The organism is Frankia torreyi (assembly GCF_000948395.1).
GTDB classification, from domain to species: domain Bacteria; phylum Actinomycetota; class Actinomycetes; order Frankiales; family Frankiaceae; genus Frankia; species Frankia torreyi.
In genome coordinates this window covers 57,672-115,342 of record NZ_JYFN01000020.1, presented here as the reverse complement: position 1 = coordinate 115,342, position 57,671 = coordinate 57,672, and the positions used below count along the sequence as shown (strand labels likewise).

Annotated in this window: 43 protein-coding genes and 4 pseudogenes (2 of these 47 cut by a window edge); 24 read left to right on the top strand and 23 right to left on the bottom strand. The window is 73.6% G+C overall.

The features are described from left to right. The 3 genes from FF36_RS31555 to FF36_RS31550 form a co-directional block, all read right to left on the bottom strand. A protein-coding gene (locus tag FF36_RS31555; RefSeq protein WP_052681122.1) for an excalibur calcium-binding domain-containing protein crosses the window boundary here: on the bottom strand, positions 1 to 848 show its 5' portion. It extends 202 nt beyond the left edge of the window; the window shows 848 of its 1,050 coding nt (coding positions 1-848); it begins with the start codon at positions 846 to 848; its stop codon lies off the left edge, out of view. A 218-nt stretch (positions 849 to 1,066) separates the two neighbouring features. Then, positions 1,067 to 2,203, bottom strand: coding sequence for an ABC transporter substrate-binding protein (locus FF36_RS14485; protein WP_044885596.1), 1,137 nt, complete (start codon positions 2,201 to 2,203; stop codon positions 1,067 to 1,069). Positions 2,204 to 2,688: 485 nt separating this feature from the next. Further along, positions 2,689 to 3,279: a metallophosphoesterase family protein gene (locus tag FF36_RS31550; protein WP_052681121.1), complete on the bottom strand. Its 591-nt coding sequence runs from the start codon at positions 3,277 to 3,279 to the stop codon at positions 2,689 to 2,691. Between the two features lie 519 nt (positions 3,280 to 3,798). Here FF36_RS31550 and FF36_RS14475 point away from each other — a divergent pair. The 3 genes and pseudogenes from FF36_RS14475 to FF36_RS14465 all read left to right on the top strand — a co-directional run. Then, a pseudogene (locus FF36_RS14475) lies at positions 3,799 to 4,490 on the top strand (TetR family transcriptional regulator); the annotation flags it as partial. A gap of 353 nt (positions 4,491 to 4,843) precedes the next feature. Continuing rightward, entirely contained in the window at positions 4,844 to 7,003 is a 2,160-nt protein-coding gene (locus tag FF36_RS14470; RefSeq protein ID WP_044885565.1) for an acyl-CoA dehydrogenase family protein, read from the top strand. Positions 7,004 to 7,141: 138 nt separating this feature from the next. After that, complete coding sequence (locus FF36_RS14465) at positions 7,142 to 8,245, top strand: MBL fold metallo-hydrolase (RefSeq protein ID WP_044885564.1); 1,104 nt, start codon at positions 7,142 to 7,144, stop codon at positions 8,243 to 8,245. A gap of 32 nt (positions 8,246 to 8,277) precedes the next feature. Here FF36_RS14465 and FF36_RS14460 read toward each other — a convergent pair whose 3' ends face one another. Then, positions 8,278 to 9,045 carry an SDR family NAD(P)-dependent oxidoreductase gene (locus FF36_RS14460; protein WP_044885563.1) on the bottom strand — a complete coding sequence of 256 codons (768 nt, stop codon included), beginning with the start codon at positions 9,043 to 9,045 and terminating at the stop codon, positions 8,278 to 8,280. A 205-nt stretch (positions 9,046 to 9,250) separates the two neighbouring features. Between FF36_RS14460 and FF36_RS14455 the strand changes: the two genes are divergently transcribed. The 3 genes and pseudogenes from FF36_RS14455 to FF36_RS39980 all read left to right on the top strand — a co-directional run. Beyond that, positions 9,251 to 10,423, top strand: a complete 1,173-nt coding sequence (locus FF36_RS14455; RefSeq protein ID WP_044885562.1) for a thiolase family protein — start codon at positions 9,251 to 9,253, stop codon at positions 10,421 to 10,423. A gap of 240 nt (positions 10,424 to 10,663) precedes the next feature. Next, positions 10,664 to 11,541: pseudogene (locus FF36_RS14450) on the top strand (aldo/keto reductase); the annotation flags it as partial. A 1-nt stretch (position 11,542) separates the two neighbouring features. Continuing rightward, positions 11,543 to 11,635 (top strand): hypothetical protein (locus tag FF36_RS39980; protein ID WP_277912934.1); only part of this gene is annotated, 93 nt, incomplete at its 5' end. A gap of 432 nt (positions 11,636 to 12,067) precedes the next feature. Here the strand turns inward: FF36_RS39980 and FF36_RS14445 are convergent. After that, positions 12,068 to 13,051, bottom strand: coding sequence for an SDR family NAD(P)-dependent oxidoreductase (locus tag FF36_RS14445; RefSeq protein ID WP_044885560.1), 984 nt, complete (start codon positions 13,049 to 13,051; stop codon positions 12,068 to 12,070). A gap of 164 nt (positions 13,052 to 13,215) precedes the next feature. On the opposite strand from FF36_RS14445, the gene FF36_RS14440 reads away from it, so the two are divergent. The 3 genes from FF36_RS14440 (at position 13,216) to FF36_RS14430 (ending at position 16,183) form a co-directional block, all read left to right on the top strand. After that, positions 13,216 to 14,025, top strand: coding sequence for a PaaX family transcriptional regulator (locus FF36_RS14440; RefSeq protein ID WP_242422506.1), 810 nt, complete (start codon positions 13,216 to 13,218; stop codon positions 14,023 to 14,025). 176 nt (positions 14,026 to 14,201) lie between these two features. Then, entirely contained in the window at positions 14,202 to 15,248 is a 1,047-nt protein-coding gene (locus tag FF36_RS14435) for an LLM class F420-dependent oxidoreductase (protein ID WP_044885559.1), read from the top strand. Positions 15,249 to 15,346: 98 nt separating this feature from the next. Continuing rightward, the gene (locus FF36_RS14430) at positions 15,347 to 16,183 is read left to right on the top strand and encodes an enoyl-CoA hydratase/isomerase family protein (protein WP_044885558.1); all 837 of its coding nucleotides are present in this window, start codon (positions 15,347 to 15,349) and stop codon (positions 16,181 to 16,183) included. A gap of 31 nt (positions 16,184 to 16,214) precedes the next feature. Here FF36_RS14430 and FF36_RS14425 read toward each other — a convergent pair whose 3' ends face one another. Both FF36_RS14425 and FF36_RS14420 read right to left on the bottom strand, forming a co-directional pair. Next, on the bottom strand, positions 16,215 to 17,171 hold the full coding sequence (locus FF36_RS14425) for an FkbM family methyltransferase (RefSeq protein WP_044885557.1): 957 nt from the start codon (positions 17,169 to 17,171) through the stop codon (positions 16,215 to 16,217). Positions 17,172 to 17,520: 349 nt separating this feature from the next. Beyond that, on the bottom strand, positions 17,521 to 18,450 hold the full coding sequence (locus tag FF36_RS14420; protein WP_044885556.1) for an LLM class F420-dependent oxidoreductase: 930 nt from the start codon (positions 18,448 to 18,450) through the stop codon (positions 17,521 to 17,523). Between the two features lie 307 nt (positions 18,451 to 18,757). Between FF36_RS14420 and FF36_RS14415 the strand changes: the two genes are divergently transcribed. The 6 genes from FF36_RS14415 to FF36_RS14385 all read left to right on the top strand — a co-directional run bounded on the left by FF36_RS14415 (position 18,758) and on the right by FF36_RS14385 (position 32,669). After that, positions 18,758 to 19,864 (top strand): S1C family serine protease, encoded by a 1,107-nt coding sequence (locus tag FF36_RS14415; RefSeq protein ID WP_242422505.1) that lies wholly within the window; start codon positions 18,758 to 18,760, stop codon positions 19,862 to 19,864. Positions 19,865 to 20,011: 147 nt separating this feature from the next. Further along, a complete protein-coding gene (locus tag FF36_RS14410; protein ID WP_044885555.1) occupies positions 20,012 to 21,718 on the top strand; it encodes a metallophosphoesterase in 1,707 nt (568 codons plus the stop codon). Between the two features lie 108 nt (positions 21,719 to 21,826). Further along, entirely contained in the window at positions 21,827 to 26,698 is a 4,872-nt protein-coding gene (locus FF36_RS14405) for a TIR domain-containing protein (protein ID WP_044885554.1), read from the top strand. Between the two features lie 283 nt (positions 26,699 to 26,981). Next, positions 26,982 to 28,940 (top strand): DUF6461 domain-containing protein, encoded by a 1,959-nt coding sequence (locus FF36_RS14400; protein WP_052681120.1) that lies wholly within the window; start codon positions 26,982 to 26,984, stop codon positions 28,938 to 28,940. A gap of 183 nt (positions 28,941 to 29,123) precedes the next feature. Continuing rightward, positions 29,124 to 31,565 carry a hypothetical protein gene (locus FF36_RS14395; RefSeq protein WP_055867372.1) on the top strand — a complete coding sequence of 814 codons (2,442 nt, stop codon included), beginning with the start codon at positions 29,124 to 29,126 and terminating at the stop codon, positions 31,563 to 31,565. 180 nt (positions 31,566 to 31,745) lie between these two features. Then, on the top strand, positions 31,746 to 32,669 hold the full coding sequence (locus tag FF36_RS14385; RefSeq protein WP_044885551.1) for a hypothetical protein: 924 nt from the start codon (positions 31,746 to 31,748) through the stop codon (positions 32,667 to 32,669). Between the two features lie 233 nt (positions 32,670 to 32,902). Here FF36_RS14385 and FF36_RS14380 read toward each other — a convergent pair whose 3' ends face one another. The 5 genes from FF36_RS14380 to FF36_RS14360 all read right to left on the bottom strand — a co-directional run bounded on the left by FF36_RS14380 (position 32,903) and on the right by FF36_RS14360 (position 37,346). Beyond that, a complete protein-coding gene (locus FF36_RS14380; RefSeq protein ID WP_044885550.1) occupies positions 32,903 to 33,340 on the bottom strand; it encodes a DUF4190 domain-containing protein in 438 nt (145 codons plus the stop codon). A gap of 128 nt (positions 33,341 to 33,468) precedes the next feature. Further along, the gene (locus tag FF36_RS31545; protein WP_052681119.1) at positions 33,469 to 33,801 is read right to left on the bottom strand and encodes a ferredoxin; all 333 of its coding nucleotides are present in this window, start codon (positions 33,799 to 33,801) and stop codon (positions 33,469 to 33,471) included. 88 nt (positions 33,802 to 33,889) lie between these two features. After that, positions 33,890 to 35,410 (bottom strand): NADH-ubiquinone oxidoreductase-F iron-sulfur binding region domain-containing protein, encoded by a 1,521-nt coding sequence (locus tag FF36_RS14370; RefSeq protein WP_055867364.1) that lies wholly within the window; start codon positions 35,408 to 35,410, stop codon positions 33,890 to 33,892. Continuing rightward, complete coding sequence (locus tag FF36_RS14365) at positions 35,407 to 36,234, bottom strand: ferric reductase-like transmembrane domain-containing protein (protein WP_044885549.1); 828 nt, start codon at positions 36,232 to 36,234, stop codon at positions 35,407 to 35,409. Before FF36_RS14365 ends, FF36_RS14370 begins: the two co-directional genes overlap by 4 nt. Next, positions 36,231 to 37,346: an FAD:protein FMN transferase gene (locus FF36_RS14360; RefSeq protein ID WP_044885548.1), complete on the bottom strand. Its 1,116-nt coding sequence runs from the start codon at positions 37,344 to 37,346 to the stop codon at positions 36,231 to 36,233. Before FF36_RS14360 ends, FF36_RS14365 begins: the two co-directional genes overlap by 4 nt. Positions 37,347 to 37,360: 14 nt before the next feature. Here FF36_RS14360 and FF36_RS35955 point away from each other — a divergent pair, with 14 nt between their 5' ends. Next, positions 37,361 to 37,753 (top strand): hypothetical protein, encoded by a 393-nt coding sequence (locus tag FF36_RS35955; RefSeq protein ID WP_044885547.1) that lies wholly within the window; start codon positions 37,361 to 37,363, stop codon positions 37,751 to 37,753. Between the two features lie 76 nt (positions 37,754 to 37,829). Here FF36_RS35955 and FF36_RS14350 read toward each other — a convergent pair whose 3' ends face one another. The 4 genes from FF36_RS14350 to FF36_RS14335 all read right to left on the bottom strand — a co-directional run bounded on the left by FF36_RS14350 (position 37,830) and on the right by FF36_RS14335 (position 42,058). Then, positions 37,830 to 38,603 carry a phosphotransferase gene (locus FF36_RS14350; protein WP_242418891.1) on the bottom strand — a complete coding sequence of 258 codons (774 nt, stop codon included), beginning with the start codon at positions 38,601 to 38,603 and terminating at the stop codon, positions 37,830 to 37,832. 73 nt (positions 38,604 to 38,676) lie between these two features. Next, positions 38,677 to 39,720, bottom strand: a complete 1,044-nt coding sequence (locus FF36_RS14345; RefSeq protein ID WP_044885546.1) for a DUF7065 domain-containing protein — start codon at positions 39,718 to 39,720, stop codon at positions 38,677 to 38,679. Then, entirely contained in the window at positions 39,717 to 41,327 is a 1,611-nt protein-coding gene (locus FF36_RS14340) for a class I adenylate-forming enzyme family protein (RefSeq protein ID WP_052681117.1), read from the bottom strand. The genes FF36_RS14345 and FF36_RS14340 overlap by 4 nt, the downstream gene beginning before the upstream one ends. Positions 41,328 to 41,386: 59 nt before the next feature. Then, positions 41,387 to 42,058: a TetR/AcrR family transcriptional regulator gene (locus FF36_RS14335; RefSeq protein ID WP_044885545.1), complete on the bottom strand. Its 672-nt coding sequence runs from the start codon at positions 42,056 to 42,058 to the stop codon at positions 41,387 to 41,389. Between the two features lie 74 nt (positions 42,059 to 42,132). Here FF36_RS14335 and FF36_RS14330 point away from each other — a divergent pair. The 5 genes and pseudogenes from FF36_RS14330 to FF36_RS14315 form a co-directional block, all read left to right on the top strand. Next, positions 42,133 to 43,251 (top strand): annotated as a pseudogene (locus tag FF36_RS14330) (phosphotransferase family protein); the annotation flags it as partial. 9 nt (positions 43,252 to 43,260) lie between these two features. After that, a pseudogene (locus FF36_RS36375) lies at positions 43,261 to 43,470 on the top strand (hypothetical protein); the annotation flags it as partial. A 114-nt stretch (positions 43,471 to 43,584) separates the two neighbouring features. Further along, positions 43,585 to 44,124 (top strand): TetR/AcrR family transcriptional regulator, encoded by a 540-nt coding sequence (locus FF36_RS14325; RefSeq protein ID WP_052681116.1) that lies wholly within the window; start codon positions 43,585 to 43,587, stop codon positions 44,122 to 44,124. Continuing rightward, a complete protein-coding gene (locus FF36_RS14320) occupies positions 44,121 to 44,657 on the top strand; it encodes an SRPBCC domain-containing protein (RefSeq protein ID WP_052681115.1) in 537 nt (178 codons plus the stop codon). Before FF36_RS14325 ends, FF36_RS14320 begins: the two co-directional genes overlap by 4 nt. A 131-nt stretch (positions 44,658 to 44,788) precedes the next feature. Then, entirely contained in the window at positions 44,789 to 45,616 is an 828-nt protein-coding gene (locus tag FF36_RS14315; protein ID WP_044885542.1) for a phosphatase PAP2 family protein, read from the top strand. A gap of 15 nt (positions 45,617 to 45,631) precedes the next feature. Here the strand turns inward: FF36_RS14315 and FF36_RS14310 are convergent, their stop codons facing one another. Genes FF36_RS14310 through FF36_RS14300 form a run of 3 tightly spaced genes read right to left on the bottom strand, consistent with a single transcriptional unit; the run spans position 45,632 to position 47,885 of the window. Beyond that, on the bottom strand, positions 45,632 to 46,438 hold the full coding sequence (locus tag FF36_RS14310) for a hypothetical protein (RefSeq protein WP_199865393.1): 807 nt from the start codon (positions 46,436 to 46,438) through the stop codon (positions 45,632 to 45,634). Next, entirely contained in the window at positions 46,435 to 47,151 is a 717-nt protein-coding gene (locus tag FF36_RS14305) for an aspartate/glutamate racemase family protein (protein ID WP_044885541.1), read from the bottom strand. The genes FF36_RS14310 and FF36_RS14305 overlap by 4 nt, the downstream gene beginning before the upstream one ends. Next, positions 47,145 to 47,885, bottom strand: a complete 741-nt coding sequence (locus FF36_RS14300; protein WP_044885585.1) for a TetR/AcrR family transcriptional regulator — start codon at positions 47,883 to 47,885, stop codon at positions 47,145 to 47,147. The genes FF36_RS14305 and FF36_RS14300 overlap by 7 nt, the downstream gene beginning before the upstream one ends. A gap of 135 nt (positions 47,886 to 48,020) precedes the next feature. Here FF36_RS14300 and FF36_RS14295 point away from each other — a divergent pair, with 135 nt between their 5' ends. Further along, on the top strand, positions 48,021 to 49,523 hold the full coding sequence (locus tag FF36_RS14295) for a DHA2 family efflux MFS transporter permease subunit (protein ID WP_044885540.1): 1,503 nt from the start codon (positions 48,021 to 48,023) through the stop codon (positions 49,521 to 49,523). A gap of 74 nt (positions 49,524 to 49,597) precedes the next feature. Here the strand turns inward: FF36_RS14295 and FF36_RS14290 are convergent, their stop codons facing one another. Continuing rightward, a complete protein-coding gene (locus FF36_RS14290) occupies positions 49,598 to 49,786 on the bottom strand; it encodes a DUF2795 domain-containing protein (RefSeq protein ID WP_044885539.1) in 189 nt (62 codons plus the stop codon). 102 nt (positions 49,787 to 49,888) lie between these two features. Beyond that, positions 49,889 to 51,139: a TIR domain-containing protein gene (locus FF36_RS14285; RefSeq protein ID WP_052681114.1), complete on the bottom strand. Its 1,251-nt coding sequence runs from the start codon at positions 51,137 to 51,139 to the stop codon at positions 49,889 to 49,891. A 416-nt stretch (positions 51,140 to 51,555) separates the two neighbouring features. Between FF36_RS14285 and FF36_RS14280 the strand changes: the two genes are divergently transcribed. Further along, positions 51,556 to 51,960: an ATP-binding protein gene (locus FF36_RS14280; RefSeq protein ID WP_044885537.1), complete on the top strand. Its 405-nt coding sequence runs from the start codon at positions 51,556 to 51,558 to the stop codon at positions 51,958 to 51,960. Positions 51,961 to 51,969: 9 nt separating this feature from the next. On the opposite strand, the gene FF36_RS14275 is transcribed toward FF36_RS14280, so the two are convergent. Together FF36_RS14275 and FF36_RS14270 are read right to left on the bottom strand one after the other, a co-directional pair. Beyond that, entirely contained in the window at positions 51,970 to 53,556 is a 1,587-nt protein-coding gene (locus FF36_RS14275; protein WP_063870415.1) for an MFS transporter, read from the bottom strand. Positions 53,557 to 53,759: 203 nt separating this feature from the next. Then, positions 53,760 to 54,983, bottom strand: a complete 1,224-nt coding sequence (locus tag FF36_RS14270; protein WP_044885536.1) for a cytochrome P450 — start codon at positions 54,981 to 54,983, stop codon at positions 53,760 to 53,762. A gap of 486 nt (positions 54,984 to 55,469) precedes the next feature. On the opposite strand from FF36_RS14270, the gene FF36_RS14265 reads away from it, so the two are divergent. Further along, positions 55,470 to 57,671, top strand: the 5' portion of a protein-coding gene (locus tag FF36_RS14265) for an MMPL family transporter (protein WP_044885535.1). Its footprint extends 222 nt past the window's final position; the window shows 2,202 of its 2,424 coding nt (coding positions 1-2,202); the start codon lies at positions 55,470 to 55,472; the stop codon falls past the right edge of the window.

Here is a 57,671-nt window from a genome sequence, read left to right as displayed (position 1 = left end):
GGCGCCGCCGGCGGTTGCTGCACCGTCGACGTCGACCCCGCCGTCGACCTCGTCGACGTCGACGGCGGGGTCTGGCAGGCGATGCCGTCGCGGTCCGCGTCGAGGGCGGCCCGGTAGCCGGGGTCGCCGCGATGCAGGTTGGTGACGCCGGCGTTGCGGGCCGCCGTGCAGTTCGCGTAGTAGGTCGATCCCGACCCGGTGACCGGCGCCGGGTCGCTTGAGGCCGCCGGTACCGACGAGGCCGACGTCAACGTCGTCGTCGACGACGTGGCTTCGCAGGCGATGCCGTCGTCGTCCGCGTCGAGGCCGGCCCGGTAGCCGGGGGCGCCGCGGTACAGGGGAGTGACGCCGGCGTCCTGGGCCGCCGTGCAGTTGTCGTAGTAGACCGACCCGGACGCCTGCGTCGGGCCGTCCGCCGCCGCGGGAGCCAGCGCATCCTCGCCGAAAGTCCCGCTGCCGGCCGTGCCGGCGCCGTGCGTGCCGCTGCTGGTCGTTGCGTCAAGCACGAAGCCGGAGCCGGTGCCGGACGCCTCTGCGAGAGCGGCCGAGTACGGCAGTCCCGGCCGCGCGCCGCCGGGCGATGGCGAGCCGGCGGGCGACGGCGACCCCGATGCCGACCCCGGTCCCGAGGCCGATCCCGACAGGGCGGACGGGGGCGTTGCCGCCGCCGCGGGCGGCGGCGTCGAGTCCGCGGCCCGGGAGGAGGCGTCGGCCAGGCCCGCGGGCTTCGACGAGCCGCCGAAGCTCCCGACCACGATGACGATGGCTACGACGGCGCCGAGCACGCCGAGTGCGATCTTGCCGCCGCGTCCCGCCAGAAAGTCGACCGCTGCCCGACGATCCGCCATGTCTGCTCCCCCGAAGTCGCTGGGGCGAGACCCTAACGGAAGGTCACGAACCGGTCGAAACGGGGCCTGACCCGGGCGGTTCGCCGTCGGCGGCGGGGGAGAGGCTCCCGGCCGGCCCGGGTGGGGGCCGGCCGGGACTGATAGTCAGGGCGCCGAAACGTCAGGGCGTCGAAAGGTCGGGGCGCCGAAACGTCAGGGTGCCAGGGTGTCGGGACGGGTCAGGGGGTCGTCGGGTGGAGGATGCCGGTCACCTCGGCGTCGGTCAGGTCGTAGGAGTAGAAGGTCTTGTAGAAGTCCTTGATCTCCTGCTCGATGCTGACGTCGGCGAACTGCGCGGGATGCAGGGTCTTGGCGACGAAGATCGGCTGCAGGGCCTCCTCGGCGCTGCGGGCGGCCCAGACGAACACGCCCCGCGGGTTGACGATCAGATGCTTGTCGCGCACCGCGGCCACCGACGACCAGCGCGGGTCCGCCTGGATCTTCGTGCAGGACGAGGCGTCACGGCAGAAGACGTACTCCGGGTCCCACTGGACGATCGACTCGACCGAGACGTCCTTCATCGTGCCCTGGACGCCGTTCGCGGTGGCGACGTTCGTCCCCCCGGCGAGCGTCGACCAGTTGTCGATGATCGAGCCGCCGCCCTCGGTGTTCAGCGGGTTGTTGGCGGTGTAGTAGAGCTTCGGCCGGTCGGTCGCCGGCAGGCCCGCGAGGCCCTTGTTGATCTGGGCGACGTTGCCGTCGACGTATTCGACGTACTGCTGGGCCCGCTTGGGAGCGTCGCCGCCGAGCACGTCGGCGAGGAACGTGACGCCGTCGTTGAGCTTTTTGTAGTTCGGGAACGAGGCGATCTGGACCACGGGCACACCGAGATCGGTGATCTTCTTCACGAGCGCCGCGTTGCCGGAGGTCAGCACCACCAGGTCCGGCTTCTGGGCGAGCAGGGTCTCGGTGTTGACGGTGGTGGTGTCGGCGCCGAACACCGCCTTCTTCTGCGCGAGCGGCGGGTAGATCTTCTTGAACAGCGGCAGGGTCGTGAGGTTGCTCAGCGGCACGCCGGCGACCCGCTCGATCCCGCCGAGCATGAAGATGATCTGGGTGACCGCCGGGTAGTTGGTGACGATCCGCTCCGGGTGCGTCGGCACGGTGACGTGCCGCCCGCCCATGTCGACGACCTCGTGGGTCGTCGGCGCGGCCGACGCGGTGGGCTTGGCGGCCGCGCCCGACGAGCCGGCGGAGTCGCTGCCGCAGGCGGTGAGCGTGACCAGGGCGATCAGGGCCGCGATCAGGGCCGCGAGCAGGGCGGCGAACGGGCGTCTGGGTGACGGGTGTGTTGCTGGCAGGTCTGTTGCTGACATGTGTTCGGTGGTCCCCATAACAGTTGTCCGACAGGGAGGGCGCAGATGGGCGCCGGGCACCCGGTGCTCTGGCCGTGCGGGGATCCGCGACCGCGGTCTGCGTGGCGGCGGGGTGCGGCTGTCCCGGTGACCGCAGCCCGCGCGCCGCACCCGGAGCTCGGCCGGCGGGCTCACCCCGGGGCGGCGACGGCGCAGGGGCCGGGTCCTGGCCTCGGACCGCCCGGACGCCGTCGGCCCGGGCCCGGCGCGTGACCGCGCGCCAACCCGGGCCGCCCGAAAGGGGCGAGCAAAACCTCGTGCACGGGAAGTGACCGACTTCCGTGCGTGAGCATGACGTGCTCCGTTGCACCGAGCTCCGCGGATGCGGACTCAGGCGTGAAGATATGCTGCTTCCTCGGTATCTGTCCCTAGTTTGGCCAAGATATACGGCACACTGAGGGGCCCCGACGGGGGCGGGGGGCGGCGAGCCTCGTCACTCTCCGAGACTAGGCGGTCGGCTTGGGGCGGCGGACGAGCGTGACCTCGTCGGTGCTGGCGTCGAGCAGGGCGTAGGTCATGAGGTCGAAGCCGCCGGGATCCTGGGAGAACGCCAGGGAGCCGGGATTGATCACGAGGGTCTTCCCGACGCGCTGGATGTGCGGCAGGTGCGTGTGGCCCATGACGAGGATGTCCACGCCGAGGTCGCCGCAGCGGGAGAAGTCCGGGTCGGCCGGATGGAGATAGCGGTCGTAGGGCGGCCACGGGCAGCCGTGGATCATGCGCAGCGCGCGGCCGTCGACGACGGTGTCGATGGTGGTCGGGATGGCGGCGACGAAGTCGCGGTTCGCGGCGCGGACGTGCGGCGCCTCCCGGGCCCGCTGACCGGTCGGGCCCATCAGGCGCCACTCGTGGTTGCCGGAGATGTAGCGCATCCCGAACGCCCGGATGACCTCGGTGACGTCGTTGGCGAAGCGGTACTCGAAGTGCGCGTCGCCGGCCAGGAGAATCTCCTCGGCGCCCGCGTCGACCATCTCCCGCGCGGCGGTCTCGAGCAGCGCCGCCTCGCAGTGCACGTCGGACACGATCCCGAGCTTCATCGCCGTCTCCTCCCAGCCTCGATCACAGGGACCGGCCGTCCGCCGATTCCGGCCGCGATCCGCGGCATGGGCGCGATAACGTCGGCCGTGTCCGATCCATCCCGCGCAAAAGGGTATACCCATAGGGCTTTGGGGTTTCGGAGTTGGAACGCGCGAGCCACGGCCGCCGTTCATCGGACGGCATTGGCGCACGCCGGTCCGGCGGGACCTGGTGGGAGTTGTGCTGACGGGATCCGGGGGGAGTTGTGCGGAGGATCCCGCCCGTCCCCCTCGCCCGCTCTGCGGCGGTCGTCGAGCATGGAGGCCACTGTCGGATCCTCGTCGCCGCCGGGCGTGTGGCGGCCGGGAAGTCCCGGCGAGGCGGCCGCGCGACGGCTCCGTGAGACGGGCCGCGACCTGCGGACAATCCCTGCATCCGCAGGGTGCGGCGCACGTCTCAAACCCATCCGGAGAACCATCCGGTAGGATACTCGGGGTGGTCCTGGCGGGCGGGGCCGCGCCTGACGATGCGGAGGCAGCGTGCCCCCCACAGCGAACACGAACGCCAAGCGGTCCCGGTCGCGGCGTGCTCGGGGTTCGATCAACGCCGCGGGGATTCTTTCGGGGGCCTTCGAATTCTGCCGGGACACGCCTGTCGACCAGCTCAGCATGCCGCGGCTCGCGGCATTCCTCGACGTCGGCGTCACCAGCATCTACTGGTACTACAAGAGCAAGCGTGACCTTCTCGACGCGATGACCGAGGAGGCGCTCGCCGCCTTTTACGAGAGCATGCCACCGCTGCGCGCCGGCGGCTGGGAGGACATGCTCCGCGGGTTCTTCGACGACTGCTACACCGCGCTCGCCGCCGACGACCTGACCTGCGATCTGATTGCCCGGCGCATCGGCGGCGCCACCCGCCAGGCGGCGGTCACGACGTGGCCACGGGCCGCGGAGCTGCTCGACGGGCTGCGCGAGGCAGGCTTCCCCCCGTCGCTGGCCTGGCACGCCTTCGTCACGCTGGCCGCCTACACCCGCGGATTCCTCCTCACCGAGCAGCCGGCCGAGGCTCCGCCCGGCTCCGGTCGGCGCCCGGCCGTCGCCGCAGCCGCGGCGGCACCGACGCCGGCAACGCCGGCAACGCAGGTAACGGCGACGCCGGCAACGGCGGCGGTGACACAGACAGCGGCGTTGGCGTCAGAGCTGGAACCGTCGCGGCCGATCGCCGGGCCGCCNGAGGAGTTCGCGTTCGGCATCACCAACATCATTCTTGGTCTGCGGAGCCTGCTGCCCCAGGAGGCGCACGACCGCGAGGTCGCCTGACCCTGACCCGAGCCACGCCGGGCTGGTCATCGGCCGGTATCGATCGACGCACGGCCTGGCTCACGGTTAGCGTGCCTGGTGTCGTTCCGGGTGCCCGCATCCGGCCGCCCAGGTCGAGTCGACTCCCTGCGGATGGTCGGTGCGTCGGGATCCGTGGACGGAGCCTGCTTGAAAGGCTTACGGTTAGGTTTACAAATCATGGTCGGCGGGACGGCCGCGCGCCGCTCGGCGGTGCGGTGACGAAAGCCCGCTGGAGGGAGACACGATGGCCCTGGCGATCAGCGACGACCACAAGGCCCTCGCCGAGGTGGTCCGCACCTTCGCCGACGCGAACGACCTGCGCGCGGCGGCCCGGCGGGCGCTCGACGGCGGTCCCGGCGCCGTCGGCCCGCAGTGGAAGCAGATCGCCGACCTCGGCTGGCTTGGCCTGCACCTGCCCGAGGAGCACGGCGGCTCCGGTTTCGGTCTGGCGGAGCTCGCGATCGTCGCCGAGGGTCTCGGCGGTCGGGCCGCCGCCGGCCCGCTGCTGCCGACGGTCGTCGCCTCCGCCGTCGTGGCCGCCGTCGGCTCGCCGCAGCAGCAGGCGGAGCTGCTCCCCGGGCTCGCCGACGGTTCGGTCATCGCCTCGTTCTCCTCGGTCGGCGCCGTCACCGCGGACCCCGCGGGCGCGCTGCACGGCGAGGCGCCCGCGGCGCTCGGCGCGGTGTGGGCCGGCCTCCACTTCGTGCCGGTGGGCGACGACCTCGCGGTGGTCGCCGCCGATGCCGAGGGTCTGACGCTGCGCCCGACCAACGCGCTCGACCCGTCGCTCGGGCTCGCCGGCCTCGGCCTGTCCGCCGTCGCGGTGCACCCCGCCGGCCTGCTGCGCGGTGGCCGGGCCGCGGCCGTGCGCATCCTGCGGGTCGTCGCCGCCGCCGAGGCGGTCGGCGGCGCCCGGGCCACCCTGGACATGGCGCTGGCCTACGCCAAGGTCCGCGAGCAGTTCGGCCGCATCATCGGCGGGTTCCAGGCCGTCAAGCACCACCTGGCGAACATGCTCGTCGACACCGAGCTCGCCACCGCCGCCACCTGGGACGCCGCCCGGGTCGCGGCCGGCGGCGCGGAGGCCGAGCTCGCCGCGGCCGTCGCCGCCGCGGTGGCGCTGTCGTCCTACCAGCACAACGCCCGGATGAACATCCAGATCCACGGCGGCATCGGCTTCACCTGGGAGCACGACGCCCACCTGTACCTGCGCCGCGCGGCGACGCTGGCCGCGCTCGCCGGCCCGGTCGAGGGCGCCGAGGACGACGTCTACGCGCTCATCCGCGACGGCGCCCGGCGCGCGTTGGCCGTCGAGCTGCCGCCCGAGGCCGAGCAGTACCGGCGCGAGGCCCGGGAGTTCGTGGAGCGCTACCACGCCGCCGCCGAGGGCGAGCGCCGCGAGCTGCTCGTCGAGAGCGGCTACCTGGTGCCGCACTGGAAGAAGCCGTGGGGTCGCGAGGCGAGCGCCGCCGAGCAGCTCGTCATCGAGGAGGAGTTCACCGGCGTCGAGGTGCCGAACCTCGGCATCGGCGGCTGGGTGCTGCTCACGCTGACCCAGCAGGGCTCGCCCGAGCAGATCGAGCGCTGGGTGCTGCCGAGCCTGCGCGGTGAGCTGCGCTGGTGCCAGTTGTTCAGCGAGCCGAACGCCGGCTCCGACGCCGCGGCCGTGCAGGCCCGCGCCGAGCGGGTCGAGGGCGGCTGGAAGATCAACGGGCAGAAGGTCTGGACGTCGGACGCGCAGAACTGCAACCGCGGCCTGGCCACCGTCCGCACGGACCCGACGGCGCCCAAGCACAAGGGCATCACGGCGGTGGCGATCGACCTGACCGCGCCCGGCGTCGAGGTCCGGCCGCTGCGCGAGATCACCGGCGACGCGTTGTTCAACGAGGTCTTCTTCGACGACGTCTTCGTCCCCGATGCCGACGTCGTCGGGGAGATCAACGCCGGCTGGATCGTGGCCCGCGCGACGCTGGGCAACGAGCGGGTGACGATCGGCGCCGGCAGCGGCGCGGACGAGGGCCGCACCGCCGTCGGCCTCGTCGACCTGCACGCCCGCTACGCCGCCGGGGACGTCGAGCTCGCCCGCCGCGTCGGCCGGCTCGTCGCCGTCGAGGTCGCCATGGGGCTGATCAACCTGCGCCAGGTCGAGCGTGCGGTCGCCGGCAGCGAGCCGTCGCCCGAGGGCAACGTCAGCAAGCTGCTGTCCGCCGAGCACGCCCAGCACGTCACCGAGCTCGGCATGACCATCGCCGGCGCCACCGGGGTGACCGGCGACGAGGCCGACCTCGCCTACCGCTACCTGTTCGCCCGGGCGCTCACCATCGCCGGCGGCACCTCCGAGGTCGGCCGCAACGTCATCGCCGAGCGGATCCTGGGCCTGCCCCGGGAACCCAACATGCGCTGAGGCAGGCTCATCTTTTCCCGCCACCGCCGCGGTGCCGCCCGTGCGCCGCGGCCGGCGGCGCGTCGGGGCCGGCTCGGCACATGGCCGGCTCGGTACATGGCCGGCCCCGACGGCATCCCAGCGCTAGGAGGCGCCAGCGTGACGGTCGACGACAAGATCATCGTCACCGGGCAGGTTCAGCAGCAGGCCTGGCGGGACCGGGTCCTGCCGCCGGTGGAGCAGGTCCGCCCGGGCCTGTGGTCGGTGCCGACCCCGTTCCCGCAGAGCCCGCTGCGCTACGTGCTGGCCTACCTGCTGGAGACCCCGCGCGGGCCCGTCCTCGTCGACACCGGGTGGCCCAGCGAGGACGCCTGGGACGGCCTCGTCGCGGGCGTGCGCGCCACCGGCCACGAGATCGGCGACGTCAGCGCGGTCCTGATCACCCACGGCCACGCCGACCACTTCGGCCTCGCCCGGCGGATCCGGCGGGAGTCCGGCGCCCCCGTCATGATTCACGAACTGGAGGTGGCGGCCTCCCACCAGTTCGCCAGCATCGCCGAGTTCCGCGCCGCCGACCGGATCTGGTTGCGCCGCCGTGGCATGCCCGCCGCGGAGATCGGCGCGCTGTTCCCCGACGGCGACGAGCCGCCCGAGTGGCGCGATCCGCCCGACGTGCTGCTCCAGGACGGTGACCGCCCGCTCGGCGACGCCGTCGCGGTGCGGGCGCTGTGGACCCCCGGGCACACCCCCGGCCACCTGTGCTTCGTCCACGAGGAGTACAACGTGCTGCTGACCGGGGATCATGTACTGCCGCGGATCAGCCCGAACATCAGCCCGTCGCCGCGGGTGCGCGCGGACACCCTCGGGGAGTACCTGGGCTCGCTCGCGGCGATCGAGGACATGCCGGTCGACGAGGTGCTGCCCGCCCACGAGTACCGCTTCCGCGGCCTCGGCGCCCGGGTGCGCCAGCTTCAGGAGCATCACCGGGCGCGGCTGCGCGAGGTGGTCGAAGCGGTGATCGAGCTCGACGGGCCGACGACGATGGCGGTCGCCGAGCGGCTGACCTGGTCGCGGCCGTGGAGCGAGTCGCAGGGGATCGTGCGCCGCTCGGCGGTCGGCGAGACCTACGCCCACCTGCTGCACCTCGAACGCCGCGGCCTGCTCACCGGCGGCGCGAGTGGCGAGGAGGCCGGCCCGGGCCAGGTCGATGCCTGGCGACCCGCGGCCGAGGCCGGCGTCCTCGTGGACGCGCTGTTGCGCTGACTGGTGTCAGACAGGGCAGTCAGCGCAAGGCGTCAGATGTTGAAGCGCTGCGCCCCGTCGATGCGGATGGTCTCGCCGTTGATGTAGTCGTTGTCAACGATCGACAGGGCGAGCTTGGCGTACTCGTCGGCGTGGCCCATCCGCTTGGGGTTGGGCACGCCGGGGCCCCACTTGGCCTGCGCCTCGGCCTCCTCCATCCGGTAGGCGGGGGTGAAGAAGGTGCCCGGGGCGATGCAGACGACCCGGATGCCCGTGGGGGCGAGGTCGCGGGCCGCGGTGAGGTTGAACCCGATGACGCCGCCCTTGGCCGCCGAGTAGTCGGTCTGGCCGACCTGGCCCTCGAACCCGGCGATGCTCGCCGTGGTGATGATGACGCCGCGCTGGTTGGAGTCCAGCGGCTCGTTCTGCGACATCGCCGCCGCGACCTTGCTGACCACCCGGAACGTCCCGACGAGGAAGATGTCGATCGTCCGCTGGAAGGTCTCCACCGGGTAGGCCTGGCCCGACCGGTTGACCAGGCGCTTGCCGGCCGCCGGGCCGCCGTGCACGACGACCGCCGCGCGCAGCGGGCCGAGCTCGACGGCGGCGGCGATCGCCGCCTCGACGGACTCGTCGCTGGTGACGTCGGTGGGAACGAAGACGGCCTGTTCGCCGAGTTCGTCGGCAAGGGTCTTGCCCTTGTCCGCCGCCAGGTCGGCGATGACGACCTTGGCGCCGGCCTGCACGAGCCGGCGCACGGTGGCCTCGCCGAAGCCTCCCGCTCCGCCTACGACCAGCGCGGACGCTCCTGTGAGATCCATGGTTCCTCCTTCGGGGCCGCCGGTGTCCCGCAGGGGTGGCCGGCGGGGGCGGTCGTCATCAGGGGCGTCCGGCCGCAAGGTGACGTTATCGTCAACTCACGGCTCCATCCCGCTGTATTACTGTCGGTATCTCGGTAATGCTTACCATAGTTCCTGTCCGGGGGCGTTCCGCTGGAAGCCCTCACCCTGTGAAAGGTGGACCGTCATGTCAGATCCCGTCATCGTCAGCGCGGCGCGCACGGCGATCGGCACGGCCTTCAAGGGCTCGCTGGTCAACACCACCGGCGAGGAGCTGGCGGAGGTGGTGCTGCGGGAGACGGTGCGCCGCTCGGGTCTCGACCCGGCCCGCATCGACGACGTCATCTTCGCCGAGTCGATGTACGGCGGCGGCGACCTCGCCCGCTACGCCGCGGTCGTCCTCGGCCTGACGAGCGTCCCCGGGCAGGCCGTGAACCGGCACTGTGCCGGCAGCCTCACCGCGATCGGCAACGGCTCCGCCGGCATCGTCAGCGGGATGGAGAAGATCGTCGTCGCCGGCGGCGTCCAGGCGACGTCCACGGGGCCGAAGCTGACCCGCCGCGTCCTCGGCACCGCCGACCAGTTCGAGGACTGGATCCCCGCGACCCACCCGGACTCTCCCGAGGCCCCGAACATGGACATGTCCATCTCGGTGGGCTGGAACACCGCGAAGGAGGCGGGGCTGACCCGGGAGGAGCTCGACGCCTGGGCGTTCCGCTCCCACCAGCGCGCCGTCGCCGCGATCGACGAGGGCCGCTTCGTCGACGAGATCGTGCCGATCAAGGTGCAGGCGCCGGACGGGTCGTTCCGCGAGTTCGCCGTCGACGAGCACCCGCGCCGCTCCAGCACGCTGGAGAAGCTGGCGTCGCTGAAGGTCCTGCACCCGGAGATCCCCGGCTTCAACATCACCGCGGGTAACTCCAGCGGCGTCAACGACGCGGCCGCCGCGGTCACCCTCGTCGGCGCCGACATCGCCGCCGCCGAGAGCCTGCCGACGCTGGCGAAGGTCCGCGCGTGGGCCGCCGCCGGCGTCGAACCGCGCCGGATGGGCTTCGGCGCCCTGGAGGCGATCTCCAAGGTGCTCGGCCGCGCCGGGCTGACCACCAAGGACGTCGCCCTCTGGGAGATCAACGAGGCGTTCGCGTCCGTGCCGGTGGCCGCGGTCAAGGAGTTCGGCCTCGACGAGGACACCGTCAACATCAGCGGCTCCGGCTGCAGCCTCGGTCACCCGGTGGCCGCCTCCGGCGCCCGCATGATCATCACGCTGCTGCACGACCTGCGCCGCCGCGGCGGTGGCATCGGCGTGGCCGCGATGTGCGCGGGCGGCGGCCAGGGCGGCGCGGTCCTCATCGAGGTCTGAGCCCGGCGAGGTTCGGGCCCGGCGAGGTCTGGGCCTGGCGAGGTTCGGGCTCGGCGAGGTTCGGGCCCGGTCCGGTCTGCCACCGGCAGGATGTAGACCGGCCGCCGGCACCCGGTCGCGTTCCCCGCGGACGCGACCGGGCGCCGGCGACGAGGCTGTACGCCGGCGAGGAGGCTGTACGCCGGCGACGAGGCCGGGTCGGCGACGGATGCTGGTCGGCGACGGCTGTTAGGAGGCACGGTGAAGTACACGAAGCTCGGCTCGACGGGGCTGGACGTGTCCCGCATCTGTCTGGGCTGCATGAGCTACGGCGAACCGGGCCGGGGCGCCCACCCGTGGTCGCTGGACGAGGACGCCGCCCGGCCGTTCTTCCGCCGGGCGATCGAGGCCGGCGTCAACTTCTTCGACACGGCGAACGTCTACTCGGCCGGCAGCAGCGAGGAGATCACCGGGCGGGCGCTGGCCGAGTACGCCAACCGGGACGAGATCGTGCTGGCCACCAAGGTCCACGGGCCGATGCGGCGCGGTCCGAACGGCCGCGGACTGTCCCGCAAGGCGATCATGAGCGAGATCGACGCGAGCCTGACGCGGCTCGGCACCGACTACGTCGACCTCTACCAGATCCACCGCTGGGATCCGCGCACCCCGATCGAGGAGACGCTGGAGGCCCTGCACGACGTGGTGAAGGCCGGCAAGGCCCGCTACATCGGCGCCTCGTCCATGTACGGCTGGCAGTTCGCCAAAGCGCTGTTCGTCGCCGACGCCCACGGCTGGACCCGGTTCGCGACCATGCAGAACCACTACAACCTGATCTACCGGGAGGAAGAGCGGGAGATGCTCCCGCTGTGCGCCGACCAGGGCGTCGGCGTCATCCCGTGGAGCCCGCTGGCCCGCGGCCGCCTGACCCGCGACTGGGACGCGACGACCGCGCGCACCGAGACCGACGAGTTCGGCCGCACGCTCTACGTCGAGGGCGACCGGGCCGTCGTCGACGAGGTGGCGCGCATCGCGGCCGACCGCGGCGTGCCCCGCGCCCAGGTGGCGCTCGCCTGGCTGCTCGGCCGCCCCCAGGTCGCCGCGCCGATCATCGGGGCGACGAAGCTGTCCCACCTCGACGANGCCGTCGCCGCCGTGGAGCTGGAGCTCACCGAGGACGAGCGGGCCCAGCTCGAGAAGCCCTACACCCCCCACCCCATCGCCGGCTTCAACTAGACCGGTAGGTCTCAGCTACGCCGTGGTTGGCGGGCCGCGGCACGCGGCGGGGATCGCGGAGCGTGGCGGCGGTGGTGGAGTGGTCGGGGTGGGTGCGTGGGAGAGCGACCAGCGTGGTTCTTCTGGTGGGTTCGGCGTCCGGTTTGTCCATACCCAACGACCACGTGGCGCTGTTCCCACGCACACCCCCGCTCCCGACCCCCTCGCCGGCCACGGAACGTCACCATCGACCTGACCCGACCCGGGCCGAACCGGATGCCCGGCGGCGCTCGCGTGAGGACCGCGGCGGGTGTTCCGCGGAACACCTTGATCACCGATCTCGTGGCCGAGACCGACGCCAAGATCGGACGCGGACGCGGTTCCGCGGAACACCATGATCGCCGAGGTTGGGTGCGCGTCGTTGCCAGCGGATTCGGGCCGCCACCCGCCTGGCTAGGTGGGGCGCAGCCAGCCGCGGCGGCCCAGGTCGGGGTGCAGCATGTCGTCGCTCCACAGCAGCTGGCCGTTGGTCGTCGCCGGGTCGGCGAGCGCGACCAGGACGGTGGCCTCGGCGAAGTCCTCGGGGCTGGCCCAGTCGGACTCCCCGGCGGCGGCGACCAGGTTGCCGGGGGTGATGACGGGCTCCGACGGCGAGAGGACGTTCACCGCGATCCCGTAGGCCTGCGCCTCGATCGCGACGGCCTGGGCCAGGTGGTGCAGCGCCGCCTTGTTGCCGCCGTAGGCGATCGGGCCGGGCGTGCCGGGAGCGGCGTAGGGCCCCTCGCCGGGGATGAACCCGGCCACCGAGCTGATGTTCACGATCGATCCCCGACCCAGGTCGATCATGTCGGGGAGCACGAGCTGCATGAGCCGGTAGGAGGCGAACAGCCCGATCTCGAAATGCATCCGCAGGCCCTTGAGCGGGAAGTTCAGGAACGACGCCCAGTTCGGCATCCGCCCCGGCGCTCCGGACGGTGCCGGCGACCCGCCGGGCCCTGCCGGAGCGGCGTCGCGCGGCGCGTCCGTGGTGGTCGGCGCGCCGGATGCGGCGGCGGCGCCTGGGGAGGCCTTGCCTGGGGAGGCCTTGGCCTCGGGCTGCGCGGGTGGGCGGCCCGGGACGGTCAGGGCGGCGTTGTTCACCAGCAGGTCGACGGGGCCGAGGCGGGCACGGGTCACCTCGACGATGCGTTCGACGTCGGCGGGCCGGGACAGGTCGGCCGGGACGGCCAGCGCCCGACCGCCCTCCTGGACGATCTCCTCGACGACCTCGTGCACGGTGCCGGGCAGACGCGCGTCCCACTGCGCCTCGGTGCGCGCGACCACGGCGACCGCGGCGCCCTCGCGGGCGAAGGCCAGCGCGATGGCCCGGCCCAGGCCGCGGCTGGCCCCGGTGACGATCGCGGTACGGCCGGCGAGCCGGCCGGTGCCGGCGCTCACCTCGCCCCCTCGGACGGATGGCGAGACTCCTGGCCTCGTCGGGTGTGACGTCGAATACGGTCCATGTCCGGGTTCTAGGCGCGCCTGCGCCCACGCGTCAATCGATCCGCCACCGCGGCGGGCGTTCGTACACTGCGGTGATGGCGGCCGGTGAGTTTCCGGGCGTGTCGGCGCAGAGCTGGGTGCCGCTGCTGATCGGCACCGCGCTGCCGGCGCGCCCGTTCGCGTCCGGTGCGGGTCTCGTCGACCTGCTTGCCACCGCGGGTTACGCGGCGGGGGCGACCCGGGTGGGGTTGTCGCGGCTGTGCGCGGACGGCTCGCTCGAACGCCGCCGCGACGGCCGCCAGACCAGCTACCGTCTCGGCCGGCAGATGGCCGAGACGGTCACCTCGGTCGGCGGCCGGGTGGAGAGTTTCGGCCGGTCGGTGGGCTGGGACGGCTCGTGGACGATCGTGCTCGCCTCGGTGCCCGACGAGCTGCGCTCGACCCGGCGGCGGATGAAGAGCGCGCTTGCCTACCTCGGCTTCGGCCGGCTGCGGGAGACGACCTGGGTCGCCGCGCGGGCCTGCGAGGACGAGGTCAAGGACCTGGTCGAGTCGCTTGACCTGGCCGGACTGGTCGACGTCTTCGTCGGCCGCCCCTCGGCGCTCGCCGACGTCGACGCGATCCTGCACCGCTGCTGGGATCTCGGCTCGCTCACCCAGCGTTACAGTGCGTTCGTCGCCCGCTTCGCGCCGCTGCGCGCCGCCGGCTCCCGCGACGCCCTGACTCCGCCGGAGGCGCTGCTGTGGTGGATGCGGCTCACCCATGACTACCGCGAACTCGTCTACCGGGACCCGGAGCTGCCACCCGAGTTCCTGCCGGCCGAGGCCCGCGCCCTGCGCGAGCAGGTCGTCGACACCTACGCGACCGCCCACGGCGGCCTCGACGGGCGCGCGACCGCGCAGGTCCGCCACGCGCTTGGCATCGCATGACCGCCGCCGAGACGTGTCCGCCGCCGAGACGTGTCCGCCGCCGCGAGGTGCCCGCCGCCGCGAGGTCCGGCGACAGATAACAACTGATGGCCGCAGCGGACCAGTTCTGTTAGCTTCTCGGTCGACGGACGGCTGCGGCCGGGTGGCCGCCGGGCGCGCCCCGCGGAAGGACACGCATGAAGATCGACGGAGCTCTGGGCACGCTGGAACAGGCGACGCGCAATGCCCGTGCGGCGCAGGAGGCCGGCTACGACGGTGTGTGGGCGTCCGAGGTCAACCAGGATCCGTTCCTGCCGCTGACGCTCGCCGCCGACGCCACGTCGACCATCGAGCTGGGCACGTCGATCGCGGTGGCGCTCTCCCGCTCGCCGATGTCGCTGGCCTACACCACGCATGACCTGCAGCGGTTCTCCGGCGGCCGGTTCGTGCTGGGGCTGGGGTCGCAGGTCAAGGCGCACATCACCCGGCGGTTCTCGATGCCGTGGGGCCGCCCCGGGCCGCAGATGCGCGAGTTCATCCTGGCGATGCGGGCCGCGTGGACGAGCTGGGCGGACGGAACGCCGCTGTCGTTCGAGGGCGAGTACTACCGGCACACCCTGATGCCGCCGACGTTCGTCCCGGCGCCGCACGCCTACGGGCCGCCGCGGGTGCTGCTGGCCGGCGTCGGCGACGTGATGACCCGGGTCGCCGGCGAGGTCGCCGACGGTTTCCTCTGCCACGGTTTCACCACCGCGCGCTGGATCCGCGAGCACACCCTGCCGGCGCTGGCCGAGGGCCGGCGCCGCGCCGGGCTCGACCTGACCGGCTTCGACGTCGTCGCCGGCGCCTTCCTCGCCACCGGAACCGAGCAGGAGATCGTCGAGGGCCTGGCGACGATCCGCGGGCAGATCTCCTTCTACGGCTCGACGCCCGCCTACCGCCCGGTGCTGGACCTGCACGGCTGGGGTGATCTCGGGGCCGAGCTCACGGTGCTGTCGAAGCAGAACCGGTGGGCGGAGATGGCCATTCTGATCGACGACGACGTCGTCGAGGCGTTCGCCGTCGTCGCCCCGCCCGCCGAGGTCCCCGCCCGCATCGCCGAGCGCTTCGCGGGCCTGGCGACGCGGCTGTCGTTCACCCCGCCGCCGTCGTTCGGTGCCGACGAGGTCCGCGAGCTGGTCGGTGCGCTGCGCGCCGTGCCCGCCCTCGGCGCCGACCCGGCGATCAGCGGCGTGGCGCTCTGAGGTCGTTCGCGGCCTGGTCGGACGGCGGGAGCAGGCGGATGAGGGCGGGAGTCGGCGGATGAGGGCGGGAGTCGGCGGATGAGAGCGGGAGGCAGCCGATGACGGCGACGGATGGCGCGGCCGGGGCGGATCTGGTGCAGCGGGAGGTCGTCGAGGACGGCGTGCAGCTCCTGCGGCTCAACCGGCCGGCGCGGCTCAACGCCATCACCCCGGCGCTCGTCGACGCGCTGCACCGCCGCCTCGACGAGGTCGACGCGGACCGGTCCTGCCGGGTGGTGATCCTGACCGGCGCGGGCCGCGGCTTCTGCGCCGGCGCGGACCTGCGCGGCGGGGATCCGGACCTCCCGGAGCCGTTCGAGCCGCGGCCCGGCCCCGTCGGCACCTTCCAGATCCAGGAGCAGTACTCGCGGACGACAAGCCGGCTGCGGGCGCTGTCCAAACCGGTGATCGCGGCGGTCAACGGGCCGGCGACCGGCGGCGGTCTGGCGTTCACGCTCGGCTGCGACGTCCGCCTCGCCGCCGCGTCGGCGCGCTTCTCCGCGGCGTTCGCCCGCGTCGGGCTGTCCGGCTGCGACATGGGCACCGGCTGGCTGCTCAACCGGGTCGTCGGCGTCGGACGGGCGCACGAGCTGCTGCTCACCGGCCGGATCATCGACGCCGAGGAGGCGCTGCGCATCGGCCTCGTCGTCGACGTCGTGCCCGACGAGGCGTTGCTGGAGCGCGCGCTGCAGACCGCGCGGCTCATCCGCGCCAACTCGCCGTTCGGCGTCTACATGACCAAGCAGGTGATGTGGTCGACGCTGGAGATCCCCGGCCTGGACGCGGCGATCAACCTGGAGAACCGCACCCAGGTCCTCGCCTCCACCACCGCGGACAACCCGGAGGCGGTGGCCGCTTTCCTCGAACGGCGCGAGCCTCGCTGGACCGACTCCTGACCGTCCGCCGCGTGTCGTCCGCCGCGTGTCGTCAGGCGTGCAGCAGCGCCTCGTCCGCGGTGGAGAAGTAGTTCGCCACGTAGGGACGGATGGGTTCCGCGGCGAGGCGCTTGTCCTCGACGGCCGGGTCGATCGGGCCGACGAGGGTGTCGCTCGCCTCGTCGTGGCGGAAGGTCCGGTAGCCGTGGCGGTCGAGCGCGTCGAAGACCTCCGACGGGGTGCCGCCCTCCCCGACGAGCGGGTCCTCGCTGATCTCGAAGCACACGACGCCGATGCGCCGCTGCGCCAGCAGCCCGGCCGCACCGGCGAAGACCTGGCGCTCGAAGCCCTCGACGTCGACCTTGCACAGCGCCACCCGCTCGATCCCCTCCCGCTCGGCGAACCCGTCGAGGGTCACCGCCGGGACCTCGACCACCTCACTCGGCCGGATCGCCCTGCCGTCGTAGGTGAACATCGGGTGGCTGCCGAGCGAGTTCCACCCGGACGCGGGGTCGGGGAACACGTTCATCGTCGCCGTGCCCGGGGTGTCGGTGACGGCGGCGCGCACGACCGTGACGTCCGCGGACCGGTTGAGCGCGAGGGTCTGGACGAGCCGGTCGGCGGTCGCGGGCACCGCCTCGAAGGCGTACACCCGGCCGCTCGCGCCGGTGTGCCGCCGGGCGTGCACGCTGTAGACGCCGATGTTGGCGCCCACGTCGAACACCACGTCGCCGGCGCCGAGCAGCCGGTCCATCAGGGCGAACGCCGGCCGGTCCCCCGGGCGGCGCATGAGCGAGCGCAGGTGGGCCCGTTCGTCGGCGGGGACCAGCAGGGTGATGCCGTACTCGTCCTCGACGACGACCGCCCCGCGCCGCGCCGCCTCCAGGGAGACCCGGGCCTGCCATAACGCGTCCTTCGCCGCGACGACGCCGCCCCGCAGCCGCTTGTTCTGCCGCAGCGTCGCCTTGGCCCTCCCGGCAATGCGGTTCGCCAGCTCTGTGCCCGACACTGTCCACCCCCGTACATCGGCGCCACCCATGCGAATCGCTGCCACCCACGCGAATCGCTGCCACCCACGTGAATCGGCGTCACCCACGCGAATCGACAAAAGCCCGTCGCGGTCACGTGGACGGGCGACGGAATCAAGGACACGGGCAGACTAGGGCGGACGGGCCGATACGTCCCGCGTTATCGCAACTGTGATTCAGATCACAGGCATTCCGGAGAGCTCATTCCGGTGAATGGTCTGGCTTGCTGTTGTGCAAAATTCGACCGTTGCGAGAGAGAGCAGAAATGCCCCGGCATCGGCGATGGGCCCGGGTCGGGGGAGCGCTGTGGTCAGCGGGGCAACGTCGTGGTCAGCGGGGGAGTCCGGCGGCGGCGAGGACGTGCTCGGCGTAGCCGTCGACGGCGCGCTCGGCGCCGTCGGTGTCGTCGAGGTGGAAGGTCGCCGTGAAGTGGCTGGCACCGAGGTCGGCGAGCTCGACGAGGTGGTCGAGGTGCGCGCGGTGGTCGAGCTCGTCGCGGCCCGCGGCGGAGCTGTCGCTGGTGGTCGCCCACAGGCCGACCTCGGCCGGGTCCCGCCCGGCGACGACCGTGTCGGCGCGCAGCGTCCGCGCGGCCCGGCGCAGGTCATCGACGGTCGGGATCGACACCGACCGGATCGTGCGGGCGCCGAGATCGTCGATGGACAGTGGGGCCCACCCCTGCCCCCAGGCGGCCGCCCGGCGTCGGGCACGGGCGCTGTTGCCGGCGATCCACAGCGGCGGGTGCGGCAACTGCACGGGGGCGGGTGCGAGAACCTGGTCGAGGCCGTCGAAGTGCCGGCCCCGCGCCGAGACGCTGCCCGCCGTCCACGCCCCGCGCAGCACGGCGAGCGCCTCGTCGAACAGCTCGTTGCGCTCGTCGAAGTCCGCGCCGAGGGCCAGGAACTCCGAGCGCAGGTAGCCGACGGCGACCCCGAGGTCGAGCCGGCCGTCGGACAGGGCGTCGGTGGTCGCCACCGACTTGGCCAGCGCGAACGGGTTGCGGTGCGGGACGACGACGGCGAACGTCATCAGCCGCACCCGTTCGGTGACGGCGGCCAGGTAGGCCATCAGCCCGAACGGCTCGTAGGCGTCGTGGCCGCCGGCCTCGTACCACTTGCGGGAGGGGGCGAGGTGATCATTGACGGCGATGGCGTCGTAGCCCGCATCCTCGATGCGCCGCGCGATCCGCGCGAGCCGGCGGGCCGAGAAGGCCCCGGGCCGGCATCCCGCGTCGAGCACTAACTCCGCGACGTACTTCATGGCGCTGACCTCCGCTGGCGGTCGCCGGTCCCCCCGCCCGGCGCGGGGGCTCCAGCGCGACCCGTCGCCGGCCCCGCGCCGCCGCGCCGCCGCGCGCCCGTCGGATGCCGAGCCCCGGACGTTCGACGTGTTGACGTGTTGACGTGTTGACGTCACGAGCCTTCATGGCTCGTGGAATGTGGTCAAGTACATACCGATCTGCGTGCCGACCTGCGGCGGAGATCCCCTCTCCGCCGCAGGATCTGCGGGGACGTGAGCTGGGTACAGCGTTGTTGTGTATCGGGTCGTGCGCAGAGCGTGGTCGCGGGTGGGGGCCGTGATCGTGGTGCTCGTCGCCCTCATCGCCTTCGTTGGGCACGGCGGGCGGTCCAGCGTGCCGCCGGCCAGGGGCCAGCCGCCGGCCGCCACGGGGGCGCTGTCCGTGGTGCCGGACGTCGTGGCCGACGTCGAGCCCTCCGTCGTCACCGTCCTGGTGGGCGATGGGCTGGGCAGCGGGATCGTCTACCGCTCCGACGGCGTGATCGTCACCAACCAGCACGTCGTGGCCTCGGCCGCCGGCGGAGCGGTCGAGGTCGCGTTCGCGGACGGGCGCCGCGTGCCGGGCCGGGTGCAGGCCGCGGACGCCGTCAGCGATCTCGCCGTGGTGAAGGTCGAGCGCACCGGGCTGCCGGCGGCGAAGTTCCGCGAGCAGCAGCCCCGGCTCGGTGAGCTCGCGATCGCCATCGGCAGCCCGCTCGGCCTGGAGAACAGCGTCACCGCCGGGATCATCTCGGGTGTCAACCGCACTCTCCCCGGCGTCGACGGTTCAGGGGGCCAGGGGGGCCAGGGGGGATCCGGCGGCCAGGGCGGGTCCGGCGGCCAGGGCGGGTCCGGCGGCCAGAGCGGGTCCGGCGAGCAGGGCGCGGCGGCCGGCCCGCGGGTCGACCTCATCCAGACCGACGCGGCGATCTCGCCGGGGAACTCCGGCGGCCCGCTGCTGGACGCCGAGGGACGGGTCGTCGGCGTCACCGAGGCGTATGTGCCGCCGCAGAGCGGCGCGGTCTCGCTCGGGTTCGCGATCCCGTCGGCGACCGTCGTCGACGCCGTCGACCAGCTCCTGCGCACCGGTACCGTGCGGCACGCGTTCATCGGGATCCAGTCCGTCACGCTCACCCCGCAGATCGCCGACCAGCTCGGCCTTTCCGTCCGCAGCGGTGCGCTGGTGATCGGGGTGGTCGACGGCGGTCCCGCGGCCCGGGCCGGCATCCAGCCCGGTGACGTCATCCGTTCGTTCGACGGCCGGGCGGTCACCTCCGTCGAGGACTTCTCGGCCGAGCTGCGCAGCGTCGATCCGGGGCAGACGGTCACCCTGACCGTCAATCGCGACGGCAAGAACGTGAAGCTCAGGGCAACCGTCACCGACCGTCCGACGTGATGTGCCCATCGACGACCGCCGGACCGGGAACCGTGTACCCGTGCGTTGCCGGCCTGCGATAACGCCTCGACGTGTTTACGCATATTTCGACCGGCGGCCACCTTGCCGTTGGGGCGCTTCGCAGGTGGCGGGCCTACGTTCAGCGCCATGCCAGTGAGTCCTCCCAACGAAGTGGTCGCTTCCGGCGTTCCGGCGAACATCGCCCAGGACATGACCATCGCGGAGCAGCACGAGTGGCTCCAGACCTTTCTGCGCCGCCGGCCGGTGAGCCGCCGCGGCATGCTGCTCGGCGGATTGGCCGGCGCGGGCGCCGCGACGCTGGGCACCACCCCGTTCGGCCGGGCCGCCTACGCCGCCACCGCGGCGGACAGCCCGCTGCTGATCGGCGGGCGGCACACCGCGTTCGGCGTGGACCCGGCGCGTCAGCTCCGCCTGGCCGCGCAGCTGACGCGCAACCCCGGCCGCGGCCGGATCCTCGTCGACATCGGCCCGACCCCCCACCTCGGCGGCACGGTGGAGGCCGAGGTCCGGCCGCTGCTGTCCCAGGTGCCGCAGGTCGACGGGTCGATCCTGAGCGTCGAGCAGTTCTACGTGCACGCGGCGTTCGACCGCCTCGCCCCGGGCCGGGAGTACTACTACCGGTTCCGCATTCCCGGCGGCGCGACGACCCCCGTGCAGGCGGTGCGCACCGGGCACGCGAAGGGCCGCCACGGCGGGCCGTTCCGGTTCACGATGATGGGCGACCACGGGTCGAACACCACCCCGCCGGGTGACCCGAAGGGCGTCTTCGACGACGACTACTACAAGCCGGACAACGAGCCGACCGTCGCGCACGCCTCCGCCATCACCGCGGCGATCGCCCGCCAGGACCCGGCGTTCCACCTGCTCGCCGGCGACATCTGCTACGCCGACCCGTCCGGCGCGGGCAAGCCGCCGAAGCGGACCACCACCGGCCAGCCGCCGGCGGGCTTCGACAACTACGACCCGACGGTCTGGGACGTCTACCTGGCCGACATCGAGGTCTCCAGCGCCCGCAGCCCGTGGATGTTCGCCACCGGCAACCACGACATGGAGGCGCTGTACTCGCCGCACGGCTACGGCGGCCACGCCGCCCGCCTGGACCTGCCCGGCGACGGGCCCAAGGGCTGCCCGAGCGTGTACTCGTTCGTCTACGGCAACGTCGCGGTGCTCTCGCTGGACGCCAACGACGTCAGCTTCGAGATCAAGACGAACACCGGCTACTCCGGCGGCGCGCAGACGTCCTGGGTGGAGCGGACGCTCCAGGGCTACCGCAACGACCCCGACATCGACTTCATCGTCTGCTTCTTCCACCACTGCGCCTACTCGACGACGTCGCAGCACGCCAGCGACGGCGGGGTCCGCGGCGCGTGGGCGCCCCTGTTCGACAAGTACCAGGTCGACCTGGTGCTCCAGGGGCACAACCACCTCTTCGAGCGTTCCGACCCGATCCGCGGCAACGCCCCGACCCGCGAGGCGCCCGACGGGTCGACCGTCGAGCCGGCCAAGGACGGCACTATCTACATCACCGCGGGCAGCGCCGGCCGTCCGCGCTACCAGTTCCAGACCGGTGAGGTGGAGAACTACCGCGGCAAGCCGGCCCCGGCGGGATCGAACATCGTGCCGAACAGCTACGTCTGGTCGCCCGACGGCACGAAGACCCCCGAGGCCATCTCCTGGTCGCGGACCCGTTTCGACAACTACGCGTTCGTCGCCGTCGACTCGGCGCCGGGGCTGCCCGGCGGCGCGTCCACGCTGACCGTGTGCGGCGTCGACGAGCATGGCACCGAGTTCGACCGCGTCGTCCTGAAGCGCCCCGTCCCCCGTCACCGCTGACGGCGGCGGATGCACGGCGTGCGGCGGGTGGACCTGGCACCCTCCCGCCGCACGCCCGATTCCGGACCGCGAGGCGTCGCGGGTGGACGCCGGTGAGACCCTGTTCGGGTGGCTTCGGGGAGTGACGGGCCGGACGCGGAGGTTCGGACCGTCTTTGTCAGCTATGCGTCTGCCGACGAGGCGTGGGCGGAGTGGATCGCCTGGCAGCTTCGGGCCGCCGGCTGGCAGGTCGATGTGCAGGCCTGGCATTCGGTGCCGGGCACGAACGTCGTGGCGTGGATGGACGACTGCCTGGCCCGCGCCGACCATGTGCTGCTCGTCCTGTCCGCGGCGTTCCTGCGTTCCACCTGGGCGGGCGCCGAGTGGCAGGCCCGTTACGAGCCGGGGGAGCGGGTTGTCGTTCCGGTCCGGGTCGAGGCGTGCGAGCCGCCGGGGCTGCTGCGCCCGCTGGTCCGCGTCGACCTGTTCGACGTCGACGAGCACGATGCCCGCCGGGCGCTGCTGCGTGGCCTGCGTGGCGCCCGCGACGGCCATCTCGTCCCGGCCGAGCAGCCGCCGTTCCCGCCGGCCGTCGGCGGCACGGGCACCCCGCCGCCCGACTTTCCCGGGCTGGACCCGCCGGCGGCGTTCCTGACCTGGGTGCGCGACGCCTGCGCCGACCGTTACCCGGGGGCGTCGGTGCGGCCGATGGCTGCTGTCACGGCGCGGATCGGGCGGCGTACCGTCCCGCTCGTCCATCTGGAGGTCGAGGGGGAGCGCGACGGCGAACGCGGCGTGTGGCCGGTCGGGCTGTGCCCCGGCCGGCCGGATCGGGACATGGTGGACGCGTTCCACCGGCTCGTCCATCTCCGGTACGAGGCACGCGACACCTACCTCGAGTCGGACCTGGTCTACGGCGCGGGATTCGCCGAACCGGAGCTGCGCCGGTGGGCCAGGCGGACGAGGGGAATCCGGCTGCGGAGCCTGGCGGAGTTCGAGGGCCGTTGGGATCTGCGCGGCTACCTGATGCGCCAGTCGCGGCGGCTGGCGGCGGATCCGAGCTATCCGCCCGAGCTGTACGTGCCGCAACGCTACGTCCTGCTCGACGACGCCCCCGCGGACCGCCCCGCCGCCGACGTGTTCACCGCGATGGTCGACTGGATGGATGTGGAGTCGGCGCGGCTGCTGCTCGTCCTCGGCGAGTTCGGCCACGGCAAGAGTTTCCTGCTGCGTGAGCTGGCCAGGCGGCTGCCCGCGGAGCTGCCGAAGGTCGTGCCGATGCTCGTCGAGCTGCGCGCGCTGGAGAAGAGCCATCACGTCGACGACCTGCTGGCGCTGCATCTGTCGAAGGTCGGCGAGCCGGACGCGAAGGTCCCCGCGGTGCGGCGCATGCTGGACCGCGGCCGGGTGGTGCTGCTCTTCGACGGCTTCGACGAGCTCGCCCAGCGGGTCACGTTCGACCGCGCCGCCGAGCATCTGCGGATGATCCTCGACGCGGTGTCCGGCCGGGCGAAGGTGGTGCTGACCAGCCGCACCCAGCACTTCGCCTCCGACGACCAGTGGCGCACCGCGTTCGGGGAACGGGTCAGCCAGCTCGCCGGCAGCCGGCTGATCCGCCTCGCCGACTTCGACGAGCCCCAGATCCGCGAGTTCCTCATCCGCCTGTTCACCCTCGCCGACGCCACCGCCGCGGACAACGTCGCTGCCCAGGCCGTCCGCCGCCGGCAGGCCGAGCGGCGAGCCGACGCGCGGCTGCGCCTCATCCACGACATCCGCGACCTGCTTGGGCTCTCGGCGAACCCGCGGATGTTGTCCTTCATCGCCGAACTGCCGGAGGCGGATCTGCTCGCCGCCCGGTCGGCGGACGGGACGATCAGCTCCGCCGACCTGTACGCCGCCCTGATCGAACGGTGGCTGCGCTTCGAGGCCGCCCGCCGCCGGCCGACCCCCGGGTCGCACCAGAGCCTGAACGAAACCCAGCTCCGCACCGCCGTCGACGCCCTCGCCGTCGCGCTGTGGGACAGCGGCGGGGACGCCATCGCTCTCGGCGAGCTCACCGAGACGGTGCAGGACGCGCTGACCGATCTGAGTGCGGCCCGGCTCAGCGTCGCCGAGGCGGCGTTCGCCGTCGGCTCCGGCAGCCTGCTGCGCCGCGGCGACGACGACCGCTTCTGTTTCGCGCACCGTTCGGTGATGGAGTACCTGGTCGCCGTGGCCGCCGCCGCCCAGCTCGCCGCCGGCGGCGACGATGCCGGGGCGTTGCTGGAGCGCCGCGAGATGTCCGAGCTGATGGTCGACTTTCTCGCCGGCTCAGCCGACCGCGCCCTCCTGCAGGCCTGGGCCCGCGCCGCGCTGACCAGGTACGACCAATTGCTGGAGGAGGGGGAGCACTTTGGGATCGACTGGGAGAGACCTATCGTGCGCCGCGCCATGCATCCCGTCCAGGCGGGCAGAGACAACGCTCTCGCGCTCAGCCGGCGGCTCGGCTTCCGGCTCGGCACCCTCCAGCTCGTCGACCAGGACCTGCGCCGCCGTGACCTGTCCGGAGAGGATCTCCGCTACGCCGACCTCACCCGGGCGAACCTGTCCGGGCTGCGCCTGCACGACGTCGACCTGACCGGCGCGGACCTCACCGACGCCGACCTGCGCGACGCCTGGCTCGTCCGCCCGCGGCTGACCGCGGCGCGCCTGGCCGGCAGTCGCTGGGATCGCGCGGTCCTGATCGACCCCGTCCTCGACGAGGACGCCCGCGACGCCGACGAGCTGGCGCCAGCCGTTCTGTCCGGCCGCGACCGCCCGCGACCCGTGCTGCGGCCCGTCGGCGCCGTCGGCACGACCGCCGTGTTCTCCCCGGACGAGAGCCTGCTTGCGGTGGCCACCGGACCGGCGGTGCTGATCTTCGACGTGGCCGACCTCGGGGTGCTGTCCGTCCTGCAGCACCCGGCCCGGGTACGGTCGATGGCCTTCACCGCTGCCGACCGGCTGGTCACCGTCGGTGCCGATGGCGAGGTGCGGACCTGGGACGTTCCGACCGGCACGGCGGGCGCTCACTGGACGATGGAATCGGCCGCGCACCGGGCGGTGACCCTCGCTGCCGACGGCTCCCTGCTGGCCGCGGCCGGCGCCGATCACCGGTTGCGGGTCTGGGAGGTGGCCACGGGGCGTCGATGGGCGGAGTGGGCGATCGCGCCAGGCATGGCCGAGGGGCTGGCGTTCGCTCTGTCCGGCGCGCTGCTCGTGTCGCGCGACGCCGACGGTTGGACGCGGATCTGGCAGGTCGCGTCGGGCCGGCTGGCCGCGGAACTGTTCGCCCACGCGGGCAGCGACCACGCCGGTGCCGTCCTCGACGGTGGGAGACGGATGGCCACCGCCTGGCTCGACGGCTGGCTGCGCCTGTGGGACACCGCCGCGGACCGGATGGTCGCCGAACAGCAGGTCGAACCGGCCGGCTGCACCGCGGTGGCCTTCTCGACAGACGGAATGCTGGCCACTGTCGGCTCCGGCACGGTGCGGCTGTGGCCGCCGCCGATGCGTCGTCGCCCGACGGGCGGCACCTCGAAACCGCTCGTCGAAAGAGCGGTGGCGGAATGGGAGGCAGCGCCGGACAGCCGGCCGGTGTTCTCGCCGTCCGGCACCCTGCTGGCCGTGGTCAACGACCTCGGGTACCTGGGAGTGCATCACGTCCTGTCCGGACAGCGGCGCGCGGTCTCCCATAACCATGTCGCCACCGCCCACGACTACAGCGCCCACTTCTCCGCCACCGGCACCATGATCGTCACATCGAGGAATCTCGGGGGCGCCGGCGGCGAGCTCGCGGCACACCACCTCGGCACGGGCCAGATGATCATTCCCCATTCCCTCGGCACCTTCGGCCTCGACGTGGCCGGTGGCTCGCACAGCGATCTGGCGAAGATGGACGCTCTGGCCTCGTGGCGGCCAGCCCTGGGCCCCAGGGCCCCACTCGCCGTCCTGTCCGAAGATGGCCGCACTGTCGCGCTCGCGGACAACAGGTACAAGCACTGGGTGAGGATTCTGCGGATCCTGCCACCGGGCTGGGCACGTCGCCCCCTGCCGCGCGGCCTTCCACTGCCGGACGTGCTTGCCGCTGCGGGCATGGGGCACGTGGTGGCCTTCTTCCCGAACAGGGAGGTCCTCGCCCTCGGCGGTCTGAGGCCCTTCTCTCTGGTCAGGTCGACGTCAATCGAGTACGTCCTCGGCTCTGAGGGCGCGGTGCCCACCCTCGGTGGCGGGGCGGTCCGGTCGTTGGCCTTCGCACCGTCAGACGAACAGGTCGCCTGCCTCGAAGACAACCTTCTGCGCCTGTGGCAGATGGAGGAGCAACACTGGCGCTCCGGTCCGATGGTCATCGGCGACCCTGCCGCGGCGAGCTTCTCGCGGACGGGATGGCTGGTGGCCGCGGGCGGTGACGGCGTCGGCGTGTGGGTGGCGGAGACGGCCGAGGCGCTGACGATCGAACCCTTGCCCGAAGGGTCGATGGCGGCACTCGCCTTCTCCCCGGACGGACGGTTGCTTGCCGCCGGGGGGCAGCGCAACGGCCAGGGGCGGCTGTGGATCTGGGACGTCTCGTCGGGCCGGCTCGCCGCCGAACTCGTGTGTGCATGCGGGCCGGTGATCGACGTCGTCTTCGCCGCGGACGGTCGCACGATCGCCGTCGCCGGCGCCGATCGCACGATCCGCTACTGGGATGCGGGATCCTGGGCTCCCGTGGCGACCGCCGTGCTGTTTGACGGCGGCGGTCACGCGATCCTGTTGCCGGACGGCTCCTACCAGGTGGTGGGCCGGCCCGAGGGCGCGCTGTGGTGGACGGCGAAGCGGCGCCGCTTCGGACCGGGCGAACTCGACGGACTCGTCCCGGACGACCTGCGCCTCGATCCGGATCAGCCGCTCGCGGCCCTCGCCGGCTTCGGCACCCCCGCGGTGGAGGACGAGCCCGCCGCCGAACCGCCTCGGCGCCGCCGGTTCGGCCGGCGGCGCCCCTGAGATCGGCGCGTCCGACCGAGATCGGCGCGTCCGACCGAGATCGGCGTCGGTGTGGCCGGTGGGAGGCGGCGGCCGCGCCGGCCGGACGGCGAGCGGCTGCCTACGGCGTGGTTCATCCAGGGCAACGGATCCGGCACCGACGGGTGCCACCGCGGCCATCCCGGATCCGACTGTGCGCGTGGACGACCTGGTCAGCCACTGTCTGCCGATTTCTGTCGGACCCCCTGCCTAGCCTGCTCGCCAGATGGAGTCGGAAGCTGACGAGTTCGGTAGGAGTGGGTGGATGGCGGACGAGGGGCAGAGCCTGCGGCGTTCGGCGCCGGGAGCGCAGGCTGAGTCCGATCAGGCGGGTCCTGGGCGGGCCGGTCCTGGGCGGGCGCGTTCCGGGCGGCTGGGCGGCCCGCCGGGCGGCGTGAGCGGCGAGGTGGCGCAGGCACTCGCCGAGGTCGTGGCCGAGGTGCTGCCGCAGCTCGCCGCCCGGGTGCCGGCCGCGCCCGCGGCGGTGGTCGGCCGCCTCGGCGCGGCTGCGCCTTTCCTTGGAGCGGCCCGTCCCCGGTCGGCCCCACCAGGGCAGATGCAGTCCTTTGCCGCGCGCCGCCAGGGGCACGGCGGTTCCGCGGTGGTGGCGGCCCTGCGCGCGCTGGGCGTGCCGGTCGCCGAGCGGCTGCTCGGCGCGCTGGAGCTCGCGGTGGACGATCTGCGGCTGGCCCCCGTGCCCGGTCTACCCGAGCTTCGGCTGCCGCGGCAGGTCATCTTCGCGGAGCGTGCCGGGACGGGCGATCCCGACGGCGCGGCGGTGCGCGCGGTGCAACGCCTTGACCAGGCGTTGCCGGAGGCCTCGGCCATGGTCTCGACGCTGCTCACCGTCCTCGCGCGACATCCCATGATCGTGCCCCTGCTCGCCGACGCCGATATCGAGCCTGCGGAGACGGAGACGGAGGCGGAGGCGGCGATCGCGGCGGGCCACGGCGCGATGCACCTCGCGCTCGGTGTCGCCGTCGCCGCGGCGGTCCTGCCGACGGCCGCCCTGGCGCCGCTCATCGCCGGGCCCCCGGTGATCGTCGGCACCGGGCTCGGCGCCGCCGCGGTCTACCTCGCGAGCGCGCCGATGCCGCCCGGCTACGGCGAGGCCCTGCTGGCCAAGCGTCGGTCGGAGTACCGCCTCCCGCGTTCCTGCGCCGGGTCGGTGCAGGTGCGCGGCCACCGGTTCGGCCTGTTCGAGGGCCCCTTCCCGACGGGCGTCGACACGGACGCGGACGCGGCATTCTCGGCCAACGGCCTGGTCACCGTGGTCCCCGGCGGGGCGGTGATCCGGACCGGCCAGGCCGAGGGCACCGTCCGGATCCGGCTACGCGTCCTGGCCGAGCCGCCGCCGGACCCCGACTCGCCGCGTCCCGGGGGCTGGAACCTGCGGGACTGGGACGAGGTCGTCGAGGTGAGCTGGCACGCGGACGTCGGGTCCGCGTCGGTGGTCAGCTCGGACGGCACCCCTGCCGCGGAGGCCCTGCGGGAGCAGACGCCGCCATGGTCCGGCGACTACCGGCTGCGCGTGGCCGCGCGCGGCCGGGACGACGCCAACCGCGGCGAGTCCTACGAGCTGTGGGTCTGGCCCGCGCCACCCGCGCCAGAACTCGTCCGCCGGCGCACCGACCAGCTCGGTCACCGGTTGCGCCGCGAGCCGGAGCCGCCCGCTCCGCCCGAGGGCCACCTGCGGTGGGTGTACTCCAGCATGCTGGCGGAGGCGGCCACCATCACCGTCGTGTCCGGCGCCGACCGCGACGACGTGGTGCGCGCCTTCGGCGCCGATCCGCGCCACCGACGATCGCTGGTCTCCCTGATCGACCTGCCGGACCGCGCCGGCTGGATAGCGGTCCTCGCCGTGCCCGAGGCCGGCGTGGTCGTGGTCGCCGAGGACAACTGGTTCGCGGGCAGTGACCCGGCGACCATGCGCGCGCTGTCCCGGCTCGGCCCCGCGGCGAGCATGTTCTGGAACATCAACGCGGTCACCCGGCTGACCCTGGCTCGTGACGGCGACATCGTCGCGGCGGGCGAGCTGACCGAGGACTATCCGGCCGGGCCCGAGGCGGCGTCCTACCTGGCCGGCATCGACCTGACGAGCTGGCGGAACCGGATCGCCAAGGGCCTGCTCATCGTCGAACGGTTCACCGGATATGGGCTGCGGCCCGGCGACCTGGACCGGCTCTGGACCGAAGACCTCGCCCACCGCATCAGCGACAGATGACGGCATCAGCGACAGATGACGGTCGCCTTTAGCGACGACAGTTTGTCGGGAAGATGAAAATCCGCGGATTCGCCGGGCCTTTTCAGGTAAATGTCTGCTCGCGGGTGACCATGGGAGACACTTGTATCGGTCCGCGCTCGCGGGAGGCGCCGGGCCGAGATGCCGACGGGGGAAGCGTGAGGCATGATGCGCGGGTTCGGCGTTTCCGCCGGCTGGTTTTCGGTAACATTTCTTCGCGTCATCGTGCTGGCCGCGGCGTGCGCTGTCGTCCTGATGGCGGCGCCGGACGGTTCGCGGGCGTCCGCTGCCCTCAGCGTCACCGGTGCGGTGGACAGCGGCGCCGGTGCGGCAGCCCATCCGGTGGGTCTCACCGCCGCGGGCCCCGGTGCGTCCACGACGGCGTCGCGCTGTCCGCCCGGGTCGAGCCTCGTCCGCTCGACCGGCAGGTGCAGCGCGGCACCGACCGTGGCCTGCGCGGGCGGCTCGCGGACCGCGGGCGGGTGCACGGCCGCGGCGACGCTGTCCTGCCCGGCCGGCTGGACCTCGACCGCCGGCCGGTGCTCGACCGCCGCCGAGCTCACCTGCCCGTCGGGCGCGACCCGGCGCGCCGGCGGATGCCAGACGCCACCCGAGCGGACCTGTCCGCGGGGCTGGGACCGATCCGGCGAGAGCTGCCTCGTGGCGGCCACGGTGACCTGCCCCGAGGGCTGGAACCGGCGCGGAGACGGCACCGGAGAATGCACGCACGACCCGACGTGGACGTGTCCCACCGGCGCGAGTAGGGACGGCACGACCTGCACCCGCGAGCCGGACTACACCTGCCGCGACGGCGACAGCCGGTCCGGCGCGACCTGCCTTCGCTCCCAGACGACCTGCCCACCCGCACCGCCGCAGGCGAATCCGCGCCTGAGCACCTCTGGGCCGCGCAGCCTCACCGGGATCGCGGAAGACGGCGGGACGCGCGACGGCGTCGGGACGCGCGACGGCGTCGGGACGCGCGACGGCGTCGGGACGCGCGACGGTGGCGGGACGTCCGACGGAAGTTGCGTCGTTGCGCCGACCTACGCGGCGACGGCCACCTGTCCGGGGACGGGCAGCCCGCCCACCTCGGCGGGCTGCGTGACCCGGGCGGCGTCGAGCTGCCCGGACGGCGTGCGCCCCGACTCCTCGGACCGCTGCGTGACTCCGCCGACGCTGGGCTGTCCGGCCGGTTACGACCGGGCCGACATCGACGACCTCGACCGGTGCGTCATCCCGGTCCAGATCCGCTGCGCCGGCCGTGACGCACCGGCCGGCACCACGTCCTGCGTCGTCGGCGACGCGACCCCGTCCTGCCCGCGGGGGACCGTCGAGCCGCCGGATCGCTGCGCCGTGTCGCCGTCGTGGTCCTGCCCCGATGGCAGCCCCTCCAGGTCAGGGGGCCGTTGCCCGGCCGGGCGGACGGCACGCTGCCCCGCCGGGACCGCGCTGGACGGCGAGCTGTGCACCGGGTCGGCCTGCCCCGCGCGCACGGCCTGGACGATCGGCGGCGTCTGTGTAGAAACGGTGTCCGCCTGCCCCACCGGCACCAACCGGACCGCGGCGGGGCTCTGCGCGCCGGTCACGGCGCGGTGCCCCGCCGGCCTCGTCCGCACGGTCTCCGGGGCGTGCGCCCGGGTTCCGACACGCTGCCCGGACGGGACGACTCGGGGGCAGGACGGCCTGTGCGCCCTGCCCAGCCCGCGACCGGTGAAGAACGTCCCGCCGGCCGTCGTCTCGGTGCAGGATCCGCCCGCCGACGGTGGCCTCCCCGTGACCGGGCCGGCGATCCTGGGCGTGGCCAGCAGCTTGGTCGTACTGGCGATCGTGGCGCCCCGGGTGCGACGGCGGCTGAGCGGGCGCGCGCAACCGGTCCCAGTCGGTCACCCACCGGTCCGTCCAACGCGGGTCGACAGGGTGCCAGTCGACCGGGTGCCGGCCGACAGGGTGCCGGTCGGTAGGGCGCCGGACCCGCCGCGCCCGTCGGCACGCCCCGCGGCACCGTTGTCCCCGCGGCGGCCGCCACCGATCAGGCCGTCGACCCCGCCCAGCCCGCTTCCCCCTTATCCCGCGGTGCGTCTCGTGGTGCGTCGGACCGACGGTCATCCGCCGCCGAGCCGTAGCGGGAACCCGCCGGTACGGGTGCGGACGCGCGCCCTGACGCCGGCCGCGGTCGGCGGCGTGCCGCCACATCTGTGGGTGCGGCCGGCGTCGGCGCCGCCGGTCGCGGTGCGCCGGATCCTCCCCGCGGCACCGCCTGCACCGGTGCGGCTTGTGATCGGCGGCTCCCTCGACTCGGTGCGGGTCCGACCGCCCGCCGCGGCCGACGGCGCGCCGGTGGCATCGCCCCGCCTGCGCTGGTCCGTCGCGGCTGCACCCCGTGTCGTCGTGAGCGCGGACGAGGGCGGCCCGGGTGGGCCGGCCGGCCCCGCCGTCTGCCTGCGAACCCACGACCTTGCCCCCGTTCGCTCCGGGCGATGGACGATCGCCGGCGCGCGGGGCGACGACGGGTCCCCGGAGCGAGACGAGGTTCCGCCGCGCAGCGGGAGATCTGAGCGGGCGCAGGTACAGGCCTCCGCCGGGACTCGGGAAGGAGAGCGGCCGTGAACGCGAACCCCGGGGATCCGGACACGACCCAGCCACTGCCCGTCATCCGCGGCCCCGCGGACCCGGTTCCGGAGCCACCCGCGCCCCGCCGGACGCCGCCCACCGGCGAGAACCCCGGTGCGCGCCCACCCGGCGCCGATGGTCCGGCCGGACCATCGGCGCTCACCGCCGGATCGGAGCGTGCCGGCGGATCGGGGTGAGCCGCCGGAACGAGATGGCGCCGCCGGGTCGGACCAGCCGACCGGGCGCCCGGCCGACCAGGCCGGCGAGCCGGGGCAGGCGGACCAGCGGCCCGACGACCAGGCCGCCCCGCCGGAGCCGCCGGCCACGTCCGACGGGGAGCCCGTGCCATTCGATCTGCTCCAGGCGGGCGGGATGCTGTTCGCGGCCGGGCAAAGCGTCGCGAGGCTGGGTCGCCAGTTGGCGACCGAGCTCAGCGAGGTCAGCAATTCCCTTCGGGCGGCGCAGATCTCGCCGGATGTGATCCTTCGCGTTGCCGGCGAGCTCGCCGCCGAGATCCTCCGGTTCCTGCGCATCGACCTGGTTGGCATGATCATCGACGCGTGGGCGGAGTGGCCGGTGATCCGGGAGGCGGCGCACCGCTCCGCCGCGTCCCCGCAGGCGACCGAGACGCTCATCCTGGGCTCCCACACCTCGACCGTGGAGTATGGCCGCGAGGCCGACATCCTCGCCGGCGAGCTGTTGTTGTCGAGGACGAGAATCCGGCTGATCGTCGAGTTCGCGCTGGCAGAGGTGAGCATCGCCCTGCGCGCGGGCCGGTTGACGAGAGCGCACCCCGGGTCCGGTCGGGTCAGCCTCACGCTGCTCGTGGCCGAGCGCACGATCCGGCAGGTCGAACGCGATCTGCCGCTGCCCGCGTCGATCCCGCTGGGCAACGGGATACCGATCCCCGGCCTCTCCCGGACCACGGAACCTGACGCCGGTCGCGGTGGCACCGCCGCACGACGCGACGACGCGAACCCGGATCCCTCGGCGCCCGTGAGGCCTCGTCCCGATCCGAACGGCCCACCCGGCGACCTCGCCGACGACGGGCCGGCCGGGCCGGCTGGGCCGGACGAGCCGGACGAGCCGCCGGTGGGCTGACCCCGCCCGACGCCACCCGGCTCGGATCCCAGGCGCCCGCTGCATCGGTGGCATGCATCGGGCGGCGCGCCGCCGACCGTCGGGTCATGCGGGCGGGGGCGGGTCGGGAGGTGCCGCACCGCGGCGGGGGGTCGGCCGCGGTGCGGCACGGCGAACGAACAGGGCCTCGCCGCCGGGTGCGGCGGGGCCCCGCTCCGGCCGTCCGACGGTGCTGTGGACGGCCGCGGCGTGGGTCAGGACGTGTAGATCAGGATGCTGAGGACCCAGCCGACGATCGTGGCCGCGATGGCGACGAAGGTCGCGAGCTTGCCTCGGCGGCTGCCCTTGCCCCAGGCCACGGCGCCGCAGGCGATGGCGGCGAAACCGACGAACGGTACGAACAGCGCCACCGCCGAGAAAACGAAGGCGAGAATCCACAGCGCCCGCGTCCCGGACGATTCCGGGCGCGGCCCGACCGGCTGCTGGTAGCCGTACTGCATCTGCGCCTGGTTATTGTCCGGGTACGGAAGATAGCCGGTCTGGTCGCTTTCCCAGGTGCCGTATCCGCCGTACTGCGGCGAGTTCTGGGGCGGGTACGGCTCACGGTAGGGCTGGCCGTAGGGCCGGTCGGCAGGCGGATTGACGGGAAGCTGCTCGGTACCGGCATCGTGCACCGTGTTGGGCCTCGTCATGGGAACTCCTCTTCTCCTTCGGTCGTCGGCCGGTACTGTCGTGACCTTGCTGTACCCCGCAATCCCGTTCCCTCACCCGGAGGTTCCCGAGAATTATCCCTGGTTCGGCGGCGTGCCCGGCCATGCGCTCATCCGTCGGGCAGCAGGCGCAGGGCGAGGCGGGGGCAGGCGTCGACGGCTCGGCGGGCGTGGCCGGCGAGCCGCAGGGGGATCGTGACGTGCCGGGTGGTCCGGACGCCGGGGGCGCGGGCCAGGGGGTAGCCGTCGGGATCGCGGGTGAGCAGTTCCGGGAGCAGCTCGGCGCACCAGCCGCGGGCGTCGCAGGCCGTCCAGTCGATCCACAGCCGGGCCGGGCCGACCGCGGGTCCGCCGCCGCCCGCCGTGGAGTCCGGGTCGCCGGTCGGGTCGCCGTTCGGGGCGCCGGCCGGGGCGGTCCGTCGCCGTTGCGGTATGCCGGGCATGCTGTCTCCTCCTGTGGCTGCCTGAGTGGCTGCCCGAGTCGTGCCTGCCTGTGCGTGTGCGCCGGGTGGCCGGCGGGGTCGTCCGCGGTCAGGTCAGGTGGGCCGAGCCGAGGCAGTGGCCCTGGGCATGCGCGCGGATGTCGGCGGCGAACGTGCGCAGCGCGCTGTGCACGAGGCGGGCCACGCCGTCGGGATGGTGGCAGGCGCCGCGGCCCGCGACCAGAGCGGCCAGGCGCAGCGACCGGCTCGCCGCCTGGGCCGGGTTCTCCCCGTCCGGCGCCGTGTCCCGGCCGGCGACCCCGGCCATGCCGGCGACCGACCGGGCGAGCTGCGGCAGCCCGCTGACGCACGGGCCGCACTGGCCGGCGTTCTGCGCGGCCAGGTAGCCGACGATGCGGGCGGTCTCGGCCAGCCCGCAGGCCCGGGCGGGCAGCACGGAGACGATCCCCGGTCCCGGCGTGGCGCCCCAGGACGCCAGTCCCTCCCGCGACATCGGCACCGCGGGCGCCACGCCGCCGGGCAGCCAGGTGCCGGCGAATCCGCCGATCCGCAGGGCGCCGACCGGTTCGACGGCGCCGCCGCGGGACCCGACGAGATCGCCAAGGGGGGTTCCGTACGGCACCTCGACGACTCCCGGCGCGGCGACGGCTCCCGTCACCGTGACCAGGAGCGTGCCGGGCTCGTCGGCGGTCCCGACGGAGCGGAACCAGGCGGCGCCCCAGCGCGCGATCGTCGCCAGGTGGGCGAGGGTCTCGACGTTGTGCACCAGCGTCGGACGCCCGTGCAGGCCGGTGTCGGCCAGCGGTCGCCAGTGCGCGCGGGGTCGGGCCGCGGCCCCGTCGAGCGCCGCGACGACCGCGGACGCCTCCCCGGCGAGGAACGTCGCCGGCGCCTCGCGGACCTCGATCCCGCAGCGGTCCCAGCCGGCGGCCCGCCGTTCGGCCACCGCCTGCCGCACGGCTACCGCGGCGGCGCTGCCGGCCTTGACGTAGACGAACGCCTCCCCGGCGCCGACCGCCTCGGCGGCGAGCTGCACGCCGTCGAGGACGAGGTGCGGCGCGGCGGCGAGCAGGGTCGCGTCCTTCGCGCTCTCGGGCTCACCCTCGGCGGCGTTGGCGACGACGACGGGCGTGCCGCCCGCCCGTGGCCGTCCGGTGCCCCCGCCCGTGCCCGCCCGGCGCCGCCCGGGGCGGTCCGCGCCGGGCGGGCACGCGGCCTGCGCGGCGGCGGCCAGCTTCTGCCAGGTCGGGAAGGCCGCGCCGCCCCGTCCGGTCAGCCCCGCGTCGTGGATCTCGCGCAGCAGCGGCCCGCCGGGGCCGCGCCAGGGCAGCGGCCCGCACCGGCGGTGGTGGCCGAGCAGGTCGGGGGCGGCGAGGGCCAGCAGCCGCTGGGCGGCGTGCCCGCCGACGCCGACCGTATCCGGCAGGTTCATGGCGCGGACGGTGCCCGGCAGGTCCGCGGCGCCGGGCATGCCCAGCGGGTTTGTGGTGCCGGCGGTGCCCGGCGGGTTCGTGGTGCCGGCGGTGCCGGCCACGCTCGGTGCGTCCCCGACGCCGCGGACCGGGTGGACGCCGGCCGGCCAGGGCTCAACAGTGTGCTCGACGGTCATCGCGGGTCCCATCGGTCGGCGGCTGCCGCGGGGCTGTCCCCAGCGGCGCCGCGCATGGTCTGGACGGGCGGGATCGCCGCGGCGGCCGTCGCGGGCCGGTCGAGGTGGCCGCCGACGGCGGAGACGGGGCCGTGCGCGGAGACGGGGCCGTGCGCGGAGACGGGGCCGTGCGCGGAGACGGGGCCGTGCGCGGGGACGGGGCCGTGCGCGGGGACGGTGCGCAGGGCCCGCAGGGGGGAGTCATCGACCCCGCCCGGCCGGGGCTCGGTCGGGGCTAACGGCCGGGACCGGTGGAACGCGGCGAATCCCACCGACAGGCGCCAGCTCAGCGCCCCGGCGACGGCGAGCACGCAGCATACGGCCACCGCCCACAGCCACGGCGTGCCCGTGTCGCTGCCGGCGCCGAGGCCGTGCGCCACGGCCACCGGCCAGGCGCCGTAGGCGGCCCAGTGCACCGCGCGCCAGATCCGGGCGCCGACGCGCCGGCGCAGCAGGCTGGTCAGCGCCACCGCCGCCAGCAGGTCGAGGGCCACCGTCCCCAGGCCGACCCACAGCGGGCGGTACCCCGCGCCGAAGGGGAGGACCACGTCGGGCAGGGCAAGCTGCGCGTACGGGTCGAGCAGCAGGGTCACGACGTGGAGGGCGACGAACACGACGGCGAGCAGGCCCGCGCTGCGGTGCACGGCGGCGACCGCGAAGCCCGGCAGGCCCGCCAGACCCCGGCCCGAACGGGCCACCACGCCGAGGACGACCGTGAGCGTGAGCAGCAGCAGCGCCACGGTGCCGCTGCCCCGGGCGGTGTACCAGAGCGTGTCGGTGGTCATCGGGTGGCCCCGGCGTCCCGCGGGCCGGGCATCCCCGATCGCGCTTCCGTCGAGTCTCGCTCGACGGTCTCCTCCATCCCGGGCGCGACCGCGGATCGCACCGCCTGTTCCGCCTCGGGCGCGACCGCCTCGGGCGCGACCGCCGCCGGCGCCGACCGTTGCGTCGGGGACGGCCAGCCGGCCACGGTGACCACCGTGCCGTCCGCGTCGACCAGTCGGGCGGCGAGCCCCTCGCGGCGCAGCGCATCGGGCGCCGCCGGGCCGCGCACGATCGCCGCCGTGCTCGCCGTGTTCGCCGCCAGGCAGCTCGCGGCGGCCACGGTGACGGTTCGCCACACCGCCGGCGCCGGCTGGCAGGTCCGCGGGTCCAGCACATGGTGCAGCAGCTGGTGCCCGCGCCGCCAGCGGCGCCCGAGCGTGCTCGACGTCGCGAGCGCGGTCCCGGGCGGCAGGCCGACCGTGCACGCCGGCTCGCCCGGCTGGTCCAGCACCCGGACCCGCCAGCCGCCCGGTGGCGGCGGCCCCGCGGTGGCGATGTCCCCGCCCAGGCTGACCAGGACTCCGGTGCCCAGCCGGTCGGCGACCAGCGCGGCGCAGCGGTCGGCGGTGTGCGCCTTCGCCGTTGCGCCGAGGTCGAGCTGGACGTCCGCGGGCAGGGTCAGCAACCGCCCGGTCAGGCGGACCCGCTGCCAGCCCGGCGCCGGTCGGCGCACCACCCGCACGGGCGGGCCGCCGGCGGCAAGCTGGGCGATGTCCCGGTCGTAGCCGAGGTCGGCGAGCGGGCCGCCGAGGGTGGGGTCGACGGCCCCGCCGGTCTGGCGGGCGGCGGCCAGCGCCACGCCGATCAGCTCGGCGAGCAGGGGACTGACCTGCTGGGGCGTCCCGTCGGCGGCGTCGAGCTGGACGATCTCCGCGTCGGCGCGGAAGCGGCTGGCCACGGCGTCGACGGCCGCGAGCTGGTCGGCAACGAGCCGCCGCGCGGCGTCGAGGCGGTCCGGGTCGGTCACCACGACCTGCGCGGTGGTGCTCCAGACCGGCCAGGCGGCCGAGGCCGGCTCGGATCGGTCGGAGTTCGGTACCGCGGCGGGGCGGGGTCTCGTGGTCGCGGCCATCTCAGGAGCCACCCGTGGTGGCGTGCGCCTGGCCGTCGGTGCTCCACGGCGAGGTCCCGCTCGAGGACGAGGTGCCGGAGCTCGTGCTGTCCGAGGCGCTGCCCGAGGAGCTTGTGCTGCCCGAGGAACCGGTGCTACCCGAAGAGTCGGTACTGCCCGAGGCGGTGCCGGTACTGCCCGAGGTGCTGCCTGTGTCGGAAGTGGTGCCGCTCGTCGCGGTGGCGGAGGTGTCGTCGTCCGTGGCGGCGGTGTGCTCGTGGGCGAGGACGCCGAAACCGATGACGCCGGCGGCCGCGACGGCGACCAGCCCGGTCGTGACGGGACCTACCCGTCGGATCCCCTGTTCGCGTGTGGCCATCGTCTCCCTCTCACCGGCCGCGCTCCGTGGGAGGAACGCCGATTGGTGATGAGAGTGCGAGCCGAGCCTGTGGGGTTGCTGTGCGCCGCCTGAGCGCAGGCCCAGGGTTCGGTGTCGGGCAGCGGTCAGGTCCAGAAGGCGGGCGGCAGGGCCTCGATCTCGCGGGCGGCCTGCTCGAAGTCGGCGGCGATGGGCCGTAGCGCGTCGATACCCAGCCGGTCGATGACCGCGGCGTTGAGCCGGGCCCGGGCGGCGACGGCGGGGCCGAACGCGGCCCGGTCGCCGTCGTAGTCGTAGGCGTCCAGCAGCAGGCGCAGCCGCCGGGGCCGGTCGTCGAAGGCGGTGAAGCCCTGCGCTTCGACGACGGCGCGGGCGTGCAGGGGCACCCAGGTCAGCGCGGTGAAGGCGAGGTCGAGCTCGCGGGACGACGGCCCGGCGGTGTCCCAGTCGACGAACCCGACAAGCCGGTTGGCAGCGGCGTCCCACACCGCGTTGAACGGCGAGGCGTCGTGGTGGCCGACGACCAGGCCCGGCTGCCACGGCCGCCCGGACAGCCAGACGGCGCCGGTCGGCGGCACGTAGCCGGCGGTGACGTCGTGCAGCCGGCGCAGCCACGCCCCGACCTGGCCCAGCGCCTCGTCGGAGAACGCCCATGCCGGCCACGGCCGCCGCTCGCCGATCGTGTCGCCGGCAAGCCAGGACAGCACCTCCCGGCCCCGCTCATCGAAGCCGAGCACCCGCGGCGCACCGCTGAACCCGACCGCGTCGAGATGGCGCAGCAGCCCGTGCACCGCCGGGGTCCAGGGATTGGCGGGGCGGTGCACGGTGTCGCCGATGCGGACGCCCCCGACATGCCGGCCGCCGGGCAGGCGCTGCTCGGTCAGGGGCTGCTCATCCATGCTTCGGATTTCTAGGGGTGACGGAACCGGCATCGCAACAGGTTTTCGGCCGGGCAGCCATGGGCTCGGCCGCTCACCCAGCCTCGGCAGGCATGGCCGCCGGGGCGGCGACCATGTCGCGGCGCCAGCGGCAGGGGCTCCAGACGTCCTGGTCCTCGCCCCAGCACTCCTGGCCGTCGAGATCCCAGCGGGTCATGCTGCACCACGCGAGCATGCTCGGGTACGGGGTGAAGACCATCCGGCTGACCACCGTGCCCGTCGCGGACAGCGCCCGGCCCAGCTCGTCGCCGCCGGTGATCCGTACGGTCGCCGGCCGGCCCTCGCCGTCGCGTTCCACCCGGCGCTCGCCGGTGACCAGCGGGGACCACACGCCGTCCCGCATGAGGTAACCCGTCCACACCCGGTCCGTGCCGTGGCGGTCCGGGCCGGTGAGGGCGAGGAACGCCTCGGTCGCCGACGCCGTGCCGTAGGCGTAGCCGACGCGCCGCTGCCGCTGGTCGCGCCGCGGCCCCCACGCCCGGTCGCGGATCGCGAGGCAGTCGACGGCGACCCGTTCGCCGTGCAGCACCATCTCCCCGGTGACCCGTCCGGGCTGGTCGAGATGACCGCCCTGGGCGAACAGGTCGGACTCGCCACCGGAGACCAGCGGCCGCATGAGGGCCTCGTAGCGCAGGTCGAGGGTGAGCTCGTCGCTGCGGTAGCCAATGTCGTACGTGTGGCCGGGGCGGACGGCGCGCAGGGTGATGCCGTCGGCGAGCCGGGCGTTGCGCAGGTCCGGCAGCTCCGGCAGCGGGATGTGCTGCTGCCAGTGGCGCACGGGAAGCTCCCAGGGCAGGTGGGCGCTGGCGTCGTAGACGGTCACCCCGCCGAACTGGACGCCGAGATTGGGCCGGAACACCGGGTACACGTAGCCCAGCAGGTGACGTTCGGGCACCATCCAGGTGAACCAGACGGTCTCCGTCCACAACGGCTCGTCGGGCGGGAACGGGTGCAGCCCGTCGTCCGCCTCCGTCAGCCCCCAGCCGGCCGTGTCCGGCAGGTCGGTGCTGGCCGAGTCGGTGCTGGCCGAGTCGGTGTCGGCGGGGCTGGTGCCGGCCGGGTCGGCGGCGGCGGTCATCGCGGTGCCGCCGCGGCCGTGTCGGCGCCGGGGAGGTAACGCTCGCGGAGCTGGGCCTTGGCGACCTTGCCGACCGGGTTGCGGGGCAGCTCGTCGACCAGTTCCACCTGCTCCGGCCACTTCTGCTTCATCAGACCCGCCCGGGCGCACCAGCCGGTGAGGTCCGCGAGGCTGGGCGGGGCGTCCGCGGCCGCGGGGACGATGACGGCGCACACCCGCTCCCCGGTCCGCCCGTCGGGCAGCCCGATGACCGACACGTCGGTGACGCCCGGATGGGTCGCCAGCACCTGCTCCACCTCCACGGCCGAGACGTTCTCCATGTTCCGGATGATCACGTCCTTGATCCGTCCGGTGACGGTCAGGTAGCCGGCCGCGTCGAGGCGGCCGAGGTCGCCGGTGCGCAGCCACCCGTCGGGTGTCATCGCCGCGGCGGTCAGCTCCGGGTCGAGATAGCCGAGCATCAGGTGGTCGCCGCGGAGCTGGATCTCGCCGTCCGAGCCGGCCGGCGCGGCGCCGCCGTCGGCTGCCGTCACCCGCAGCCGCGCCGTGGGCGCGGCGATCCCCTCGGTGGTGGCCCGCTGCGCGGGGGAGTCGCCGAGCCGGCCCATGCACACGATCGGCGCCTCGGTCAGTCCGTAGGTGGGGACGATACCGGCGCCGAACGCGGCCACCATCCGCGCGTCCAGGTCGGGGGGTCGGCCGGTACCGCCGCCGGGGAAGGCACGCACCGATGGGAACAGCCGCCGGCCGGCCGGCAGCGCACGCTGGGCGGCGAGGTAGGCGAGGAAGAACGGCGGGCCGGCCCCGGCGATGGTGACGTCGAAGTCCTGCAGGGCGCTGATCGCCTCGTCGGTGAACCGGGCGACGCACAACGTCTCGAAGCCGACCAGCATCGCCGCGACCTGCCAGGCCGGGCCGCCCACGTGGCAGAGGGGGAAGACCGCGCCGTACCGGTCGTCCGGGCGTAACCCGAGCCGCTCGACCAGGGTGCGTCCGGCCGCCAGCACCGCGCGGTCGGCATGCACCACGCCCTTCGGCACCGACGTCGTCCCCGAGGTGTAGAAGTACCACCGGCCCGCGACCCCCGTCGGCGGGGCCAGCGGACCGCCCCGCGCGGGGCTGTCCTTCCCCCAGGCCAGGACGTCGATCGGCGCGCCGTCGCGGGCCACGGCGGCGGCCACCCGCCGGGCGGCGGCCGTACGCGCCGGGTCGGCGCCGTCGACGATGAGCAGCGCCGGGCGGGCCTGACGCAGGATGAAGTCGAGCTCACGGTCGCCGTAGACGGGCAGCAGGGGATTCTGCGTCGCCCCGAGCCGGCATAGCGCCAGCAGCAGGACGATCGCCTCGACGCTGGTCGGAAGCTGCCAGGACACGACGGTGGCGGGCCGGACGCCGCGGGCGGCGAGGTCCGCGGCGAGGGCCGTCACCCGGTCGCCGAGCTCGCCCCAGGACACCGGCTCGCCACCCACGTCGCGCACCGCCGGCGCCCGCGGGCTGGTCCGGACCCGTCGGTCGAACACGCTCGACAGACTGACTCCGTCGGACCCGCCCACGCCGTCGGACCCGCCCACGCCGTCGGACCCGCCCACTCCGTCGAACTCGTCCATGGCCACCTCGCCGGCTCCGATCTCGTACCGAGAGACGCTTTCACGGAACTGACATAGCGTCAATTATGGTCCGGGCGCCGGGCCAGGCTGAGATGGATGATCTGGGCCTGGGACCGGAGGAGCTCCTCGAGTGGCGCCCCGTCGCGGGCGAACCCCTCGCGGCGGGCCGCCGACATCACCAGCATCATCACCAGCGACCCGGCGAGACCCACGGGATGACCGTCGACGACGGCGACCGACAGCACGTGGGTGAGCCTCTTCATGGCGTCCAGCAGGACCCGGAACACCCGCGGGTCCTCGTCGCGGGAGGCGAGCACGATCGTCTCGAGCAGGCCGCGCCGGTCGCTCCAGAAGTCGTGGAACGCCCGGACGAACCGCTCGCACGGCTCGGGCGCGGCGTCCGCGCGCACCAGCACCGCGGCCAGCGCCGTGACCTGCTCGAACTGCTCCATGTGCCGCTCGGCCACCTCGGCGACGGCGCTGGGGAGGTCGGGGAAGTAGTGGTAGAAGGTCCCCGGCGACGTGTGCACCGCCCGCGCGACGTCCGCGACGGCGATCGTCAGGTACGGCGCGGCCAGGCAGCGCCGCTCCACCTCGTCGAGCAGCCGCAGGCGGGTGCGCCGCCCCTTCGGCCCGGGGCCGGGCCCGGGCCCGCCGCCGCCCGCCGGTCGCCGCGACAGCCGGGCCACGTCGCTCAGGCCGGACGGCTCGCTCGGTTCGGCTGCGGTCATCTCGCCTCCCAAAAAATTGAGCACCTGTCAGTTCTCGCTAGTATCGACTCGTCGCCGAGGCTGAGAGGACCGCCGTGACCCCCATCTCGAGCTGGGCCCAACGGACCGACGAGATCGCCGCCGCCCTCGGCGTCGACGCGGTCCGCCTGGTGCCCGTGCCCGCGGGGGCCTCCCGCGAGGCCTACCGCGTCGAGAGCCCCGCCGGTGCCGGCATCGCCTTCCTGCGCGCCGACCCGGTGGCCGGCGGGGTGATGGACGGCAGCGAGATGACCCTGGCCCGCGAGGCCGAGGTGCTCCGGCGCGTGCGCGCCCACGGGCTGCCCGTGCCCGCCGTGCTCGCGACCCTGACGGACCCCGCCGGCACCCTGCTGGAGCTCGTCCCCGGCACCAGCAGACCCGACCCGGCGGCGGTCGAGCAGGCCGCGCCGCAGTACATGGCGCTGCTCGCCCGGCTGCACCGGATCGATCCGCCCGACCTCGGCGTGCCAGCCTCGTCGATCACCGCGGCGCTGCGCTCGGATCTCGACTGGTGGCGCGACCGAGCCGCCACGACGGGCACCCTGGACCGGCCGCTGATCCGGCTGGCGTTGCGGATCCTCGCCGATGGCCTGCCGGACGACCCGACACCGGCGCGGCCGGTGCACGGCGACGCCGGCCCCGGCAACGTCATGATCCATGAGGGGAGGGTGGTCGCCCTGCTGGACTGGGAGCTGTTCCACGCCGGCGACCCGCACGAGGACCTCGCCTGGATCTGGATGCGCGGCGCGCACACCGACTTCGGCGAGTTCACCACCCGCGTCGCCGAGTACGCCGCCGCCGCCGGCGTCGCGGTCGATCCGGGCCGGCTCGACTGGCAGGCCGCGTTCGTGATGACCAAGTCGGTGATCAGCCTGTGGGCCGGGATCATCGCCGCGCCGCCGGGGGCGGACGTGCTCGGCCCGCTCATCGCCGCGCTCGCCTACGACGCGCTGCTGGGAGCCGTGCTCGTCCGGCTGCGCGGCGGCGCGCTGCGGCTGCTCGCAACGCCGGCGATCCCGGCGATCCCGGCGACTTCGGCGGAGACCGGGCTCGTCGACCAGCTCGCCGCCCGCCTCGGCGAGGCGGACCGCGCCGGCGCCGCCATCCTCGATCATCTGCGCCGCCATCTCGCCCTCGAACAGTGGCGGACCAGCCGCCTGGCCGCGGACGTCGCCNCCCGACTNCCCGCCGACCCCGCCGACCCGGGTGATCCGGGTGATCCGGGTGATCCGGGCGGGCCCGCGGGCCTCGCCGCCCGCGTCGACGACGCCGATCCCACGACGCTCACCGCGCTCGCGACGGTCCTCGGCGCGGCGGCGGATCGAGCCGCCCGCAGCCAGCCGCGTGCCGAACGGCTGATCCGGCGCGCGCAGCGCAACGGACTCGGAGCCTGACCCGCCGCGCGCGGTCCCCGGGTGATCCACTTCTGTTACGCTACTCGCGTAGCGAAATGGAGGGGGCGCATGGGCGGGGGCAGGCCTCGGGACACCGGGGTGGAAGAGCGTGTCGTGGCGGTCGCGAGGGAGATGCTGCGCGAGGGCGGATACGCCAGGTTCGCGGTGGACCAGGTCGCTGACCGTGCCGGGGTGGCCAAGACGACCGTCTACCGGCGATGGCCCTCGCGTGACCACCTGGTGGTCGCGGCAGTGGCCACCTTTCTGGACGACGTGGCGATCGAGGAAACCGGGGATCTTCGAGCCGACCTGGTCCGGATCGCCGCCGCGATCGCCGCCGGCCTGGGTCAGCCCGGAATACGACTGCTCGTGTCGGAGCTGATCGCCGCAGGTGCTCGTCAGCCCGACCTGGCCGCGTCGGTGTATCAGCTGTGGGCCCGGCGGCGAGCGGCGAGCCTCGATCTGTTCGCCGCGGCCGTCGGCCAGGGTGAACAGGCTGACGACGTGGATCCGGGGCTGATCCTCGATCAGATCATCGGCGCCGTCTACTATCGAGCCCTGATCACGGGCGACCCGGTTGATGACGACTACCTGAAGCGTCTCGTGTCCGCGGCCCTGGCCGGGGCCGGGGTCTCATCCGGGGGTCTCGCATGAGCCTGCTGAGTGTCCACGTGCGCGCTGAGATCGACATCGCGGCCACCCCGGCGGAGGTGTGGCAGGTCATCACCGATGGGGACAGCTACCCGCAGTGGCATCCGCTTGTGCTCCACGCGAGTGGGCGGCTTGCGGTCGGTGCTCGACAGCGGGAGGTCGTACGCACGGCCACCGGCCGGCAGATGACCTTCCGGCCCGTGCTGACGACCGTCACTCCCGAACGCGAACTGACCCGGCGGGGACGGCTGCTGGCGCCGGGCGTCTTCACCGGCGAGCACAGCTATCTGATCGAACCGCTCGATTCCACCCGGGTCCGGGTCACCCAGTCCGAGCGTCTGACCGGCGTGCTCGTTCCGCTGCTGCGCCGCCGGCTCGCCACCGAGACGCAACACCAGTTTCGCGTCGCGCTCGAGGGCCTGGCCCGACAGATCAACACCCGCCGCTCGGCCCCACCACGGCCAGCCGACCAGCGACTGGCCGGGACCTCCGGTCGAAGGAGGCCGCACACCAACGACTCCAGCAGTCCACGGTAGGCACCGTCTGGCTGCGACGACGGGCACAGCCGGAGCGCGGCAGAAGGCGGCGGGCGTGTGGATGACGGTCGGACCCGGGTGGCACGGTACGGCAGGTGTCCGGTGGGTTCGTTGTGGAGAGGAACTGATCCGTGCGATCTCTCCTCGGCCTGGGCGGCCGTCTCGTGGCGGCGGCGGGGCTGCTCGTGCTCATCCTCGCCGGCACCGGTGCGCTCCTCGTCCACGGGCCCGGCCAGGTGCGCGGCTGGGACACCGACGCCGAGCGCTGGCTCGCCGGCCACCGCACCGGCGGCCTGGTCCGCCTCACCGCGGACGCGACCTACCTCGCCGACACCTGGACGGTCATCGCCGCGACGGCGGTGCTGGCGGCGGCCGTCGGGTGGTGGACGCGGCGCTGGTGGCTGCCGGCGGGGATCATCCTGCTCACCGCAGGGGAGACGGCCGTCTACGAGGCGTCCAACGCCCTCGTGGGCCGGCCGCGCCCCGCGGTGCCCCGGCTCGACCCGGGGGATCCGCTGGCCAGCTTCCCGTCCGGGCACACCGCCGCCGCGGTGTGCCTGTACGGCGGCCTGGCCCTCGTGCTGCACCGGCTCGCCGCGGACGGCCGGTTCGGGCGGCTACCGGCCGGCTCCGGTGCCGGCCAGGGCGGAGGCGTGGGCGGGGGGCAGCCGTCGTCGGCTCGGCCGTGGTGGGTCAGGGCCGTGCTGGTCGCGTCGGTGGTCGTCGCGGTCGCCGTGCCGGTGCTCGTCGGGTTCTGCCGGACCTATCGCGGCATGCACCATCCCAGCGACGTGCTCGGCGGCGCCTTCCTCGGCGCGTGCTGGCTCGCGGCCGTCAATCGGGTGGTGCTGGGGCGGCGCGGCGCGCACGACCCTCGGCGCGGCGGTGGATCGAGCTGCCCGCCGCCGGCCGCGCGCCGAGTGCCTGATCCGGCGCGCACGGCGCAGCCGTCTCGCTGACCGGTGCGTGGCCGGTCAACGGAGGATGTTGACGGCGCGGGCAAGGACGAGGGCGACGACGATGATCGAGATTGTCGACTGGGCCATCATCATGAGCTTGGCCCAGCGGGTCATCGGCATCGTGTCCGTCGGGCTGAAGGCGGTGCTGTTCGTGAACGCGACGAACAGGTAGTCGACGAACGTCGGCTCCCAGCGGGGATCGGCGTTCGCCGGATCGCTCATCTGGGGGAACAGCAGGTCGGGGTACTGCCGTTCGCTCTGCGCCCGGGCGAACGGCCCGCCGCGGTCGAACTCCCAGTACCAGAGGGCGAAGGCGATGATGTTCGTCAGGTAGATCGCCGCGCCGGTGCTCAGCAGGACCGCCGGGTCCTCACCGGCCGTGCCGCGGACCAGGCGGTGGGCGAGCAGGGCCGCGCTCACCCCGTTCGCGGTGGTGACCGACGCGGCCAGCAGCAGGCTCGCCGCCCGCTCCACCGGATGCTTGCGGGTCAGCCGCACCGGGTTGACCGCGGTCAGCCCCGCCAGCAGCGCGATCTCCAGGCCGGGCAGCAGCCAGCGCGGGGTGAGCGTCAGCCGGGACGGCAGCGCCCACTGCAACGCGATCGCCACCACCGTGGCGAGCAGCACCGGCAGCCGCCGCTCGCCGTCGGTAGGCCGCAGCCACGCCGGGACGAGATGCTCCGGCAGCCTGCGGACCTCGCCGACCGCCAGCCCGGTGGCCCGGGCGAACTGCCGCAGATGGATCGGCGAGAGCCGGTCCCACGCACTGGTGTGCGGGTGCGCCGGCTCCTCGGGACCGTCCGGGCCGCCCGTCCCGGTCAACCGGACTTGCCTGCCGTCGTTTCCGCGGCGAGGGCCAGCTCGACGGCGGCCTCGACGTGCAGCCGGGTCGTCGGGAAGACCGGCACCGAACTGTCCTGGCGGCGAACCAGCAGCTCGATTTCGGTGCAGCCGAGAATGACGCCCTCGGCGCCCGCGGCTGCCAGCCGTTCGATGACCGCCACGTACTGCCGGCGCGACTGCTCCCGCACGACGCCACGGCACAACTCGTCGAAGATGACGCGGTGCACGAGCGCGCGGTCGACGGCGGGTGGCACGAGGACGCGCAGCCCGGCGGCGGTGAGCCGGTCGCGGTAGAAGGCCTGTTCCATCGTGAACGCCGTGCCCAGCAGGCCCACGGTGCGCAGCCCCGCGGTGGTCACCGCCGCCGCCGTGGCGTCCGCGAGGTGTAGCAGCGGGACGTCGATGGCCGCCTGGACCTGGTCGGCGACCTTGTGCATCGTGTTGGTGCACAGCAGCACCAGATCGGCGCCGGCCGCGACCAGCGACCGCGCGGCGGCGGCGAGGACGACGCTGGCCTCGTCCCACCGGCCGGCGGTCTGCATGGCCTCGATGTCGGCGAAGTCGACGGAGAACAGCACGCACCGGGCCGAATGCAGATCACCGAGCCGCGCCCGGACCAGCTCGTTGGCGAGCCGGTAGTACTCGGCGCTGCTCTCCCAGCTCATCCCGCCCAGCATTCCGATCGTCAGCATCGCGCCGCCGGGTCTCCCTCCCCGGCCGCGGGCGTCCCGGCAGGGCCGGGGGCGGTGCCGAAGGCGTGCAGGAAGGTGTCGACCGCGGCGCGGGCGACGGCGTGCTGCTCGGCGGCGGAGATGACTCTGGTGCCGTACCGGCAGCGGGCCTCCAGCGAGCCGGTGAGCAGGGCGGCGAGCTGCTCGGCCGCGGCGGCCGGATCGCCCGCGCGCAGGTGGCCGGCCAGGGCGAGGCGGGCCAGGCGGTCGGCGAGTGCCTCGGTGACCGGGTCCGATGCCCGGCCGGTGATGATGTCGAGCAGGTCGGGGAACTGGCTGATCTCCGCGTAGAGCAGGCGCCGCAGCGCCCAGCCGCGCTCGTCGCAGTAGCACGCGACGAGCTGGCTGCCGACGTCCTCCAGCGTCGCGCGCAGGTCGCCGTCGTGGTCGCGTAGCCGGTCGACGGCCGCGAGGTTCTTCGCCATCGCGCGGTCCGCCTCGGCGGCGATCGCCGCGCGCAGCAGTGTCTGCTTGTCCCCGAAGTGGTTGTAGATCGTGTGCTTGGCGACGCGTGCCTCGGCGGCGATCGCGTCCAGCGTGGCCTGCGCGTACCCCTCGCGGGCGAAGACCACGAACGCGGTGGCGAGGATCGCCTCGCGCTTGTCGATCCGGCCGCGCGCACTCGGCCGGGCGGGCGAACCGGTGGTGGTGGTGGTGGCCGATCCGGCAGCCGCGGCGGGCGTCCTCCCACTCATCACCACACCGTATCCCAGCACCCACCATTCTCTGCACCGGCTGGTGCAGTAAAGCCACCCGTCCGGTTCCTTGGAACGTGATGGCCTGTTACAGTGCACCGACCAGTGCAGATTTAGGGACTCACGAGGTGAGAGATGGCGCAGGTGCTGGACGAGGGCCGATTCGATCCCGCGTTGCGGCGGCTGATCGCCGTCGTGCTCCTCGGCGGGATCATGGGAATCCTCGACGGCTCCATGGTGGCCGTCGGAGTGGACACCCTGGCCGCACGCTTCGACGCCGCGCTCAGCACGATCGGCTGGGTCTCCACCGGCTACCTGCTGGCGCTCACCGTCGCCATCCCCGTCACCACCTGGGCCGTCGACCGGTTCGGCGCCCGCCGGCTGTGGCTGGCCGGCCTCGTCGCCTTCCTGGTCGCCTCGGTCGCCTCGGGGCTGGCCTGGAACGTGAGCAGCCTGATCGTCTTCCGGGTCCTGCAGGGGCTCGCCGCCGGCATCCTCGACCCGCTCGTGCTCACGCTGCTGGCCCGCGCCGCCGGCCCCCACCGGGCGGGTCGGGTGATGGGGCTGATGGGCATGGTCCTCTCGGCCGGCCCGGTTCTCGGTCTCATCGTCGGCGGGGCCGTCCTGGCGCACTTCTCCTGGCGGTGGATGTTCCTGATCAACCTGCCGATCGGGGTCGCCGCGCTGATCGGCGCGCTGCGGGTCATCCCCCGCGACGCGCCGACGGGCGACGCGCCGACGGGCGACGCGCCGACGGGCGGCGTATCGACGGGCGGCGTGCCGCGCACACGGCTTGACGTGCTCGGGGTGGCGCTGGTGGGCCCGGGCTTCGCCGCGGCGGTGCTGGCGCTGTCCCAGGCCGCGGACCGCACGACCTTCGTCGCCTGGCAGGTGCTGCTCCCGCTGGCCGCCGCCGTCGCCCTGCTCGCCGGCTACGCCGGGCACGCCCTGCGCCCGGCCGCCGCGCGGCGCACGCCGCCGCTGATCGACGTCCGGCTGTTCACCAGCGGCGGCTTCGCGGCCAGTGTGGCGATCATGATGTTGGTCGGGCTGGCGATGTTCGCGAACCTGTTCGTGCTGCCGCTGTACTACCAGCAGCAGCACGGGCACGGCCCACTCGCCTCCGGGCTGCTCGTCGCGCCGTTCGCGGTCGCCGCCATCATCGCCATGCCGCAGTCCGGTCGGCTGTCCGACCGGCTCGGCGCCCGGCGGCTGGTCCGCGTCGGGGCGCTCGTCGCCGCCGTCGGCGAGTTCGCGTTCACCCGGGTGGGCGCGCACACCGCGGAGGTCTGGCCGGCGCTGGCCGCGTTCGTCGTCGGGTTGGGGCTGAGCTTCGTCGGCGCCCCGACGATGGGCTCGCTGTATCGCACGCTGCCGCCGGCCTCGGTGCCGCAGGGCAGCTCGGTGCTCTACATCCTCAACCAGCTCGGTGCCGCGATCGGCATCGCCGTGGTCACCCTCATCCTGGCCACGGTGGGTGACGGCGGCGGTGTCGACGGGTTCCACGGGGTCTACTGGTTCGCGCTGGGCACCATCGTGATCATTCTGGCTGCCAGCCTGCTCCTGCCGGGCCGCCCGGAGCCGGCGGCGCAGCCGGCCGCCCAGTCGGACCGGACGGCGGAGGTCCCCGTGTCGTGAACGACGGGGTCGGGCCGGAAGGCGGTTGCCCCGGCTCGACCCCGTCGCGTGTCCTGCTCGGTGACCGGTTCCGGTCAGGACTTCTCGGACAGCTCCTTCGAGATTGCGTTCGGGCCGCTGTACTGCCGGTCCGGAATCTTCTCCAGGGTGCGGACGAGGGATTCGTCCGCACCGTTCTCCCTTGCCTTCTTCACGATCGCCGAACGATCGGCCGGGTAGTCGACGCCCTTGAGGAACTTCTGCGCTTCGGTTGCTGTGGTCATGCAGCCATGATGGCCCGCCGCCCGGCCGTTGAAACCTCGCCCGCGTAATGCCAGGGAATGTGACGTCGACGTTTCGGGAGCCGCTGAAGGTAGCTGGCGGAGTCAGCCGTAGAAGAATTCTTCCACCATGTTGTCAGGAAGGCGGGCGAGAGTCTCCAGCAAACTTTTGCTGCCTTTCGCCCCTGGCAGGAACCTCTCGGCGTCCACGTTGATGCACAGCAGTGCGATCAGGCCGAATACTCGGTGGTAAATCGGGATGGTCGCGCTTCTCAGTCTGCGGCCGTCCGGCAGGCGCACCTGGTAGACGGCTGCCTCGGCGCCCGGCGGGTTCACGATCCGGCTCAGTGCCACGTTGCTTACCGGCGAACCCACCTGTCGTCCGGTGAACCCGTTCTGGACGGCGCAGACCGAATGAAGGGGATCCCGCGTGTCGTGCAGGACGAACTCGATCGGTAGGTGGGCGAACATCGCACCGACGAGGTTGGTCAGGTTGATCAGCGGTTCGATGAGGTTTCGTCGCTGGGCCTGGGGACCGTCCATGTACCTCATTTCCGTCCGAAACTCCGCCTTGACCCGCTGCACCAGTGCGTAGGTGTCCGGGGAGAGCTCCACGTCCGGCCGGTTCTGCGCCACCAGGTAGTCGAGTTCCACGGCGGCGCGGACGTTCCGCTCGGCGATGACCCGCTGGCAGGCACGCCGCAGATGTTCGAGATCAAGCTCGACGGCGCGCTTGTCCCGCAACCGCACCGGATACTCCACCATCCTGGCCAGCGGCGTGCCCGTCAACAGGGCTTCGGGGCTGAGTAGCCGGCTGGATGTTTCCCCGGGCTGTTCTGGGTCGGTGCCGGTCGAGCCGGGGAACGGCGGCCTTGCCGTGGGCTTGGTCCGACCCGTCTGCGCGTCCACGATCCATTGCAGCAGCAGACGGCTGGCTTCCGCCTCGTCCGCCACGTCGAACAGGTCGAAGGCCTTGATGTCGCCGAGCAGCCCGGGGAGGCGGCAGTCCTCGACCCTGACCGGCAGCAGCTTGCGGGCGAACCCGTGGTCGTGCTGGTAGGCGAGTTCCCACGCTCGCTGCTCGTAGGCCGACGCGAGGTAGGTCTCCGACACCAGTGCAATCGTGCGCTCCGACGCGGTCATGTCACGTCGCAGTGAAGCCGCCCACTCCGTTCCGGGCGTGAAATTCCACTCCTGCAGCAGCACCCGGTATTTCTCATCCTCGAGCTGCCAGGCGACCCACTTCGCCCAGTCGTGGTCCTTGGCGTGATAGGAGACGAAGAAGTCGTACTCGGCCTGCCTCCCGGTGCCCTCCGGCTCCGGACCAGCCGGCCCCCGCGGGTTCGTGTCGTCCATAATTGTCAGCATGCCACCCGGTGCCCGGGCCGGATTCTACGGCCCCGGCCCGGCCGCCGCCGAAGGTGGGCGACGCAGCGCGGGTTCGGCCCGGGTGAAGCGAATATCCCGCGAGAAGCCTGCCGACCGGCAATCCATTGCCCGGTCCGCGCTGCCGGCCGGACAGCTCAGCCAGTACCGGTGGCGTCATGCGTTCCACGGCGACCAGCCCGTCCACGGCGGTCAGGACGTCCACGGCGGTCAGGACGTCCGCCGAGGTGAGGGCCAGCAGGCCGGCTCCGGGCGTCGGGGCGGACGGGACCGGCATCTGGTCGAGGGACGAGGGGCGTCCCCCCGGCGTCGCGCACGGCCGCTACGGCCGCGATGACCGACCCGACTTCGGTTTATCCATGGATTCGCCCGGATATGTGGATGCCATGGCAGTCGGGTCGGAACCTCCAGTCGGGATATTTCTCGACCGGTTCGTCCTCCCGCCAGGTCCGGACGCTCCGGGTCGGGCGCGCCAGCGGCTGACGGCGGACCTGACCGGCCGGGGCGTCCCCGTGGAGGTGACCGAGACCGTCGTGCTGCTCGCCAGCGAACTGGTCACCAACGCCGTGCTGCACGGCCACGGTGAACCGGAACTGGAGATCCGGACCACCGATCACCTGGTCTGGGTGGGCGTCCGGGACCCGGACCGCCACCCGCCGCGGGTGCGCCACGTCGACGCCGACTCGCTCGGCGGCCGTGGCCTGCACCTCGTCGACGCGCTGGCCGAGGACTGGGGCGCGGCCGCCGTCCCCGGCGACGGCAAGACCGTGTGGTTCCTTCTCCGCCGCTGACCCCGGCCGCTACGGCGCCACGGTCGGCACCTGCGCAGGGGTCGGCACCCGCGGGGAGGGCGGTGCCTGCGTCGTGGTCGGGCGCGGGATCGTGAGGCACGCGAGCGCGGCGAGGACGACCGCCGAGACGGTGATGATCCAGCCCAGGTCGTAGGCGTCCGTGAGCGAGCCGAGGTCGTCGGCCGCCGCGCCGCCGAGCGCCGCGACGAGCAGGGCGGTCCCGATGACGGTGCCGATCTGACGGGCCATGGTCACCACCGCGGAGCCGGTGGAGACGCTCGCCGGGGGCAGTGCGGTGACGGCCGCGCTGATCAGCGTCGGCAGGATCAGCCCGACGCCGACGCCGGTGAGCAGCATCCCGGGCAGCATCGCGCCGACGTAGTCCGGCTGCGGCGCCATCCGCAGGATCCACCAGCCGATCCCGGCCGCGAACACCAGGCAGCCGGCGGCGGCCACCCGTCCCGACCCGAGGCGGGCCACCAGCGGCCCGGCGGCGAGGGCGAGCCCCGGCACCATCAGCGGTCCGGGGGCGATGGCAAGCCCGGTCCGCAGCGCCGACCAGTGCCAGACGTCCTGGCACCACAGCACGCCCGACAGCAGCATCGCCGCGAACGCGACGCTGAACACGAACGCGGCCACCGCGGCGGCGCTGAAGGTCCGCACGCGCAGCAGCGGCAGCGGCAGGACCGGCGCGGGATGACGCGCCGAGCGGTGCAGGAACCCGGCCAGCAGCAGCACGCTGGCGAGCAGCGATCCGACCACCCGCGCGGAGCCCCAGCCCCAGTCCGGCCCGCGGACCAGCCCCAGCGCCAGCGCCGCGATCCCGACCGTCAGCAGGACCGCCCCCGCCGGATCGGACCGCCCCACGCCGGGGCGCCGCGGCGGGTGGGGCAGCACCCGCGGTCCGGCGACGAGGACGGCGAGCCCGACCGGCAGGTTGACCAGGAACACCCACCGCCAGTCCAGTTCGGTCAGCAACCCGCCGGCGACGGGTCCAAGAGCGGCCGCCAGCCCGCTCACCGCCGTCCAGGCCCGCACCGCCGCCCCCCGCCGCTCGGGCGGCGCCGCCGCGAGCAGCAGGCCGAGGGAGGACGGGGTCATCACGGCGGCGCCCGCCGCCTGCAGCACCCGGGCGGCGACGAGGAACCACACCGTGGGGGCGGCGGCGCACAGTGCGGAAGCGACGACGAAGATCGCGGTGCCCCAGAGGTAGGCGCGGCGCGGGCTGGTCCGGTCCGCGAGGTTCCCGGCCGGCACGAGCAACGCGGCGAAGACGACGGCGTACCCGTTCAGCACCCACGACAGCGACGACAGCGACGATCCGTCGAAGTGCCGGCCTATGTCCGGCAGAGCGACGTTGACGACGAACAGGTCGAGGTTCGACATGGCGACCCCGGCCGCCACCACCGCGAACACCCGCCCGAACCGCCCACCGGGCGCGCCGCCCGGTGCGATGCCGCCTGGCGCGATTCCACCCAGCGCGATGCCGCCCGCGTCACTGCTCGTCGGGCTGCTGCCCCTGGATGGGCGGTTCCCGACGGAGGTGATCGTCGGTGGTCGCCCGGATCGCAGCGCCGACTTGGGGCTGTCGTCCATGTTCACTCATCCCTCGCACCGTGAGTTCGAAAATCCAACTAACGTGGTCGAGGGGGAGCCTAGCCGCAGTGGGTTGGAGAATCCAACGATGGCTGCCGGGCTGCCGGGCTGCCGGGCGGGGCGGCGGGGCGGGTGCACGCCGCCGGGGCCGGTGGGNGACGTCCCTTGGTGGTGCCTCGGCTCCGGCGGCGCGAACGGCGCCGTTACCAGACGACGGGCAGGGTCTCCGGTCGGCCGATCGGTGCCTTGAGCTCGTAGCGCAGCTCGGTGGGCGCCACCGCGAGCCGCAGCCCGGGGACCTTCTCGATCAGCGCGGTGAGCACCTCGGTCAGCTCGACCCGGGCCAGGTGCGCGCCGATGCAGTGGTGCACCCCGGCGCCGAAGGTCAGGTTCGGCACCGGCTCCCGGGTGAGATCGAGGCGGTCGGGGTCGGTGAACACCGCGGGGTCACGGCTCATCGCCGCCAGCGGGACCACGACCACCTCTCCGGCGCGGACGACGAAGCCGCCCAGATCGATGTCCTCGGTCGCCACCCGGGGGAAGGTCATCGACAGCGGGTGGTAGCGCAGGAGCTCCTCGATGGCGTTCGGCATGCCGCTCGGGTCGGTGACGAGGGCCTCCCAGTGCGACCGCTGGGTGAGCAGCGTCGTGATGACGTTCGAAATGACGCCGCCGGTGGTCTCGAATCCGCCGATGAGCAGTGTCATGGCGAGCGAGTGCAGCTCGGTCTCGGTGAGTGTGCCGTCGTTGTCGGCAGCGGCGATGAGAACATCGAGCAGACCCTCCGGGCTGTCGGCATTGCCGGCGGTGGCCTTACGCGCACGCACCAGCTCACCCATGTACCTGTACAGCGCGGAGAGCCCGACTGCGGCGCCCTTCGGGTCGAGATGGAACCGGAACAGCGACTCGCTCCAGGTCCGGACGTTGTCCCGGTCGAGATCGGGGACGCCGAGAAGCTGGCAGATCACCTCGATCGGCAGATGGAAGGCGAGCGTGCGGATGTCACCCGGCGCCTCCTGGGCCGTCATCGCGTCGATCCGGGCCCGGGCCGTCGCCGCGATCCAGGGCCGCATCCGCTCGATCCGCCGGTGCGCGAAACCGGCGTTGACCATGCGCCGGATTCGGGTGTGCTCCGGCGGGTCGAGCCAGAGCATGGAGTTCGGATCGGGCATCTGGCCCGCGGTCAGGGGCGGGGAGAAGTCCAGCGTCCTGGTGCGGGAGAAACGGGAGTCGGCAAGCATCGCCCGGGCCGGCGCATAGCGGACGATCAGCCAGATGGGGAGCTGGCCCGGACCGAACCGCACACGGATCGCGGGAGCTTCCCGCGCATATTCCGCCAGGCGTCCCGAGGAATGCGGCGAGAACGTGTCGTCAAAGGGAAACGAGGGGATTTCCTGGTCGTTCTGCACGACGTCGGTAACCGACATGGGGAGTGGACTTCCTTTCGCTGCCAGGGCAGGGGGGGAGCAGCGGGCCGATCGTTGCATGTCGATTGGTCGCACGTAGTGAAGACGGTCGAAAAAACGGGTGCGAAGCGACGCCGGGACAGCTTGTCGCCAACATGTTCTGCACACATCCTGCTGCTGGCAGGAGAAGGTCACCCGTCGCGGCGCCGGATTGTCGGGCGTTAGGATCCGCCGCCATCAGGGCCCCGCCGCCGTCGCCGCCGTGCGCCACCACCGTCCGCCACCGCTACCGCGGATGCTGTCGCCACGGCCGCCTCGTGACCGGTTTCCCCGGACGTGTTGTGATCCCCCGGACACGTTGCCGGCACCCCACCGGAGTGCCCATCTGGCCGGTCCAGATCCGGTTCACGTTGACGCCGTGCATGTCCGTGGGCCAGATTGGCCCCGCATACGAATCCGACATTAGACCCAAATGGGCCATTACCGGTCCCTGCCGAGGAGTGTGCCGTGACGCTACTGGTCCGCTGGTGCCAGCGGTACCGATGGCTGGTCGTCGCGGTGTGGCTGACAGCGCTGATCGCCGCGACGAACGTCGCCCAGGAGAAGGGCGCCCGGTTCAGCCAGGATCTCGGCGTCACCGGCGCCGAATCGCAGCAGGCGATGGACCTGGTGGCCGACATCATGCCCGACCGGAAACTGCCGGATCTGGAGATGATCGTCGTGCGGGCCCGGGCGGGTGACGTGCAGGCGCCCGAGGTGCGGGCGCGGGTCGCCACGATGATCGCGCAGCTCGGCAAGCTCCCCGGCGTCACCGGTGTGTTCGACCCCTACAGCCCGCTCGGCGCCGTGCCGCTCGGCGGCAGCCCCCTGAGCGCGGACGGGCATACGGCGATCGTCTCCGTGCTCATGAAGGACGCGCCGACCACGCCCGACCTCCCCGTGATGCGCCGGCTGATCGCCACCGCCCGCGACTACGACGGGCCCGACCTGCAGGTCGAGGTCACCGGGCCCGCCACCACCGTCGTCGTGCAGGGGACGATCTCACCCTGGCCGATCGCGCTCGGCATCGGCGTGGCGCTGCTCATCCTCTGCCTGGCGGTGCGCTCGCCGGCCGCCGTCGCCGTGTGCGCCGTCACCGCGGGGGCGGCGACCGCGGCGGCGCTGGACGGCGTCACCCTGCTGTCCCGCCGGGCCAACGTCATGCAGCTCGCACCGCTGCTGGCGCTGGTGCTCGGCTTCGGGCTGAGCCTCGGCTCCGCCCTCGTCGTCGTCCACCGCTGCCAGACCGACCTGAGGCGGGGACGCGGCCCCGACGACGCGGTGCGCGCGGCGATGCGCCATTCCGGCCGGGCGACCCTCGCGGGCAGCCTCGGGCTCGCCGTGGTCATGCTCGGCACCAGCGCGCTGCGCCTCAGCGTGTTCGACGGCCTCGCCCTGGCCGGGTTCACCGCCGCCGCCGTGAGCATCCTCGTCGTCGCCACGCTGCTGCCCGCGATGCTGTCGATCTCCGGGCGTGGCCTGCTGGTCTGGGCCGAGCGGACCCACCTGAGCGTCACCGGAACCGGCCTGCCGGTGCGGCCGGGCCTGCGGTCCTGGTGGGCGAGGACCGTCGGGCGCCACCCCCAGGTGCTGGCCGGGGCGGCGGTCGTGCTGCTCACCATCCTGGCGCTGCCGGTGGTGGGCTTGCGCCTCGGCGGCACCGACAACGGCGTCGACCCGACGTCGACGACGAGCCGGCGCGCCTACGACCTGGTCAGCGACGAGTACTTCCCCGGCCTCAACGGGCAGCTCATCGTCATGGCCACGGGGGTGTCCGCCGACCAGCCGACCGCCGTGCCCCACCTGCTGACGGCCCTCGAGGGCACCCGCGGGGTGAAGCGGGCCTTCGTCGTCCTGCAGAACGCCCAGGCGGCGAGCGCCCTGATCCAGGTGTTCCCGAACGACCCGCCCCGCTCGGCGGCGGCCAGCGACCTCGTCCACCGGCTGCGCGACTCCACCGTGCCGGCGGCGATCGCGGGCACCTCCCTGGAGGTGTACATCGGCGGCCAGACGGCGATCTTCGAGGACATGTCGGACCGCTTCGCCCGGGTCCTGCCCGCCTTCCTGATCCTGGAGCTGGGCGTGCTCGGGGTCGCGGTCCTGCTCGGCCTGCGTTCGGTGCGCCACAGCCTGGCGATCACGGCGGCCAGCATGCTCGCCCTCGCGGCGACCCTGGGCGTCATCACCTCGGTCTTCTGCAACGGATGGCTGGCCTCCGGGCTCGGCGTGCGCACCGGCCCGATCGAGCCATTCATCCTTGGCCTCATCCTCATCATCGTGTTCGGGCTGTCGATCGGGATGCACCTGACGCTGCTGAGCCGGCTGCGCGGCTCCGCCGATGCCCCGGATCCCCAGGCGGCGATCAGCAGCCGGCACGCGGACGTCGGCGGTGTCGTCATCACGATCAGCATGATCATGGTCGCGGTGTTCGTGGCGCTCACGACGCAGCAGGTGCGGATGATGAAGCTGCTCGGTATCGGACTGTCCGTCGGGGTGATCCTCGACGCGCTCGTGCTGCGGCTGGTGCTGCTGCCCGCGCTCATCCACCTGGTCGGGCTGGACCATCGCCGCGGCGACCCGCCGCGGCCCGCGCCGCCCGCCGCGCCGCGCCGCGGCTCGCGCCGCCGGCTGCTGCCGCTCGGCGCGCCGATGTCGACCAAGCGCACCGGC

Bases quoted from the DNA above. Each gene is read 5' to 3' on its own strand.
- FF36_RS31545 (WP_052681119.1), bottom strand. From the start codon at position 33,801: ATGCCCGGCATACCGCAACGGCGACGGACCGCCCCGGCCGGCGCCCCG.
- FF36_RS14290 (WP_044885539.1), bottom strand. From the start codon at position 49,786: ATGACCACAGCAACCGAAGCGCAGAAGTTCCTCAAGGGCGTCGACTAC.
- FF36_RS14400 (WP_052681120.1), top strand. From the start codon at position 26,982: ATGGCGGACGAGGGGCAGAGCCTGCGGCGTTCGGCGCCGGGAGCGCAG.
- FF36_RS14430 (WP_044885558.1), top strand. From the start codon at position 15,347: ATGACGGCGACGGATGGCGCGGCCGGGGCGGATCTGGTGCAGCGGGAG.
- FF36_RS14300 (WP_044885585.1), bottom strand. From the start codon at position 47,885: ATGAGTGGGAGGACGCCCGCCGCGGCTGCCGGATCGGCCACCACCACC.
- FF36_RS14295 (WP_044885540.1), top strand. From the start codon at position 48,021: ATGGCGCAGGTGCTGGACGAGGGCCGATTCGATCCCGCGTTGCGGCGG.
- FF36_RS14460 (WP_044885563.1), bottom strand. From the start codon at position 9,045: ATGGATCTCACAGGAGCGTCCGCGCTGGTCGTAGGCGGAGCGGGAGGC.
- FF36_RS14370 (WP_055867364.1), bottom strand. From the start codon at position 35,410: ATGACCGTCGAGCACACTGTTGAGCCCTGGCCGGCCGGCGTCCACCCG.
- FF36_RS14320 (WP_052681115.1), top strand. From the start codon at position 44,121: ATGAGCCTGCTGAGTGTCCACGTGCGCGCTGAGATCGACATCGCGGCC.
- FF36_RS14280 (WP_044885537.1), top strand. From the start codon at position 51,556: ATGGCAGTCGGGTCGGAACCTCCAGTCGGGATATTTCTCGACCGGTTC.
- FF36_RS14455 (WP_044885562.1), top strand. From the start codon at position 9,251: ATGTCAGATCCCGTCATCGTCAGCGCGGCGCGCACGGCGATCGGCACG.
- FF36_RS14270 (WP_044885536.1), bottom strand. From the start codon at position 54,983: ATGTCGGTTACCGACGTCGTGCAGAACGACCAGGAAATCCCCTCGTTT.
- FF36_RS14365 (WP_044885549.1), bottom strand. From the start codon at position 36,234: ATGACCACCGACACGCTCTGGTACACCGCCCGGGGCAGCGGCACCGTG.
- FF36_RS14395 (WP_055867372.1), top strand. From the start codon at position 29,124: ATGATGCGCGGGTTCGGCGTTTCCGCCGGCTGGTTTTCGGTAACATTT.
- FF36_RS14345 (WP_044885546.1), bottom strand. From the start codon at position 39,720: ATGACCGCCGCCGCCGACCCGGCCGGCACCAGCCCCGCCGACACCGAC.
- FF36_RS14335 (WP_044885545.1), bottom strand. From the start codon at position 42,058: ATGACCGCAGCCGAACCGAGCGAGCCGTCCGGCCTGAGCGACGTGGCC.
- FF36_RS14350 (WP_242418891.1), bottom strand. From the start codon at position 38,603: ATGGATGAGCAGCCCCTGACCGAGCAGCGCCTGCCCGGCGGCCGGCAT.
- FF36_RS14340 (WP_052681117.1), bottom strand. From the start codon at position 41,327: ATGGACGAGTTCGACGGAGTGGGCGGGTCCGACGGCGTGGGCGGGTCC.
- FF36_RS14360 (WP_044885548.1), bottom strand. From the start codon at position 37,346: ATGGCCGCGACCACGAGACCCCGCCCCGCCGCGGTACCGAACTCCGAC.
- FF36_RS14285 (WP_052681114.1), bottom strand. From the start codon at position 51,139: ATGGACGACACGAACCCGCGGGGGCCGGCTGGTCCGGAGCCGGAGGGC.
- FF36_RS14380 (WP_044885550.1), bottom strand. From the start codon at position 33,340: ATGACGAGGCCCAACACGGTGCACGATGCCGGTACCGAGCAGCTTCCC.
- FF36_RS14410 (WP_044885555.1), top strand. From the start codon at position 20,012: ATGCCAGTGAGTCCTCCCAACGAAGTGGTCGCTTCCGGCGTTCCGGCG.
- FF36_RS14435 (WP_044885559.1), top strand. From the start codon at position 14,202: ATGAAGATCGACGGAGCTCTGGGCACGCTGGAACAGGCGACGCGCAAT.
- FF36_RS14470 (WP_044885565.1), top strand. From the start codon at position 4,844: ATGGCCCTGGCGATCAGCGACGACCACAAGGCCCTCGCCGAGGTGGTC.
- FF36_RS14275 (WP_063870415.1), bottom strand. From the start codon at position 53,556: ATGGACGACAGCCCCAAGTCGGCGCTGCGATCCGGGCGACCACCGACG.
- FF36_RS14420 (WP_044885556.1), bottom strand. From the start codon at position 18,450: ATGAAGTACGTCGCGGAGTTAGTGCTCGACGCGGGATGCCGGCCCGGG.
- FF36_RS14305 (WP_044885541.1), bottom strand. From the start codon at position 47,151: ATGCTGACGATCGGAATGCTGGGCGGGATGAGCTGGGAGAGCAGCGCC.
- FF36_RS14485 (WP_044885596.1), bottom strand. From the start codon at position 2,203: ATGTCAGCAACAGACCTGCCAGCAACACACCCGTCACCCAGACGCCCG.
- FF36_RS31550 (WP_052681121.1), bottom strand. From the start codon at position 3,279: ATGAAGCTCGGGATCGTGTCCGACGTGCACTGCGAGGCGGCGCTGCTC.